The following is a 57,020-nucleotide window of genomic DNA, read 5'->3' on the forward strand; positions in this document are numbered from 1 at the left end:
CACGCAGCGCGCGCGCTTGCCGATGATGATCGCCAGCTCCGCCTCATAGTCGAACTTGTCGGAGACCTTGGGCCGCAGCATCGGCTGGTCCGGCCCCACCAGGCTGGTCTGCACGCGCAGGAACATCGCCGGATAGTCCGGGATCGGGTTGCCGCCTTCCTTCGCATGCAGCGCGTAGTTCAGCCCGATGCAGGCCACCTTCCCCGGCCGCGGAATCGGCATGCCGAGCGTGAGGTCGGACAGCTTCCGCCGCGCGGAGGCCGGCGCCGCCGCGGCCGCCGCCGCCAGCTTGGCAAGGCCCTCGGCCCCCATCCCGATCAGCGCCAGCGCGTCATCCGGGAAGCCCGCCAGCGCGGAGACCGGCACCACCTCCTCCCCGATCCGCACGCCCGGCGCGCTGCGCCCGTTCTCGATGAAGCTGAGCAGACGCATGCGACGATTCCTCGTGACGGCTTGGACGGTAAAAACTCTGCCGGGAAAATTTTTATCGACAAAACCAGGCCCGGGCAAGCCGGCCCCCCGGTGCTGGCAGCGCGCTTCCTTCCGCGCGATACTCCGTCCCCGCAACGGCCCCCAACGGCAAGGCGAACCCCCATGCTGCACCCGATCCGCCGCCGAGGCCTCGCCGCCGCCGCCCTGCTGATCGGCGCCGCCGGCCCCGCGCCGAGACGGGTCGGGGAGGCGGTGGAAGTCACCGGCACCGCCCGCGCCGAACGCCCCGGCGCCACCCGCGCCCTTGCCCCCGCCGCGCCCCTCGGTGAGGGCGATACCCTCGTCACATCAGCCGAGTCCCGGCTGCTGGCGCGCCTGGCCGGGGATATCGAGCTTCGCCTCGGCCCGCTTTCCCGCCTGCTGCTGGACAGCGTGCCCGCCACCACCGCGGAGGGCGCCGGCACCGTGCTGCGCCGCGCCGCCGGGTCGCTCTGGTTCAGCCGCCCCGAAACCGCGCCGCGCGCGCCCGTCGCCATCATCTCCCCGGCCGCGCTGATCGGCGTGCGCGGCACGGCCTTCTGGGCCGGGGAGATGGACGGCACCTTCGCCGTCTTCGTGGCGCGGGGGGAGGCCGCGGTCTCCGCCGGCGGCCGCCTGGTCACGCTGCCCGCCGGGCTTGGCACCGACATCGTCGGCGGCGTGCCGGAGGCGCCGATTCCCTGGTCCCCCGCCCGCATCGCCCGCGTCCTGGCGCCGATGGGCCTGACGCCCTGACACCCCTCCGCTGGGGCGCCGCCACCGCGGCCCTGCTCCTCGCGTTCCGCCTGCTGCTGCCCGCCCCCTTCGCCGCCGGGCGGGATGCGGCGCTGGATGCGCTGCTGGCCGCCTGGCCCCGCCCCGGCCCCGCGCCGCCCGTGCTGGTGGTGGCGATCGACCGCGAGAGCCTGGCCACCCTCGGCCCCTGGCCCTGGCCGCGGGACCGCATCGCCGCGCTGCTGGATCGCCTCCACGGCGCCGCCGCCATCGCCACCGACATCCTGTTCGAGGGTCCGGACCGCGCCGCCCCCGCCACCCTCGCCCTTCGCCTGGCGGAGAGCCTGCCCCCGCCCGAAGCCGACGCGCTGCGCCGCCGCGCCGCCACCCTGCCGGACCACGACGCGACTCTCGCCACCGCCCTGGCCGCCGCCCCCGTCGCGATCGGCTTCCTGCTGGCGCCGGAGGCGACGCCACCCCCCGCCGCGCCCGGCGGCTTCGCCCTGCTCGGCAGCCCCGCCGGCCTGGCGCCCCTCGCCGCCCCCGGCGCCGCCACCGCCTGGCCTGCCCTGGTCGCAGCCGCGCCCGGCCATGGGGCCGCCTCCCTCGAAGGCGGCACGGTCCGCAGCGTGCCGCTGGTGGTGCGCGTGGGGGAGGAATGGCGCCCGGGACTGGTGCTGGAGGCGCTGCGCCTCGCGCTCGGCGGCTCCACGCCGCTGCTGGCGGAGGGGCCGGAACTCCGCCTGCGCGGCGTGGTGCTGCCGCTGGACCCGGGCCTGTCCATCCGCCTGCATCCCGGCCCGGCCCTGCCCAGCGTCTCCGCCGCCGCGCTGCTGGAAGGCCGCATCCCCGCCGGCGCCATCCACGGCCATGTCGTGCTGCTGGGCGGCACGGCGCCCGAACTCGGCGCGCTGCGCGATTCCGGCTTCGCCCCGCTGGTCCCCGGCATCCGGTTGCAGGCGGAGGCGCTGGCCCAGGCCATGACCCTCTGGCTGCCCCGCCGCCCCGCCTGGCTGCCCGGCGCGGAGATCGCCGCCGCCGCCGCGCTCGGCCTGCTGGGCGCGGCGGCGGGCGCGGCGCTGCCGCCGCTGGCGCTGGCGGGCTTCGCCCTGGCCGCGCTCTTCGCCGTGCCGATCGGCGTGCTGGCGCTGCTGTCGGGGACGATGCTGCTGGCGGACCCGCTGCTGCCGCTGGCCGCCCTGCTGGCGCCGGCCGCCGCCGCCGCGCTTGCCGCCTTCATCGCGACCCGCGCCAGCCGCGCGCGCCTGGTCGCCCGCTTCGCGCAATCCCTGCCGCCCGCCCTCGTCACCCGCATCGCGCGCGAACCCGGCCTGGTGCGCATCGGCGGCGAGGCGCGGCGGATAAGCTTCGTCTTCACCGACATCGCCGGCTTCACCGGCCTGGTGGAGCGCAGCGGCCCCGCCGCCCTCATCGCCCTGCTCGATGCCTATATCGCCGGTGCCGCGGAGATCATCGCCCGCCATGGCGGGACGCTCGACAAGGTGGTGGGGGATGCGCTGCATGTGATGTTCGGCGCGCCGCTGGACCAGCCCGGCCATGAACGCGCCGCCGTCGCCTGCGGGATGGAACTGGCGGCCTGGGGCCAGGATTTCGCCCGCCGCCATGCGGAGGCCGGCTTCGGCATCACGAGGGTCGGCATCGCGACCGGCATCGCCATCGTCGGCGATGTCGGCGGCGGGCGGGTGCTGGACTACACCGCGCATGGGGATGCGGTGAACCTGGCCGCGCGCCTGGAACAGGCCAACAAGATCTTCGGCACCACGGTGCTGCTGGATGGCGAGACGGCGGCCGCGCAATCCGGCGACGGCTTCCGCTGCCTGGGCCGCCTGGCCGCCCGCGGCCGCGCCGCCGCCGTCGATGTCTATGCGCCCTGGCCCCCGGGGATAGAGGTGCCGGCCGAGGCCCGCGCCGCCTGGGATGCCGGCCTCGCCGCCCTGCTGGCGGAGGACGCGGACGCCGCCCGTGCCGCCTTCAGCCTGGTCGCCGGCACCCTGCCCGAGGACGCGCCGACGCTGTTCCAACTGGACCGCCTGAATCGCGGATTTTCATCAATTTCGGTGGACCAGCGGGGCGGATAGGCGGTCAGTCCAGCGGGATGTTGAACCCCCGGATGACGCCGCGGTACTGCGCGACCGTCTCCTCCATCAGCCGCCCGAGTTCCGCCGGGGAGGAGGAGACCGCCCCCGCCCCCGTCCCTTCCACCGCCGCCCGGTATTCCGGGCTCGCCACCGCTTCCACCACCAGCCGGTTAACCGTGGCGACGACCGGCGCCGGGATGCCATTCGCCCCGCAGATGCCGAGCCACCCCTGCGCCACCAGGTCGATCCCCTGTTCCCGGAGCGTCGGCACATCAGGCGCCACCGCCAGCCTTTCCGGGCTGGTCATCCCGATCGCCCTCACCTGCCCCGCCTGGGCCAGCGGCATGGTGTTCACCAGGGGCCCCACGAACAGCTGCAACCGCCCCGCGATGAGGTCCTGCAGCACCGGCGGCGTGCCGCGATACGGCACCTCCACCATCCGCGCGCCCACCAGCCCCTCGAAGATCCGCGCCACGAGGTTCGGCATGGAGGCCCCGCCGACATGCCCGAAGGCCACCGCCTCCGGCCGCGCCGCCGCCAGCGCCGCGAATTCCCGCGCATCCCGCGCGGGCAGGCTGTTCGGCACGACCAGCGCGTAATAGGCGCGCGTGATCTGGGAGATCGGCGCGAGGTCGCTCAGCGGATAGGGCCGCGCGGTGCCGAGCGTGTTCAGCGCATCGATATAGGTGCAGACGAGCAGCGTGTGCCCGTCCCTCGGCTGGGACATCACATGATCCAGCGCGATGCGACCCCCGGCGCCGGTGCGGTTCTCGATCACCACGGGCTGCGGAAGGCGGGCGCGGAGCTGGTCGGCGATGATGCGGGCGGGGATGTCCGTGGGGCCGCCGGCGGGGAAGCCGACGAGGAGGCGGACGGGGCGAGTGGGCCAGTCCTGGGCGGCGGCGGGCGCCACTAGCAGTATGGCGCCAAGCAGTGCGGTTAGCAGACTGCGCATGTAACGCGTCCCCCAGATATCTGATTCCATGTATGGCCTCCGATGCGGTGCTTGGACAACGAAGGAACGCAAGATGACAACGCCCAGCCACCCTGCCGTTATGCCGGCCTGCTCCGCCGGGCGAACCATTTTTGCATGCCTCCGTCGAAGGTTGCCCTTTTGTTCAACACCACATGTCGCTATGATGGGTGCTCCACACACATCATCTGGATGAGGTAATCTAGTCATGGCTAAGGAATCAAACGTCCGAGTTGCCTTAGACGGCCTAACTACGTCCCACCTGCAAGGTCGATTGGTTCAGAGAGGCCTAACGGTCGGACATCTGGCGCAGGCTTTGGGCGGCAGCGCGGCCCAGAGCCAGAGCGCCAACGCTCCAGTGGCCTCGACTTCCACAAGTGGGAATGCGTCTGGAGCGGCGGCAACCTCGAAGAAGCCTTGAGGATTGTCGGCTCTTAGCACTTCCGATTGGATCGCCCTGGGGTCGGGAGCGGTGTCCCTGATCGCTCTCGGCGTCGCCCTTTATGCCGTTAGACGCAGTAATCGAAATTCGTCGGTCGCTACACTTGTCACTCTCAACGATGCCTTTCGACAGGCATGGCAGCGCTATCTGGCAGCACCTGAACCAGATAAAGACTATTCGTTTTCAGAGCTTGCAAACCTTCTGGAAATTGCCTGCGGCATTCATTGCGAAAAATCCCTATTCGGAATTTCTCGTGAGCTATCCTCAGAATATGTAGAGCATGTGCTTTTGCTGATTGAGGAAAATAACGACGCCCGTGCGCGACTACGGGCGGCAGTCCACGCGCCGAATACATTTAAGTACATCGCCCGCTTTCGGGCCAATATGCGCAGGACGTAAAAATTCCGAAGCTGTACCTCACACCCCCCCTCTCGCAATCCCCCCCACCGCCCCCTTCGCCACCGTCTTCAACCCCGCAATCCGCGCCCCGATCACCTCCGCCCCCGCCCCTTCCCCCGCCCGCAGTTCCAGCATCGCGATCGAGCATCCCAGCAACGGAAACCGCCGCGCATTCCCGTCCCGATCCTTCCCCGCAATGCTCCCCGCCGCCCGCTCCGCCGCGCTGTAGAACGCCCCCGCCGCCTCGCTCATGAAGGCCTCGCGGAAGGCCGCAAGCCGCGCTTCCAGCGCCGCGCCCTCCACCTCCTCGAACCCCGCGAAGAAATCATCCCCCCCGATGTGCCCCAGGAAGCACCCGGGCACGCCGGCAAAACACCGGCGGAGCACGGTGGCGCAGAGGAACAGCGCCTCGTCCCCCGTGCGGAAGCCGAAGGCGTCGTTGAACGGCTTGAAGTGATCCAGGTCGAGGTAACACAACGCCCGAGGCACCGGCGCCGCGACGCCCAGCCGCTCCACCGCCTGGCGCACCGCCTGGTTGCCCGGCAGGCGAGTCAGCGGGTTGCGGTCGGTCGCTTCCTCCAGCTCCGCCCCGTGCCGCCGGGCCTGGCGCAGCGCGCCATCGGCGGTGCTTTCCACCTGCGCCGTCGCCGCGCGCAGCTTGCCGCACAGCACGCCCAGCAGCCGCAGCAGCGCATCCGGCCGCGCGGCCAGCACGCCCATCGCGGCCTCGCGCGGCAGGAACACGGCCTCCACATCGCTCGCGGCCACGGCATCGGCGGATCGCGCGCCGCCATCCAGCAGCGCCACCTCCCCCACCGCGTCGCCCGGGCCGAGGTGGTTCAGCACCACCTCCGCTCCCTCCGCGCTTTCCACGCGGATGCGCACCTCGCCGGCGGTCAGCACCCAGAGGCCATCGCCCGCATCCCCCCGCCGGAACAGCGCGCCCCCTTCCGGCACGCGCCGCGCCTCCGCCACCGCGCCGAGCGCGGCAAGGTCCGGGGCCGCCAGCGCCGCCAGCAGCGGCGCGCGGGAAAGCGAGGCCCCGTCAGGCACGCCGATTGGTTATTCGGCGGCCAGCGGCATCACCTGGCCCGGCAGGCGCCAGCCATACTGCGCATCGAGGCCCAGCGCCTTCACGATCGCCACGCCCCGCGCCAGGTGGTCCGGCTTCAGCCCCGTCAGCGGCCGCCGCAGATCGCCCGCCGGCAGCCCCACGGCCTTCATCAGGGACTTCACGGCCACCGGGTTGATGGCGCTGTAGGTGAAGTGCAGCAGCGGCAGCAGCCGGAGGTAGGTCTCCCGGAACACCACGGATTGCTCCGGCGTCGCCCAGGGCGTGGAAAGCCGCGCCATGCCGGCCGGGTCGATATTGCCCGTCATGTTCGCCGTGCCGTGGCCACCCAGCGACATGGTCGGCACGACGAGTCCCAGGTTCGGGCTGTCGCAGCACATGATCGTCGCATCCGGCTGCGCGGCGCAGACCTGCGCCACCTGGCCGACGCGCGTGGTGCTTTCCTTCAGCACCACGATGTTCGGGTGCTTCATGAGGCGCAGCAGATGGTCCCAATGCAGGTCGGACTTCACCCGCGGCGGGTTGTTGTAGATGCCGATCGGCAGTTCCACCGCATCGGCGCATTCCGCGAAGAAGGCCTCAATATCGTCCTCCGGCGCGCAGATATAGGCGGGCGCGGCCAGGATCGCGCCATCGGCGCCGGCGGCTTTCGCGTGCTTCAGATAGGCGATGGTGGCGGCCGTGCTGGTGCCCGTGCAGCCATAGAACATCTTCATCCCGCCCACCTTCATGGCGGCGGTCTTCTCCACGATCTCGCGCCGCTCATCCGGCGTCAGCATGGAGACCTCGCCCGTCGATCCCATGATCAGGATGGCGGAGGTGCCGGACCTCGCGTGCCAGTCGATCAGCGTGCGGAAGCCGCCGAAATCGACGCTGCCATCGGCGTTGAAGGGGGTGATGAGGGCGACGAAGGAACCCTCGATCCGCATCTTGGCCATGGGCACACCTGTGACGTTGGGGCAGCCACGCTAGCAACTCCGCCGGGGCCTGGGTAGGCGGTGCCGAAATCGGTGGCGCGGGGGCGTTTGTTCCTGTTATGTTTCTCCCCGTCACCACCCCAACCGCGTCCGGCACCCCGCGAAATCGGTGCTAAATGCACCTAATCGGCATAATCGGCTTAAACGGGTTAGCGACTTAAATGTCACACCCGTCATCTTCCACCCGCGCGCGGGGCTTCCCCTGCCCGCCATCCCGCCGCAATTCTTCCGCGATAGAAGGAGGAATTGTCATGCTCGCCCGCCGATCCCTGCTGCTCGCCGCCCCCGCTTTGGCGACGATCCCGATCGGTGATCGCGCTTTGGCGCAGTCCTGGCCGTCCCGCCCCATCTCCATCGTCGTCCCCTTCCCGCCCGGCGGGTCGAACGACCTGCTGGCGCGGCCGCTGGCCGCGAAGCTCCAGCAGGCGCTGGGCGGGCATCCCGTGGTGGTGGAGAACCGGGGCGGCGCCGGCGGCACGGTCGGCGCGGCGCAGGTGGCGCGCAGCGCGCCGGACGGGCACACGCTGATGTGGGGCCATGTCGGCACGCTGGCCGTGAACCCCTTCATCTACCCCAACATTCCCTATGACGTGCTGCGGGATTTCGCCCCCGTCGCGCTGGTCGCGACGCTGCCCGGCGTACTCGCCATCCACCCCTCCGTCCCCGCCCGCACCACGGCGGAGTTCATCGCGCTCGCCAAGGCGCGGCCCGGCACGCTGGAATATGGCAGCGCCGGCAATGGCAGCGCGTCCCACATCACCATGGCCAGCTTCTGCGACGCCGCCGGCATCGACCTGATCCATGTGCCCTATCGCGGCAATGGCCCGATGCTGACGGATCTCCTCGCCGGCCGCTTGAAGGTGGCCTTCGCCGGCGCGCCGGTGGTGCTGCCCGCCGTGCGCGACCGTCTGCTGGTGGCCCTCGGCATGAGCGCCTCCCGCCCCTCCGCCTCCATCCCGGGCATCAACCCGGTGGCGGAGGCACTGCCGGGCTACGAGATGGTGCAATGGCACGGCCTGGTCGCCCCCGCCGCGACTCCGCCCGCCATCATCGCCCGCATCAACGAAGCGGTGAACGGCCAGCTCGGCGACCCGGAATTGCAGCAGCGCCTGGTGATGGAAGGCGCGGATGCCGCGCCGCGCACGCCGGACGCCTTCCGGCAGCTCATCGCCAGCGAATTGGAGCGTTTCCGCGGCCTGATCACGCGCGCGGGCATCCGGGCGGATTGAGCCGCGGGCCCGCCGGTGCTCACATCCCGCGCGACGACAGGGGAAGAATGATGATCGGACGCAGGTCCTTGATGCTGGCCACCGCCGGGCTGGCCGCCGCCGGCACCGCCCGCGCGCAGGAAGCGCGCGGCCCGGTGCGCGTGGTGGTGCCCTCCCCGCCCGGCGGGCCGCCGGACCTGATCCTGCGCGCGATCCTGCCGAAGATGTCGGTGGCGCTGGGGCAGACGCTGGTCACCGACAACCGCGCCGGCGGCGCCGGGCTGGTCGGCACCGGCTATGTCGCGCGGCAGCCGGCGGATGGGCAGACCTGGCTCTTCACCACGGCCAGCCACACCAACATCCCGCCCTTCAATGACAATGTGAACTACGACCCGGTGCGGGACTTCACCCATGTGACGCTGGCCGCGCAGAATTTCGGCCAGGCGCTGGTGGTGCATCCCTCCGTCCCCGCCACCAATTTGGCGGAGCTGGTGGCGCTGGCCAAGGCACGGCCCGGGGCGCTGACCTACGCCAATGCCGGCAACGGCACCGCCAGCCACATCCCCGCCGAACTCATGAAGACGATGACGGGCACGGACATCCTCTCCGTCCCCTATCGCGGCGTGGCGGAGGCGACGACGGACCTGCTGGCGGGCCGGATCGACATGTTCTTCGTCGGCACGCAGATCGCGCTGCAGCATGTGCAGGCCGGGCGGCTGCGCGCCATCGCGCTGACCGGCGCGCGGCGCTGGAAGGGCATGCCGGACACGCCGACGCTGCAGGAACAGGGGCTGGCGGGCTTCGATGTGGTGAACTGGTTCGGCCTCTGGCTGCCCGCCAACGCCGCCCCCGCCTTGGTCAACCGCATCCACGCCGCGGTGGCGAGTGCAGTGCGGGACCCGGAGGTGATGCAGCAATTCGACAATCTGGGGCTGGAGGGCATCGCCATGCCGCCCGCCCAGTTCGCCACCTTCGTGGCCGACCAGGCCCGCATCGCGCAGGAGATCGGCCGCCGCGTGGCGCGTCCTGGCTGATGCTGACCCTGACCGTCGCCTGCGCGCCCTATGACCGCGTGCGGCCGCTGTTCGACGGGCGCGTGGCGCTGCCCGGCATCCGCCTGGTGCCCGTGCCCATCCATTCGGAACAGAGCTTCCCCCGCGCCTTCACCCGCGCGGAATTCGACGTGACGGAGCTGTCGCTCTCCTCCCAGCTCATCCAGGTTTCCCGCGGCCAGGGCGAGTATGTCGCCATCCCCGCCTTCGTCTCCCGCGCCTTTCGCCATGGCTGCATCTACCTGCGCGCCGATGCCGGCATCACCGATGCGAAGGGGCTGGAGGGCAGGCGGATCGGCATCCCCGAGTACCAGATGACGCTCGGCCTCTGGCTGCGCGGCATCCTGGCCGATGATCATGGCGTGGACGTCAACGGCATCGCCTGGCGCACCGCCGGCACCAACCAGGCCGGGCGCCGCGAACGGCTGCCGCTGGAACTGCCGCCGGGCATGGATGTGCGCCCGCTGCCCGATGGCGCCACGCTCAACCAGGCGCTGCTGGACGGCGAGATCGATGCCATCCTCTCCCCCACCGAACCGCTCGCCTTCGCGGCGGGCGATCCGCGCGTCACGCGCCTGTTCCCCGATCCGCGCGCGGCGGCCATGGCGTATCACCGCCGCACCGGCTTCCACCCGATCATGCATGTGATGGGCCTGCGGCGTGACATCGCGGAGAAGCACCCGGGCCTCGCCGGCCGGCTCTACCAGGCCTTCGAGGAGGCCCGCCGCCTCGGCCTTGCCGAGATGGAGGCCGATCTCCGCCATTCCTCGCTCAGCCTGATGCTGCCCTTCCTGGCGGAAGAATGGGCGGCGACGAAGGCGCTGCTCGGCGCCGATCCCTGGACCTATGGCCTCCACGCCAACCGGGCGGAGCTGGAGGCCATCGCCCGCTGGTCGCATGCCCAGCACCTGTCCCGCCGCCTGCTCGGGGTGGAGGAGATGTTCCACCCGGAGACGGCGGGGAGCTAGGCTGCGCGCTTCGCGCCCCGCAGACGGTCCAGCAGCGGCTCCGCCGCCATGCTCGGCGCGGTGCGGAACACCAGCGCCAGCACGCCCCCTTCCGCCCGCACGACGCGCGCGGCTTCGGGCTTCTGGCCCGGCGCCAGCGTGACGGAGACTTCCGTCCCCGGCGCCAGATCCACCGCGCAGCGCAGCGCGGCACCGCCCGCCGACACATCCACCAGCTCCACCGCCTGCTCCGCCCGGCCGGGCAGGACCAGGCCCACGCGGCTGCCCTGCGCGGGGAGGCGCTCGAAGCGCCGGCGCTCCCCGGTATCGCCGCGGATGGCGGCGAGGAAGCCATCCACCTCCTGCCGCAGCGTCACCGTCTGCGCCGCCAGCCCTTCCGCCGCGCCCAGCACGGCGCGGCTGTCGGTGCCGGAATTCCTTGCGATCGAGGACAATTCCTCCATCGCCCCGGTGACCACCGGCGTGCTGGAGGAGACGGACTGGACGCGCTGGTTGATCTCCTGCGTCGCCACGCCCTGCTCCTCCACCGCGGCGGCGATGGTCGCGGCCACCTCGTCCATCCGGCGGATGGAGGCGACGACGCCCTGCATGGCGTCCGCCGCGCCGCGGGTGGCGCTTTCCATGGCGGTGATCTGGGCAGCGATCTCCTCCGTTGCCTTGGCGGTCTGGGTCGCGAGCTGCTTCACCTCCCCGGCCACCACGGCGAAGCCCTTGCCGGCCTCGCCGGCGCGGGCGGCCTCGATGGTCGCGTTCAGCGCCAGCAGGTTGGTGCGTCCGGCGACGTCGGAGATCAGGCGCACGATGCCGCCGATGCGGTCCGCCGTCACCGTCAGGGCCTGCATCCGCTGATCGGTCGCGGTCGCCTGGTCCACCGTCTCCCGCGCCACCATGGCGGCGGTCGCCACCTGGCGGCTGATCTCGGAGACCGAGGACGCCAGTTCCTCCGCCGCGGCGGCCACGGTGCCGAGGTCCCCGGCCGCGCTGTCCGCCGCCTGGGCGGTGCGCGCGGCTTCCGCTTCCGTCTGCTGCGCGCTGGCGGCCATGCCGCCCGCGGTTTCCCGCATCGCGGAAGCGGCCTCCCCCAGCGATCCCAGCACGCCGCCGATGGACCGGCCGAAATCGGCGGTGTGGCGTTCCATCGCCGCGGCGCGCCGCAGCTGGATGGCGCGTTCCTCCGCCGCCTGTGCCTCCAGGCGCCGCTTCTCGGACGCCGCTTCGGCCAGCTTCGCCAGGGCACCGGCCATGCGGCCGATCTCATCGCGCCGCCCTGCGCCGGGGATGGCGACGTTCTCGCGTTCCTGCGCGATGTCGCCCATGGCGACGGCCATGCCGACCATGGGGCGCGCGATCCGCGCCGCGATCAGCAGGCCGGCCAGCACCGTCACCGCCAGGACCACGGCGGCCACCGCCAGCATGCGCAGCATCGCCGCCGTGCGCGCCATCGCCCAGGGCAGATCCGGCACGGCCAGCACCGCGGCGCCGGCGGGGCGGCCCTGGAAGTCCTTCACGGCGACGACCAGCGCGGTATGCGTGCCCTTGTCGCCAAGCTGCACCAGCAGCGGCACGCTGGACCCGCCTTCGCGCGCCGCCGCCAGCAAGGCGGGCGGCAGCGACTGCACCGTGAGGCCGGGGACGGTGGAGCCGAGCAGCACGCCATTGACGAAGAGCAGCGCCTCGCCCCCCGCCAGCTCACCGAGCATCGTGGCGGTGGAAGCGCTCAGCCGCGTGCCGGCCTTCACCGTGCCGACCACCCGGCCCTCCTGCATCACCGGCAGGGTGGCGCCGATGGCGAGTTCGTTGCTGGCCGGGGACATGACATTGCCAAGGCCCGGCCGCCCGGCCAGCGCCATCGCCACGTCCGGCACGCCGGATTTGTCATCGCCGAAGCGCTCCGGCCGGTGTCCCCGCGCCAGCACGCGGCCCCGCGCATCCGTCGCCTCGATCACCTCCACCGTCGGATCGGCGGCGCGGATGGCGGCGAAGGTCTCCGCCATCAGCCGCTGCGCGGCCGGCGCATCGCCCAGCGCAAGGGCCTGGACGACAGTGGGGCGGGAGGCGAGGCTGCCGGCATAGCCATGCATCTGCCGGCTGATGTCCGCCAGCGCCGAGGACAGCCGCTGGCTGGCGGCGGCCAGTTCCGCCTGCTGCCGGTCCTGCTTCACGGCGAGCAGCGCGGAATAGCTGCTGGCCGCGATGAGCAGCACGGCCACCAGCGCCGGCACAACGGCGAGGGCGGTCAGCCTGCCCCGCAGGCCGCTGAATCGGGACACAAGGCTCAAGGCAAGGGACCTCCGGGCTGATCCCTTCAACCCTGCCGCAATCAAGTGACTGGAATGAAAACGGTTGCAATCCTCGGCCCGCATCATCGCGACGCTCGGCAGGTCGCCGCATGCGGCGCCGATCCTCAGCCCGGCGTCAGCCCCGCCGCGCGCACGATCGGCGCGAAGGAGGCGAGTTCGGCCTGCACGAAGCGGGTGAAGTCGGACGGCGTGCTCTCCGGCGGTGGCGCGCCCAGCAATTCCTCGAACCGCGCGATGGTGGCGGGGTCCGACAGCGCGGCGCGCACCGCCTCCGCCAGCCGCGCCACGATGGCGGGCGGCAGGCCGGCGGGGCCGGACAGGCCGAACCAGGCGGCGCTGACGACATCCACCCCACCCTCCCGCAGCGTCGGCAGGTCCGGGAAGCGGGCGGATCGCGTGGCGCTGCTGACGGCCATGCCGCGCAGCGACCCGCTGCGGATATGCGGCCCGGCACTCGGCAGGCTGTCCAGCATGGCGGGGACGACGCCCGCGATGGTGTCCGTCAGCGCCGGCCCCGCGCCGCGATAGGGCACGGCATTGACCTTCACGCCCAGCGCCGCACCCAGCCGGATGCCGGCCAGGTGGCTCGACGTGCCGATCCCCGCCACGGCGAAGTCGATCTCGCCGGCCTCCCGCGCCAGGGCGATGAACTGCGCCAAATCCCGCGCCCGATTGCCCGGGTTCACCACGAGCACCGAGGGGCTGGTCGCCACCAGCGCCACGTGAACGAAATCGCGCATCGCGTCATAGGGGATGTTGGCATAGAGCGCGGGGGAGACGCCGTGGGAGGTGCTGTTGGACATCACCAGCACATGCCCGTCCGGCTGCGCCTGCGCCGCCGCGGCCGAGCCGATGGTGGCGCCCGCGCCGGCGCGGTTCTCCACCACCACCGCCTGGCCGAGCAGCCCGCCCAGCCGCTCCGCCACCAGCCGCGCCATCACATCCGTGGTGCCGCCGGGCGCGAAGGGGACGATCAGGCGGATCGGCCGCGTCGGCCAGCCTTGCGCGCGGGCCGGCCAGGCGAGCAGCAGCGGCGCGGCCAGCGCCGCGCGGCGGGTGAGCTTGGGCATGGCGTTTCCTCCGGTCTTTCCGGCAGTGTCGCCGCGACCGCCGCGCCGCTCAACCCGCCCGCGCCAGCTTCCGCCTCTCCTGCCCCGCCGCATCGAAATTGGCGGGGTCGAGCCAGGCGGCGATGGCTGCGCGCCGGGCCGGCCATTCCTCCGCCAGCAGCCCGTACCAATCCGTGTCCCGCCGCCGCCCGCGCGCGATCATGTGGGCGCGCAGCCTGCCCTCATGCCGGAAGCCCAGGCGTTCCGCCGCACGGCCGGAGGCCGGGTGCAGCGCATGGCACTTCCACCCCGCGCGCTGGTAGCCGAGGTCGCCCAGCACATGGTCCAGCAGCAGGAAGCAGGCCTCCGTCGCCGCCCGCGTCCGCGCCAGCCCCGGCGGGAACCAGAGATTGCCGAGTTCCACCGCCGCATGGGCGGGCCGGATGTCGAGCAGCCCGATCCACCCCGCGGCCGGCCCCGGCGCGCCATCCATGCCCAGCGGCCTGACGGCCCAGAGCAGTTCCTCCCGGCTCGCCGCCGCCAGGCGGAGATAGCCGCGGAAGGCGGCCTCGCTGGCGAAGGGCCCGATGGGGAGGAAGGTGAAGCTCTCCGGCGCCGCCTGCGCCCGCGGCCAGAGGTCGGCGGCATGGCCGGCCTCCAGCGGTTCCAGCAGGGCCCAGCGGCCACGATGCCGGGCGGCGTCGGGGCGGGTGGCGGGCGCGACCTGCGGCATCATGCCAGGCGCCGCCCGCCGGCCAGCACGCCGTATAAAGCGGGGGAGAGGCGGAACAGCACCACCGCCGCCGCCGCGGTGATGGCGATGGTGATCGCGACGGAGGCGCCGTAATGCGCCAGCAGCCAGCCCTCGCCGCTCGCGGGCATGACCCGGGACAGGATCTCCTTCACCAGGGCGATGGCGGGATAGTGCGCGGCGTGCAGGAAGAAGGCGAAGCCGCCCCAGCGCGCCAGCGCGCCGCCCCGACTGGTTGCGGCCAGGTGCAGGCAGGCGCCCCAGCAGGCCGCGACACCCAGCGGGCGCATCAGCCGCGTGACGACATCGAGCCAGGCGAGAGTCCCGGGATCCGCCATGTCCAGCACCAGCGGCGCCAGCGTGCGCAGCGCGACCAGCGCGGAATAGGCCAGCAGCAGGGACAGCGTGGCCCCGGCAGTGATGTTCAGGTCCCAGTCGCGCCGCCGCGCCAGCGCGCCAAGATAGAAGAAGAACAGCACATCCGTGCGGATGAAGAGGCCGAGCGTGAAACCCGCCGCCCAGACCGCCGCCAGCACGACGGCGCCCGCGACCGGCGCGTGCCGCAGCACCAGCCAGAGGATCGGCGCGCAGAGCACCGTGACGAAGAGGTCCCGCACGAACCAGAACTGGAAGGCGATCGGCACGTCGGTGATGCCGAGCACCGCATTGGCGTAGTCCCAGGCGCCGGCCGTGGCGGATTGCAGGTTGAACTGCTGCGCGAAGCCGATGGTGGGCGCCAGGCGCTGCACCAGGATCGCCAGCGCCAGCGTCGCCAGGTTCCACAGCAGCAGCGGCAGCAGCAGGGACCGCGCCCGGCCGCGCATCTTCCGCCCGATCGCCTGTCCCGCGCCATCCCCGCCGCCGAAGAACAGCCAGCCGGAGACGGCACTGAGCAGCGGCACCGCGCTGAAGAAGAAGAAGGTCAGGAAGCCGTTGACGAAGGTGGCGATGCGCGGGCCATCGGGATCGATGCCCTGGAAGGGCGGGCGGTGGTCACCGGGCAGGTTGAAGTAGTGCAGGAACACCAGCCCGATGACGAGCGCGACGCGCGCGAATTCGATCGCGCGCGGCAGCGATGCGGCGGCATCGAGCGGCCGCGCGCGGGCATGCGGTGCGGAGAGCACGGCACTCATACCAACGGCCGCTTGCAGCGGCTCGTTGGTATCCGCTTATCGCCCTCAAGCGCCGGGCGCGGCCTCCGGCCGCTGGGCTCGCCGCACTTGCGGCGGGCCGCATTCGCGGCCTCGGCCGGCTGTGCCGGCCGCAGGTCATTCCATCGTGCCGTTGGTATCATGCGTCCTCTCCTGCCCCGTCGGTCAGCGCGCGGGCAGCGCGAGGTCGGACAGGCTGCCCGCCGCGCTGCGGTCGCGGTGCGGGGTGCCGGCGCCGACCGGCGCCGCGGCGCTGTCCAGCCGCAGCGCCATCTCCTCCACCAGCGCGGCGGCCTCCGCCTGCATGGCCAGCGGCGCCAGGGTGTGTTCCGTGCCGTCCAGCACCCGGCAGCGCACCAGCGGGAAAGCCGCGAGCCGGCGCCCGCGGCGGCCGAAATGCGCGCGCAGCTCCCGCAGCCCCCGGTCGCCCCGGCTGTAGCCGAGCAACAGGTGCACCCGCCGCGCCGCGAGCCGCCGCATCCAGCCGGCGGGCGCATCCAGCCCGGTCTCGATCCCGATGGCGGCGAGGCCACGATCGGCCTCCGCCTTCAGCCGGCGCCACGCCATGCGCGGGCGGCGCAGCCAGGGCGCCTCCCCGGGCGGGGGCCCGCCATCCAGCGCGGGGGCGCCGCCCTGGCTGCGGTCGAAGGCCGGCAGGTTGAACAGCGCCAGCCCATCGATCCGCAGGTCCTGCAGCGCAAGCCGCAGCGCCACATGCGCGCCGGAACAGAGCCCGATGGCGAGGCAGCGCGACGCACCCTCCGCCGCCAGCGCATCCCGCCCCGCCCGCGCCGCCGGCAGCAGCCCCTCCCCGAAGGGATCGGGCGGCATGGCGGGGTCGGCGCCCTCCGCCGCGTCGCTGTCGCCAAGACCCGGCAGGTCCATGCGCAGCGAGGGAACGCCCGCCGCCGCCAGGCGCCGCGCCAACCGCACGCCGAAGCGCCCGACGCCGACATGGCTGTTGCCGCCCGTGTTCAGCAGCAGCGCCGCGGTGCGCCGCGCCAGCGCCGGCGCCGGGCTGCACAACACGCCAGTCAGGCTGCCGCCGGGGCCGAAGCGCAGCACGCGTTCGGTGGCGCCGCCCCCCACGGGGCGGGGCTCGGCCTCCGCCACCACCGGAGTCGCCAGGGCAGGGCCGGCACCCTCCGCCAGCCAGGCGCCGGCGCGGGCGAAGGCCGCCACGGGCAGGCGCGCCTCATGCGCGGGGATGAGGAAACGGTCCAGCCCCTCGAACCCCTCGAAGGCGACGGTCGGGGCGACGCGGCGCGCGGCGCCGGCCTCCCGGTCCATCACCAGCACGCGCGGCACCGCGGCGCGGCACAGCGCGGCGGCCAGGTCACCGCTGGCCAGATCGTCCAGTTCCTCCGCCGGCCAGGCATGGCCCGCGACTTCGATCCCCTCCGCGCGGTCGTCCCGGCCACCACCGACCGCCGCGGCCAGCAGCATCTGGCGGCGATGGAGGCGGCCCTGGGCGACGGGTGCCAGCAGCAGCAGGGCAGCAACCTGCCCCGGCCGCCGCGCCGCAGCCTGGGCGGCCAGCAACGCGCCGAGGCGCAGCCCGGCCAGCGCCACCGCTGCGCAGCCTGCCTCCCCACGCATCCAGTCCATCGCGCCCAGGATGGCGCCCCGCGCCACTTCCAGGCGGAAGCGATCCCCGGGGCTGTCGCCGGCACCGGGATGGTCCATGCGCAGCGTCGGCAGGCCGAGCGCGGCGCAGCGCATCGCCAGGTCGCGCAGCCCGCGATGGGCGAGCAGCGCCTCATGACCCTCCGGCCCCACCAGGACGATGCCGCGTTCGAGCGGCTGGCCCGAGGCGCCGAGCGGCAGGCCGCCGGCGGGGTGGAACCAGCCATGGCAGCCCGCGACGGTGACGGGCACCGCGCGGGGGGGTGCCGGGATCCTCACGGCGACAGCGCCGCGCGAACCGGGCCCGGCCAGCGGGCGGGATCCATGCCGTGATGCCGCAGCAGCGCCAGCACGATGCGTTCCAGCCCGAAACCCGCGCAGCCCGTATGCGCCAGTTCCCCATCCGCGGCGTGGATGCCATAGGCCTCCGCGAAGTGGGTGACGTGGTAGTTGAAGGACCCGCAGGCATTGGGGCGATCGGGATCGCTGATCGGCACCAGGATCTCGAACTTCAGGCGCTGGCTGCGCTGGCCGTCGCGCATCAGCGGTGCGGCGCGGCCGAAGAAGGGGTCGTTGGCGATGTCGGTGGCGGCCGGCAGGTGCAGCGCGGCGAACATCGCCATGGCGCGGTCCATCCAGCGCGACTGGAATGCGCGGATGCGGTCGGGCGTGCCGAAGCAGACCTGTTCGCGCTGGCGGAACATCTGCATCCGCACGGGATCGACCGAGGGCTCGCGCCGGAAGCAGTAGGAGGAACTGTCCACCAGCCAGCCTTCCACCGGCAGCCGCCCGCGCGCGGCGACGATGGGATAGACGGGGTAGCAGGAGGCCGGCGTCAGCATCACATCGGCGGGCTGCATGTGGCTGGCCCAGCCGCCTTCCGCCGGCGTGCAGGCCAGCGCGCGGCGATGCGCGGAATCATCGCCGCAGAAGCAGGAGATGCCAGCGGTCAATTGGGGAAAATTGCGGAAATAGCCGCTGGCCTCGAAGCCCGCGCGGGACATGGCGGGGGGGAAGCGCAGCACCTCCACCCGATCATCGCCGGCCAGGCGGCCGACCATGGCGTCCACCGCGGCGATCACGCGCTCGAACGCCTCCCCGCGCCCGTAGAGGCCGTCGACGCCCGTCGGCAGCAGGTGCCCGTGGCGGATGAGTTCGTCCCGGAAGACATCGGCCGGCGTGGCGGCGATGGCGACGGTGGCGCTTTGCATGCTGTTCCCTCTCGGCGGCCTGGTGTCAGGCGGCGAGGGAGTGCCGGTGCAGTTCCTCCGCCGCACCGATCAGCGCGCCGATGGTGGAAAAGGTTTCCCGCCGCAACAACCGATCAGGGAAACTTGAACCGAAATGTTCCTCCAGCCCCACCATCACCTCCACCGCGCCGAAGGAGGAGAGGCCGGCATCGAAGAGGTTCGCCGCCAGGCCGAGCTGCGCGACCGGCACCGCCAGGTCGCCGCGCGTGTCGAGTATCCGCCGCACCAGGTCTTCCATCATCGTCCCCATCTCCTGGAAGACGACGATAATCGCGTGCGGCACGCCGGCCGCAATTCAACTCCGCATCAAGTCGCCCATGCAACAGCGCAGCTTTTTCGGCCGCCATCCGGAACCATGACGCCCTTCGCGAAACCCGTGACTCTGTCAGCGATCCTGTTGCAGCGCGCGCCAGATCCGTTCCGGCGTCGCCGGCATGTCGAGATGCGCGACGCCGATCGCATCGCAGATGGCGGAGATGATGGCGGGCAGCGCGCCGACCGTCCCAGCCTCACCGGCGCCCTTGGCGCCGAGCGGGTTCATCGGCGTCGGCTGCGGGTTGGACTGCACGGCGACGAAGGGCATGTCCACGGCGCGCGGCATGGCGTAGTCCATGAAGGACGCGGCGAGGAGCTGCCCCGTCTCCGCATCGAAGACCGCCTCCTCCATCAGCGCCTGGCCGAGCCCCTGCGCGACGCCGCCCTGGATCTGGCCCTTCAGCAGCAGAGGATTCACGACGGTGCCGACATCGTCCACGACCGTGTAGCGCGTGATGGCGACGGCGCCGGTCTCCGGATCGACCTCCGCCTCGCACAGGTGGCAGCCATTCGGAAAGGTCGCGTCCTGCGGCGCCACGATGGCGGTGGCGTGCAGGCCCTTCTCCTCCCCCTGGGGAAGCCCGCCCGGCACATGCGCCGCGCGCGCCACCTGTTCGATGGTCACGGCGCGGTCCGTGCCGGCGACGGTGAAGCGGCCATCGGCGAAGTCGATATCGGCGCCGGCGGCTTCCAGCATCAGCCCGGCGATGTGGCGGCCGCGGTCGATGATCCGCCGGGAGGCCAGGGTCATCGCCGTGCCGCCGGCGATGATGGACCGGCTGCCGAAGGTGCCGCGGCCATGCGGCAGCGCATCCGTATCGCCGAAGGCCACGCGGACCTTCAGCGGATCGAGCCCCAGCATCGTCGCCGCCATCTGCCGGAAGGCCGTCTCATGCCCCTGGCCATGGCTGTGGCCGCCCAGCAGCAAGGTGCAATGGCCGTCGGAGCCGAAGCGGATCTCGACGCCCTCCTCGCCCGGCGTCTTCGCGGGGCCGGCGCTGATCTCGATGGCATTGGCGATGCCGAGGCCGAGCTTCATGCCGCGCGATGCCGCTTCCGCGCGGCGGGCGGGGAAGCCCGCGACATCGGCGGCTTCCAGCGCCATCGTCATGCCGCGCGGGAAATCGCCACTGTCATAGGTGAAGACGAGGCCCGTGCGGAACGGCAATTCGGTCGGCTGGATCAGGTTCTTCCAGCGCAGCGCGGCACGGTCCTGGCCCAGGTGCAGCGCCGCCATGTCGATCACGCGCTCGATCGCATAGGTCGCCTCCGGCCGGCCCGCGCCGCGATAGGGCGCCGTCGGCTGGGTATTGGTGAAGGCGCCCAGCACCTCCGCATGAATGGCCGGCGTGCGATAGACGCCCGCCAGGCCGCCGAGATTGTTGGTGGAGGAATGCGGCGTCAGCAGCGCGAGATAGGCGCCGAGATTGGCGACGGTGCGGATGCGGAGCGCGAGGAAATTCCCCTCCGCATCCAGCGCGAGTTCCACCGTGCTGTCATTGTCCCGGGCATGGGCATCGGATTGCAGCGCCTCACTGCGATCGGCCACCCAGCGCAGCGGGCGGTTGAGGCGCCGCGCGGCCCAGAGCAGCGCGGCCTGTTCCTGCGTGGGGTGGCTGCGCAGGCCGAAGGCGCCGCCCATGTCGTTCGCCACGACCCGCAGCGCGGAAGACCCTGCCCCCAGCACCGGCGCCAGCGTGTCGCGCAGATTGTGCGGGCCCTGGGTGCCGTTGCGCAGCGTCCAGCGCCCCTCGGCCTCGTCCCATTCCGCGATGGCGGCGCGGGGCTCCATCGGGTTGGCGGAGACGCGGCTGATGCGGAAATCCAGTGCCACCCGATGCGCGGCCCGCGCGAAGGCGGCACCGACCGCGGCCGCATCGCCCTGGGAGAAGCCGAAGCCGATATTGTCGGGGCAGAGGTCGGGCCAGATGAGGGGCGCGCCTTCGGCCAGCGCGGCGGTGGCGCTGGTGACGGCGGGCAGCACCTCCCACTCCACCAGCACCGCTTCCGCGGCGTCGCGCGCCTGCTGCTTCGTCTCCGCGACGATCAGCGCGACGGGGTCGCCGACATGCTTGGCGGCGCCCACGGCCAGCGGGCGATAGGGCGGGCGGGGCATGGGGCTGCCATCGGGGCGCTGGCGCGGCACGGCGCAGGGCAGCGTGCCGATGCCATCCGCCACCGCATCCGCCCCGGTCAGCACGGCGATGACGCCCGGCAGGGACAGCGCCGGCGTCACGTCGATGGCGAGGATCCTCGCATGGGCATGCGGCGATCGCAGGAACACGGCATGGGCGGCGTCCGGCGCGCGCAGATCGTCGGTGTAGCGGCCCTGGCCGCGCAGCAGTCGCGCATCCTCGAACCGCCGGATGGGCTGGCCGATTCCATTCGGGTTGCTGGCGTTCTGCTGCATCGGACGTCCCCTCGCTCCCCCTCGCCTACCGCCGGCGCCGCGCATGGTCCAGTCGGCGGCGTCACGCGGACGCTTGCGCCGGGGTGTACGAACCGTAGAGTCCAGACCATGGAAACGCCAAGCGCCACCCCTGCCCCCCGCCGCACCCGCGCGCCGGAAGCGACGCGGCGCGCCATCCTGGATGCGGCGCGGGTGGAATTCGCGGCCAAGGGTTATGCCGGCGGCCGGGTGGACGACATCGCGGCGCGCACCGCGACCTCCAAGCGCATGATCTACTACTATTTCGGGGGGAAGGAGCAGCTCTACGCCGCGGTGCTGGAGGAGATGTATGGCGGCATGCGCGACGCGGAAGCGGCGCTGGCGCTGGACAGCCTGCCACCCACGGAGGCGATGCGCCGGCTGGTGGAGGTCACCTTCGACCACCACGCCGCGCATCCCGAATTCGTCCGCCTGATCAGCGTGGAGAACATCCACGAGGCCAGCAACGTGAAGCAGTCCCCCGACATCCGCACCCGCAACGCCGCGGTCATCGGGCGGATGTCCAGCCTGCTGGCGCGCGGGGAGGCGAGCGGCGCCTTCCGCCGGGGCGTGGACCCGATGGACCTTCACATGCTGATCAGCAGCTTCTGCTTCTACCGCATCTCCAACCGCCACACGCTGGGCGCGATCTTCGGGCGGGACATGATGGAGCCCGCCACCGCATCGCGGCAGCGGGAGATGATCGTGACCGCCGTGCTGCGCTACCTCGCGCCTTGATCAGATACGCCCGAGCACCATCAGCACGATGATGACGATCAGCACGGTGCCGAGCACGCCGACGCCGCCATGGCCGAAGCCGTAGCCATAGCCGCCGAAGCGCCCGCTGAAGCCGCCGAGCAGCAGGATGATGAGCAGGATAAGGAGAATCGTGCCGACGCTCATGGGATCAGCGCGCCTGCACGCTGAGGCGCTGGCCGCCGACATTCACGTCGAGCACGGTGTTGTTCTGGTTGTAGGCCCAGACGCCGACTCCGCCGGCGATGGCGGCCAGCAGCGCGACGACAAGGATGACAGTCTGGCGGGGCATGCGGCGTATTCCGGTTGATGGGTCCGCCCCATGAACACCCCAGGGGTGCGCCGGGCTCCCATCGTTCCGGAATAAAACCAACGGCCGCTTTCAGCGGCTCGTTGGTATCTTTTTCGTGCCCTCAAGCGTCGTGCCGAAGGCACGCCTGCGGCGTGACGGGCGCGCGCTCCGCGCGCTTGGCTCGTCTTGCCGAAGGCACGCCTGCGGCGTGACGGGCGCGCGCTCCGCGCGCTTGGCTCGTCGTGCCGAAGGCACGCCGTTGGCGGGACGCACTGGCGGCGGGCCGCATTCGCGGCCTCGGCCGGCTGCGCCGGCCGCAGGTCACTCCATCGGGCCGCTGGCATAATCAGGGGGCAGCCAGCGCCGCCCTGAATCCCGCCAGCATCCGCTCCGCATCCGGCACCAGGCCGGAGAAATGGGTGAAGGCATGCGCGGCCTGGAACACCGCCATCCCGCCGCCATCCAGCGTGCGGCAGCCCAGGGCGCGCGCCGCGGCCAGCAGCGCCGTCTCCAGCGGGAAATAGACGATCTCCGCCACCCAGAGCCCACCATGCAGCATCGCGGGCGGCAGCGGCGTGCCGGGCAGCTTCGCCATGCCGACCGGCGTGCAGTTCACCAGGCCATCCGCCGCCCCGACCTCCGCCCCCAGGTCGCCGACCGGCACCGCGCGTCCCTCCCCGAAGCGGGTGGCGAGGGAGGCCGCGAGGTCGGCGGCGCGGGCCGCATCCACGTCATGCACCGCCAGGCGCTGCACGCCCGAATCCAGCAGCGCCTGCGCCACGGCGGAACCGGCGCCCCCCGCGCCCAGCTGCACGACACGGCCACGCGCCACGCCCGGCAGGCCACGGCGGAAACTCTCCCCGAAGCCGCTGCAATCCGTATTGTGGCCGATGCGCCGGCCATCCCGCAGCACCACCGTGTTGACGGCGCCCAGCGCCGCGGCCTCCGGCGACAGCTCATCCAGCAGGGGGATGACCTGCTGCTTGCAGGGGAAGGTGATGTTGAGCCCGGCGAAGCCCATGCGTTCCGCCGCCACCAGCAGCTCCGCCAGCGTCGCGGCGCCGCCCGGGATGCGATCCAGGTCGATGATCCGGTAGACGCAGGGAAAGCCCTGCGCCGCGGCTTCCGCCATGTGCAGCGCCGGGGTGCGGCTGGCCTGGATGCCCGCGCCGATCAGGCCGAGCACCAGACCCCTTTGCTGGAGGGGCGCGAGGGCGGGGGCGGTCGGCAGGCTGTCGGGCATGGGCGCATCCTCGCGTATCGCGGCCCCTTCAGAAAGGGCTTGCGCGATTTATGGACTAACCAGTACATACACGTCAACGGAACCGATGGCCGCGCTGCCTGCGCGAAGCCCCGGGCCGGAGGAACGGAGACCAGGAATGACCAACCTCACCCGCCGCGGCTTCGGCGCCGCTTCGCTTGGCCTGATCGGCGCCGCCGCCGCGCGCCCCGTGCTGGCCCAGGATGCCTGGCCCGGCACGCGTCCCGTGACCCTCGTCGTGTCCTGGGCGCCGGGCGGGTCCTCCGACTTCACCGCGCGCCTGCTGGCGCAGGGCCTGTCCCGCGAACTGCCCGGCAATGTCGTGGTGGACAACCGGCCGGGCGCGTCCGGCACCATCGGCCATGCCTCCGTTGCCCGCGCGCGGCCGGATGGCACGACGCTGCTGCTCGGCGTGAATTCGACCTACGCCATGTCCCGCCACCTGTTCCCGCAGCGCGGCTATGATGACGAACGGGCCTTTGTCGGCATCGGCCGGGTCGCCATCTCCCCCATCTTCCTCTGCGTCAGCCGCGCGCTTGGCGTGACGGACATCGCGGGCCTGGTGGCGCGGGCGAAGGCGGAGCCGGGCAGGCTCTCCTACGGCTCCTCCGGCGCCGGCTCCTCCGCCCATCTCGCGACGGAGCTGTTCCTGCGCGCGGCGGGGATCGACATCCTGAACGTCACCTATCGCGGCGGCGCGCCGGCGGTGCAGGCGCTGGTGACGAATGAGGTGCAGGTCGCCTTCGTCGATGGCGTCACCGCCCTGCCGCTGATGGCCGCGGGCCAGATCGTCGCCATCGGCATCAGCAGCCTGGAACGCAATTCCCTGGCGCCGACCGTCCCCACCATCGCCGAATCCGGCTTCCCGGGGTTCGAGGCGACGACGAACTGGTCCCTCCTCGCCCCCGCCGGCACGCCGCCCGCCATCATCGCGAGGCTGGCCGCCGCCAAGTCCGCGGTGCTGCGCAATCCGGAGGTGATCGACCGGATGCGCCAGGTGGCGATCGTGCCGATGGACGGCACGCCGGAGCAGTTCCCGGAATACCTGGCGGCCGAAAGCGCCAAGTGGGGCGAGGTGATCCGCAGCCGCGGCATCACCCTGGAATGATCCCGCAACATCGCTAAAACGTGCCGGCCGGCCGGCCCCGGCAAGGGGCCGGCCCCAGACTGCCGAAAACCAGACTGCCGAAAACCAGACCACCCAAAGGGGAAGAGACACCGCCATGATCACCCGTCGTCTGCTGGGCGGCCTTGCCGCCGTGCCCTTCATCGCCCGCGGCGCCGCGGCGCAGGATGCCTGGCCCAGCCGGCCCGTCACGATGGTGGTGCCCTGGGCGGCCGGCGGGTCGACCGATGCGGTGGCCCGCATCCTCGCCGCGCGGCTGTCCTCCGACACCGGCCGCAGCTTCGTGGTGGACAACCGCACCGGCGCCAACGGCACCATCGGCTTCAACTCCGTCGCCCGCGCACGGCCGGATGGCTACACGCTGCTGGTCTCCACCGTCAGCACCTACGCCATGGCGCCGCACATGATGCAGCTGCCCTACAACAATGAACGCGATTTCGTCGGCATCGGCCTGATGGCCGCCATGCCGATGATCCTCTGCGTCAACAAGAACTTCCCGGCGAACACGCTGGCCGAATTCGTCGCCGCGGCGAAGCGGCCCGGCGCCAACATCACCTACGCCAATTCCGGCGTCGGCTCCTCCACCCATCTGGCGACGGAGCTGTTCCTGCAGGCCGCCGGCCTCCAGCTCACGGATGTCGGCTATCGCGGCGGTGCGCCGGCGGTGCAGGGCGTGCTGGCGAACGAGACGCCGATGATCGTGCAGGCCGCCTCCGGCGTGCTGCCGCTGATCCAGGCCGGTGAGCTCAAGGCGCTGGCGATCTCGACCCGCGACCGCAGCCCGGTGGCGCCGAACATCCCGACCTTCCGCGAACAGGGTTTCGCCGAGTACGAGGTGTACGAGCACATCGCGCTGCAGGCCCCGGCGGGCCTGCCGGAGGCGATCGTCAACCGCGCCAACGCGCTGGCCAAGGCCGCGCTGGAAGCGCCGGAGACGCGGGAACGCCTGGCCGCGCTGGCCGTGGTCCCCGTCGTCGGCACCCCCGCCGAATGGCCCGCCTATTTCGCGGCGGAGAACGCGAAGTGGCGCGGCATCATCCGCAGCCGCAACATCACGCTCCAGTAAAGGGACGCCCGGAAGCCGCCGGGATGCGCTATGCGTGTCCCGGTGACTGAGAGCTTGTGAATTAATGCCCGAAAGCGCCGGAATCCGAGGAAAAATCCCAATGATTTCAACGGGCATTAATGCTCAAGCTCGATTCTTTCACAGGCGCTGAGGGACGGGAAAGCATGCAGCGGTCGATCGCCACGGTCTGTCTTTCGGGCACCCTCCCGGACAAGCTGGAATCGGCCGCCGCCGCGGGGTTCGAGGGGGTGGAGATCTTCGAACAGGATCTCCTCGCCTTCGACGGATCCCCGGCCGAGGCCGGGCGCATGGCCGCCGACCTCGGCCTGGCCATCACCATCTTCCAGCCCTTCCGCGACTTCGAGGCGATGCCCGAGCCCGCGCGCGCCCGGAACATGGACCGCGCGGAGCGGAAATTCGACACGATGCAGGCGCTGGGGACGGACCTCGTCCTGGTCTGCTCCAACACCCAGGCCGCCTGCATCGACGACCCCGCCCGCGCCGCCGCCGATTTGCGGGAGATGGCGGAGCGTGCCGCGAAGCGCGGCCTGCGCGTGGGGTTCGAGGCCCTGGCCTGGGGCCGCCACACCAACCGCTGGCGCCAGGCCTGGAGCATCGTGCGGCAGGCCGACCACCCCGCGCTCGGCCTGATCCTCGACAGCTTCCACACGCTTTGCCTCGGCGATGACCTGGCCGGGCTGTCGCAGGCGGTGCCACCCGAAAAACTGTTCTTCCTGCAACTGGCCGATGCGCCGCGGCTGACGATGGACCCGCTTTCCTGGTCCCGCCACCACCGCACCTTCCCCGGCCAGGGGGAGCTGGATGTCGCAGGCTTCCTGCGCGCCACGCTCGATGCCGGCTATGCCGGGCCGGTCTCGCTGGAGATCTTCAACGACGAATTCCGCGCCGCCCCCTCCCGCCGCATCGCCCGCGACGGGCTGCGCAGCCTGGTCTGGCTCGGCGAACAGGCGAAGGTCGCGGCCCTGCCCGCGCCGCCGAAGCTTGCCGGCATCGAGTTCGTGGAATTCGCGGTGGATGAAACGGCGCGCGCCGAACTCGCCGCCTTCATCGCGGCGCTCGGCTTCCGGCGCGCGGGCACGCATAAATCCAAGGCCGTGGAGCTGTGGCGCAATGGCGGCGCCAACATCGTGCTGAATGCGGAACCCGACAGCGCCGCGGCGGAACGCTTCGCGCAGCTCGGCGCCACCGTCTGCGCCATGGCCTTCCGCGTCGATGATCCCGCCCGCGTGGTGGCCCGCGCGGAGGCGCTGCGCTGCCCGACCTTCCGCGAGCGCGTCGGCGAGGGCGAGCGCCGCATCCCCGCCGTGCGCGCGCCCGACGGCACCCTCATCTACCTCGTGCAATCCCCCAGCCCGACACCGATCTGGGAGGACGACTTTCACCTGCTGCCCGACGCCGGGGAGGCGAAGGGCGACCTGACCGGCATCGACCATGTGGCGCAGGCGCTCGCGCCGGGGATGCTCGACAGCTTCGTGCTGTTCTACCGCGCCGTCTTCGGCCTGGCGGCCGACGCGCCCTGGGAATTGCCGGACCCCTACGGCCTGGTGCGATCCCGCGCCTTCACCGGCGGGGACGGGTCCGTGCGCCTGCCGCTCAACGTCTCCGAAAGCACGCGCACGGGCACGGGGCGCTTCGTCTCCGCGCTGGCCGGCGCCGGCGTGCACCACATCGCCTTCGCCACGAAGGACGCCGCCGCGGTGGTGGACGCGGCGTCCACCCGCGCCGCGCCGCTGCTCGACATTCCCGACAACTACTACGAGGACCTCGGCGCCCGCATCGGGCTGGTGGATGCGGCGCTGGCGGGGCTTCGGGAACGGCATTTGCTGTTCGACCAGGACGGCACCGGCGGCGTCTTCCTGCACGCCTATACCGCCCCCTTCCATGACCGCTTCTTCCTGGAGATCACGGAGCGGGAGGGCGGCTATGCCGGCTTCGGCGCGGTGAACGCCGCGGTGCGCATGGCGGCGCAGCAGCGCGGCCGGGGCTGACCCGCCGCGCCGCAGCGCGGCAGCTATGGTCAGCCCACCGCCGCCGCCGGCAGGGTGATGCGGAACACCGCGCCGGGGCCCTCATTCACCGCGGTGATCGTGCCGCCCATGCCCGTGACCAGCCCGTGGCAGATGGACAGGCCGAGCCCGGTGCCGCGGTCCGGCCCCTTGGTGCTCACGAAGGGCTGGAACAGCCGCGCCAGCACCGCCTCCGGCAGCCCCCCGCCCGTATCGGCGATGGTGATGCGCACCAGGCCGGCGTCGGGGTCCGCCACGGCGTTCAACTCGATCCGCCGCGGTCCCGCCGCGTTCTGCACCACCGCGTCCCGCGCATTCATGATGAGGTTCGACAGCACCTGTTCCAGCGCGACGAGATGCCCCAGCACCACCGGCGGCGGATCGCCGAGCGTGACGACCAGTTCCACCATCGAATCGCGCAGGCTGCTTGCGACCAGCGACTGCGCCCCCTCGATCGCGGCCCGCGCCGGCACCGGCTCGGGCGCGATGCCCACCTCCGGCCCGCGCGCGAAGCGGCGGAGATGGTCGATCACCTCGGCCGCGCGCTTCGCATAGCCGATGATGCGCTGCAGCCGCTGGCGCGCCCCTGGCGCATCGCCACGCTCCACGGCCGATTGCGTGTTGGTCGCGGCCAGGGTGATGGCCTGGAGCGGCTGCTTCAATTCATGCGCGAGGCCCGCCGACATCTCGCCGAGGGAGGCGAGGCGCGCGCTGGTGATGGCGCGGGCCTTGGCCTCCCGCTCCGCCGTCACATCGGCGATGTAGCCCACCACCTCCGTCTGGCCATCCGCCCCGCGGTGCATCACGGTCATGGTCACGACGACGGTGATCAGGCGGCCGTCCCGGCAGCGCATCGTGTAGTCGCCGCTGGCGCTGCCCTCGACCAGCAGCGTGGCGATGTCGCTGGCGAGGCGGTCCGCATTGTCGATGATGCCGCGCAGCCCGCCGGGCTGGTTGACGACATCAAGGGGCCAGCCCGTCAGCCGTTCGATCGCGGGGCTCACGAAGGTCTTGCGGAAGGTCCCGTCCCGGCCGGTGCTGCCGCGGAACACCACGACGGGGGCCGCGGCCAGCGTCTGGTCGAGTTCGATCCGCGCGGCCTCGGCCTGGCGCGATGCCTCATGCTCCGCGGTGACGTCGCGGGTGTAGCCCACCACCTCTCCGCCGCCATTCGGGTGGACGGAGACGCGGACCAGCACGGTGTGCATGTGGCGGTAGGTGCCGTCGGGCTGGCGAAGCCGCCAGTCATATTCGATGGAGCCCCGGGCCAGCGCATCCGCGACGCAGTCGTCGATCCAGGGCGTGTCCTTGGCCACATAGGGCAGCCAGTCCGTCAGGCCGCCCAGACGGCCATCGGACCAGCCCGTCACCCGGTCGATGTCGCCACTGCGATAGAGCAGCCGCGACGGCCCGGCAGGCCCGAGCGATTCCCGCAGGAACAACGCCACCGGCAGGCGGCCATGCAGCCTTTCGACCTGCTCCCGCCCTTCCCGCAGCGCCGCCGCTTCCAGCCGCAGCCGGCTGGCGCGGGCCACGGCCGCACCGGCAGCCACCGCGATCAGGCCGGCGGCCAGCCCGCCCAGCACGGAAAGCCGGATCGAATTGCGCAGCGCCGGTATGCCCCGGAGTTCCGCCTGCGCATCGACCGCGACGAAGACGGCCAGGTTGGTATCCGCCACGAGGCGGCCGGCCCGGAATGTCTCCGCCTGCGTGAAGGGGTTGCGGCCGCGTGCCGTGTATTCCCCGACTTCGTCCAGTTCCCTGGTCCAGGGATTGCCGCCGGCAGGAACCGGGCCCGCGATCGGCACCCCGCCGGCCAGCGGACCGGTATGCGCCCGGACCAGCGCATCGCCCTGCCGCCGTATCACGGCGACCACGTCGCCGTCCCGCTCCGCCAAGGGCGCCAAAGCGCGACGGAGTTCTTCCGGCCGCAGGCCCACCAGTACGACGCCGCCGAAAGCACCTGCCGCATTCTGCAACCGCTGCGCCGCCAGGATGACGGTTCCGCCGGTGCCCCGCCCCGCGATCGGTGCCGTCACGAAGGTGCCCGGGAAGCCATCCCGCAGCGCGATGAAGTAGTCGCGGTCGCTGGCCTGGAACTGCATGGAATTCGGGATGGAGGACCATTGCAGGTGCCCGTCCGGGCCGAGGATCACCACGCTGCGAAAGGGCGTCCGGCGATCCCCACGATCCCGCACGAGATGTCGGAGCGTCGTCTCCATCTGCTGGCGCAGGACCGTCTCGGCGACATCGTCCAGCAACACCCATTGCTGGGCCAGCAATCGCAGCGTCGCCATGTCGTCGAGGTTGCGGAGCAACAGCTGCTCCGCCACGCGTGCCGTGGCTTCCGCGCGTTCGAAGCCGGCGCCGGTCTGCAGGCCTTCCTGCACCTGGACAAACCGTTCCCCGACCAGCCACGCCGCGCCGGCACCCCCCACCACAAGGGCGACGGATCCGGCGATCACCATGGGACGGAAATACCGCCACTTCGAGAGGCCAGGGAACACGGAGGCGTGATCGCGGAAAAGTGATTACCAACGTTTTAACGATTCCGGCAGGTGGAAGCGAGACCTCCGGGAATATTCTTTTCCGGGATCACTGCCGGCGGATGAGCACGTAGTTCACCGTCAGGTCGATGGTGACGCCGTTCGGATCCGCGGGGGGCGGGAAGGCCGGCAGGGTCGCCCCGCTGAAAGGGAAGGTGGTCCCGAAATTCAGGGAGGGTGAAGTCGAGGGGCCGGTCAGCTGCACGCTGCGGACCTGGCCGTTGGGCTCCGCGATCACCCGCACGCGCACGGTCCCGGATTCCCCCAGTTCCAGCGCCCGCATGGGGTAGCGCAGGTTCCGGTTCATCCAGTCGCGGAAGGCCGCGCTCCAGCCCGAATCCACCGGCGCGCCGATGACGCGCACGCTCGGGTCCGTGCTGGCGGCGCCCTCCGCGAGGCGCGGATCGACCGTGAGGTCCAGCCCCTGCGCCTGGCGACGGCCGGGCGGGGCGCTGCGCGCCGGGGCGCCGAGTTGCACGCCACCGGGGACGAAGACGGTGCCGGGCGGCAGGGCCGGGCCGGCCTGCTGCCGCGGTGCCTCCGGGCGCGGCGCCGGCCCGGGCGGCGCCTCGAAGCGGGGACGCAGGCGGAGCGGCGCGGCCGGGGGCAGGATCTCCGCCTCGGTCGGCAAGGCGGGGGTCTCCGCGACCTCCGCCGGTGGCGCCTCCGGCACCGGCGGGGGTGCGGGTGGCGGCGGCAGCAGGGCGACCACGCCCGGCGGCGCCGGTGGCGCAGGGGGCACCGCCAAGGGGGGCAGTGACGGCGGCATGGACGGCGCCACCACGGGCGGCCGGGGCACGGGCGGCGCCACCACCCGGGCTTCCGGGAAGGGGGCGGCCGGCGGCGGCGACAGGGCGGGCGGCGGCACGGGAATCGGCGCCGGCTGGGGCGCAGGCGGCGCGGCGGCCTGCGGCGGCGCCGGCACGGTTTCGGCGACCACGGGTGCCGGCGGGCCGGGCGGTGCCTCCTGCGCCGGCGGCGGTTCCTCGGCCGGCCCGGCCTGGCTGTTGCCCTCGAAGACGATCTCGATGGAGGGAGCGCCGCCGATGAGGTCCTGGCGCTCCCGCTGCCCCATCCACGGCAGCAGCGCCATCACCAGCGCATGCGCCGCCAAGGACCCCAGCAGCCAGGCGATCACCCGACGCGGGCGGCGACCCGCCACGGGGCGGGCGGCCGCGGCGGCATGCGCCGCCACCGCCAGCGGCGGCGGTTCGCGCCGCGCCGGCCCCGGGCGAGCGGTGCCGAACCGGGGCAAGGGGGAGGAAGGGCGGGGATTCTCTGACACGGGGCGCGACCGGGATAGACGATCCCGGCCGCGAAGGGGAGGAAACCGGCCGTGACGAAATGTGGCCCCGCGGTCAGGCCCGACCCCTAGGCCAGGATGGCCACCCCATCCGCTGCCCGGACCCCCTGCCCGGCCGGCAGGACGAAGAGCGGGTTGATCTCCGCCTCCACCAGGCGGTCCCCCAGCGCCTCCCCCATCCCGGCGAAGGCCAGCACGGCGTCCACCAGCGCGGCCTCATCCGCCGGCGGTGCGCCACGGAAGCCAGCCAGCAGGCGGTGGGCCTTCAGGCCGCGCACCATCGCCGCCGCCTCGCCAGGCGAAAGCGGCAGCATCCGCAGCGCGGTATCGCCGAAGATCTCCGCCGCCGTCCCCCCCGCCCCCAGCAGCACGGCGGTGCCGAGATGCGGGTCCCGGATCAGGCCGAGGATCATCTCCACCCCGCCCGCGACCATTTCCTGCACCAGCACGCCCTCGGCCTGCGGGATGCGGGCCAGCAGGGTGGCGGCGGTGGCGCCGACATCGGCAGGGGCGACGCGCAGCGCCACGCCGCCGATATCCGATTTGTGCGCGATGTCGCGGGCCAGGATCTTCACCACCAGGCGGTCGCCCAGCCCCGCGGCGGCGGCCTGCGCGGCCTCCGCCGTGCGGGCCACGGCTTCCCGCACCGGGGTGATGCCATAGCGGGCGAAAAGGCGCTTGGCCTCGGCCTCATCCATCGGGCCCGCGGGCAGGTCCAGCGTTTCGGCGGGCGCTTCCGGGGCCAGCGCCGGCGCGGGCCGCGCCAGGGCGGAGAGGATGGCGGCAATGCCCTCCGGCGTCGTGGAGGCCGGGACGCCGCGGCTGTTCAGCCCCGCCGCGATATGCGGCGCGTGCGGGCTGACATAGGCGATGACCGGCTTCGTGCTGCCCGCCCGCGCTTCCAGGATCGCATCCGCCACCAGCGTCGGCTGCGCCAGCGCCGAACTGCCGACGATGACGACAAGCTGGTCGTAGGAGGGGCTGTCCAGCAGCGCCGTGATGGCGCCGCGGAACAGGTCGGGCCGCACGCCGGCCAGGGTGACGTCCACGGGATTGCCCGCCACCGCTTCCCCGATCAGCGCGCCGATGCGCGTGGCCGTCGGCGGGTCGAGTGGCGGCAGCGTGCCCCCCGCGAGGCCCGTCGCATCCGCCACCAGCGCGCCCGCGCCGCCGGTGGAGGTCAGCACCGCCACCCGGAAGCCCGCCGCGCGGCGATCACCGGCCAGGGCGGCGGAGACCTCCAGCAGGTCGGCGAAGCGCTCCACCCGGATCACGCCGAGGCTGGCGAAGAAGGCGTCATACATCCGGTCCGCGCCGGCCATGGCGCCGGTGTGGGAGATGGCGGCCAGCGCACCCGCCTCGCTGCGCCCGACCTTGAAGACGACGACGGGCTTGCCCGCCGCCGCGGCCCGTCGCGCGGCGCGGCGGAAGGCGGCGGGGTTGCGGATGCCCTCCAGGTACAGCGCGATGCAGCGCGTGGCGGGGTCGTCCACCAGATGGTCCAGCACCTCCGCGGCCTCGATATCGCCTTCATTCCCCGTGGCGACCAGGCGCGCGAAGCCGATGCCCGCCGCGGCGCCCCGCGACAGCAGCGCGCCGAGGATGCCGCCGGACTGGCTGACGACGGAGAGCCCGCCCGCCGGCAGATCCTCGAATTCGAGGGCGCCCGTGGCGCTCAGCACGATGCGGTCGGCCAGGTTCACCAGGCCGATGGTGTTGGGGCCGAGCAGCCGCATGGTGCCGCAGGCCGCGCGCAGCCTTGCCTGTTTCGCGGCGCCATCCTCGCCGGTTTCGCCATAGCCGCCGGCCAGCACGATGGCGGCCTTGCAGCCCTTGGCCGCGAGGTCGCGCAGTGCCTGCTCCGCCCGGTCCGGCCCGACCAGCACGATGCCGACATCCGGCGCGCCGGGGAGTGACGCCACATCGGGGAAGCAGCGTAGGCCCGCGATTTCCGTCGCGCGCGGGTTCACCGGCCAGACATCACCAGCGAAGCCGTGCCGCACCAGGTAGCCGACCGGCCGCCCGCCCGTCTTGGTCAGGTCGGTGGAGGCACCGACCACCGCGACGCTTTTCGGCCGCAGCAGCGCATCGAGGCCGCTCACTTCTTCGACTTCTCGAGGAAGGCGGTGACGGAGGCGCGGTGTTCCGCCGTGGTGTAGCAGATCGCCTGGCTCTGGCTGCCGATCGCCAGCACCTGTTCGAAGGTGCTTTCCAGGCTGCGGTCCAGCGTGGCCTTGGCGAGTGCCAGCGCGCCCGAGGATCCCGCCCCCACCTGCTCCGCCCAGGCTTGCGCCTGCGCCAGCAGATCGGCATCGGGCGCCACGCGATCGGCCAGGCCCATGGCCAGGGCCTCCTCCGCCGCCACGCGGCGGCCGCTGAACACCAGATCCTTGGCCTTCGACAGCCCGATGCGCCGCGGCAGGAAATACATGCCGCCGCCATCCGGGATCAGGCCACGGTTGATGAAGCTCATGGTGAAATGCGCGGAATCGCCAGCGATGATGAAGTCGCAGGCCAGCGCGACATCCGCGCCGAGCCCCGCCGCCGCGCCATTCACCGCCGCGATGGTGGGCTTCGGCATGAGGTGCAGCAGCGTGATCGATTTGTGCGTCCGCGCCTGGCGCCGCCAGCCATTGATCGCGACCTCCTCCGCCGGCGCGGCCAGGCGGTTCTTCATGCCGCGCACATCGCCGCCGGCGCAGAAGGCGGTGCCGGCGCCCGTCACCACCAGCGCCTTGATGGCGGGATCGGCGGCCACTTCCTCCAGCGCCTCGATCATCACGCCGCGCATCGCATCGTCGATGGCGTTGCGCACCGCCGGGCGGTTGAGCGTCAGCGTCGCGATGCCGTTGGTGACGGATAGCAGGATGGCGGGTTCCGACATGATGCGATGATCCTATTCGACTCGAAGGTTGGCGCGGCGCACGACGCCGGCCCAGCGGTCGCGGTCACTGGCCAGCAGCCGCGTGAAATGATCGGGCGCCGGGCTGGGCGCGATCTCATCCACCCCGGCCTCGATCAGGCGGCGGCGGATCTCCGGCTCCTCCATGCTGGCCTTGGCGGCGGCGTGCAGCGTGGCGATGCGGTCGGCCGGCGTGCCCGCGGCGGTCAGCAGCCCGTACCAGGTGGCGCTGTCCAGCTCCGGAAAACCCTGTTCCACGCTGGTCGACAGATCCGGCAGCGCCACGCTGCGCGACTGCCCCGCGATGGCCAGCGCGCGGAGCGTATTCGCCGCGATATGCGGCTGCAGCGGTGCGGAGGCATTCGTCAGGATATCGAGCCGCCCGCCGAGGATGTCGTTCAGCGCGGGGCCGGTGCCGCGATAGTGGATCGCCTCCAGCTCGATCCCCAGCACCACGCCGATCATGGCGCCGAGCGCATGGCCATTGGTGCCGACGCCGGGCGTGCCGAAGCGCAGCGGTTCGCGGCGGGTACGCCCGAAGGCCTGCAATTCCCTGAGGTTCCGCGCCGGGATGGAGGGATGGACGCAGATGACGTTGGGCGAGGCGCCGAGATAGGCGATCGCCGCGAAATCGCGCACGGGGTCATAGGGCAGGCGCGGCTGCACGAGGGACGAAATCACGAAGCTGCCGCTGCCGGCCAGCAGCATGGTGTGCCCGTCCGGCGGCGCCTTCGCGACCGCGTCATTGCCGAGCACGCCGCCCGCGCCGCCCCGGTTCTCCACCACCACCGGCTGGCCGAGCCGCGCGGCCATGGCATCCGCCAGCATGCGCCCGACGACGTCATTGCTGCCGCCGGCGGTGAAGGGAATGACCATGCGGATGGGGCGGCTGGGGAAGGTCTGGGCATAGGCGGGCATGGGAAGAAGAGCGGCGGGCAGCAGCTTCAGGGCATCGCGGCGACGCATGGCGGTTTCCTCCGTGGCGCGGCACTGCGGCCGCTTGGTGGGTGGCTGTGTGCAGGCATGGCGAAGAGGGCGCCAGCGCGCAATCCTTGCCCTACCCCAAGCCCTGGTTATGCTGGGCCGTCATGGACCTTCCGCCCCTCGCCGCCCTGCGCAGCTTCGCCCTGGTGGCGGAAACCGGCAGCCTGACCGCCGCCGGCGCCCGGCTGAACCTGACCCAGCCCGCGATCAGCCGCCGCATCCGGGAATTGGAGGCGTTGCTGGGCGTGGCGCTGGTGCATCGCGGCGCCAATGCGCTGCGCCTGACGGAGGAAGGGGCGCGCTACGCCGCCGCGCTGAACCGGGCCTTCGGGGACATCGCGACCGCCACCGCGGCGCTGCGCGGCGCCACGCCGCTGCGCATCCGCGCCTATACGACCTGGGCGCTGCGCTGGCTGATCCCCCGACTGCCCCGCTTCCGCGCCCTGCATCCGGGGCAGGAGGTGGAGGTGATGACCGGCACCGACCCCGCCGTGGATTTCGCGCGGGAAGGCCTGGACGCCGCCATCCGCACCGCACCGGCAGACCGCCCCCCCGCCCATGGGGCGGTCCGGCTGCAACCCGTGATGGTCGCGCCCTTTGCCTCCAGGCGCGCGGGGCTTGCGGGGATGAGCCTGCTCGGCAGCCGCGTGCGCCCGCGCGACTGGGCGCTGTGGCACCAGGCCGCCGGGCTGCCGCCCCCCGCCGCGCCCCTGCTGTTCGAGAGCACGACGCTCGCCATCCAGGCGGCGGCGGAGGGGCTGGGCGCCGTCATCTGCTCCCCGGCCTTCGTGGCGGAGGAGGTGCGGCGCCGGCGCCTGGTCAGGCTCTCCAGGACCGAGGCGCCGACCGGCGACCATTACTGGCTGATGCTGCCCCCGGGCACGCCGACGCCGCGCGCGGCGGCTTTCCGCGACTGGCTGCTGGCGGAAGCGGCGCCCCCTACCCCCGCCAGCGATCCCTGAGCGCCCGGAACCCGCAGCGCGCCACGCCCGCCGCCGCGATCACCGCATCCATCGTGCCGTCGCCGAAGCGCTCATACTCGCCGATGCGCCATTCCGGCTTCTGCCGCGGATGGGCTGCCGTGATGGCCTCGATATCGCCGGGCGCGTTGGGATGGAGGGAGACGAAGGTCAGCCCCGCCTCCGCCGGCACCACGATGTCACGATAGCTCTCCGCGGAGACCGCGCGGTTCGGGGTCATCGCGAAGCGGTCGATCACCGGCATCCCGGCCGCGGTCATCATCGCGAAGGCTTCCGCATAGAGCGCGCGATCCACCTCACCCAGCTTCAGCACGCCGAGGTAGCTGCCGATCTCTCGCGGCAGCAGCAGCGGCAGGCGGTATTCCAGCGCGAGCGCCAGCGTGTGGGGCAGGATCTCCGGCGCCAGGGCCGCGCCCATATGCGTGTCGAGATGCGTGGCATCGATGCCCATCGCCAGCGCGCGGTCGATCTGCGCCCGCATTTCGTCGCGCGCCGCTTCCGGCCGCACCGTCGCGCGCAGCGTGGCCACGTTCGGCGGGAAGTAGCCATCGGCATCCATCAGCCCGGATGCCGCGCTACGCGTCGAGATCGGCCCCCAGCGATAGGCGGGCCATTCGCTGGTCAGCGTGAGATGCACGCCGAGGTCGAGCGTCGCATCCCCTCGTGCCGCCGCCGCGATCTCCGGGAACCAGGGGCACGGCACCATGACGCTGCCGCTATCCAGCCGACCCGCCCGGAACAGGTCGAGATAGGCGACATTCGCGCCATGGCACATGCCGACATCATCGGCGTGGAGGATCACGGTCTTCATCGCCCAGCCCTCTTCCTACCCTATCGCCGGCACCGGGGATGGCAGCACATCCCGCGTCGCCACCACCGCCACATCGCCATGACGCTGGATGAGGGAGGCCGGCACGGCGGCGGTGACGGGCCCGTGCATCATTCGCCGCACCACGCCACGCTGCCAGGGACGGTGCAGGAACAGGCGGATGCGCCGCGCCGACAGGATCTCCCGCATGCCGACCGTCACCGCCTGGTCCGGCAGCAGCGCGATATCGCCGCCCGTCGCCGTCACGGCATTGATCGTCCGCGTCTCCCGCGACAGGCGCAGCACGCGGGTCGGGCGCGCGGCGAAGGCCTCCACGCTCACCACCTCGCCGGGCTCCGGCGGTTCGTTGAAGGCGATATGCCCGCACATGCCGACGCCCCCGAAGCAGACATCGACGCCGCCATGCGCCGCGATCTCCGCCGCCGGTTCCGCCAGGCGGTGCGGATGCGGGAAGATGATTCGCGGCGCCAGCTCGTGATCCATGCGCTCCACGAGGTGGCGGCGCAGATGCCCGCGGAAGCTGAGCGGGTCGGCCTCCGCGATCCAGTCGCCATCCGGCGCCAGGTATTCATCCATGCCGAGCAGCGTCAGGCCGCGCAGCGACAACCGCTGCGCCATGCAGAAATCGGCCAGGATCTCGTACTGCCCAGTCGGCCCCACCGGCACGATGAACAGCACGCGCTGCCGCCCCGCGGCGCGGGCCTCCGCAAATTCGGCCAGCATCTGCCGGGCGAATTCCTGCACGAGCGCTGCGCGGTCCTCCACCACCGAGAAGCCGATCCCGGTCCCCCTGCCCAGCGCCTCCCCGGGCGTGGCGAGCCAGTCCTCCCGCGCCGATGAGGTCACCCGAAGGCGGCGGCCGCGAAGCGCGCCAGGTTGTCATGGCCCATCCGCGCATAGGTCAGCGGGTGCGCGATGGCGGGGTCCTGCTCCGCCTCCACCACCAGCCAGCCCGAATAGCCCGCGGCGGCGACATGGGGCAGCACGGCGGCATAATCCACGCAGCCATCGCCCGGCACGGTGAAGACGCCGGCCAGCACGCTGTCGAGGAACGACAGGTTCCGCTTCTTCACATCCGCCATCACATCCGCGCGGATGTCCTTGGCGTGGAAATGCGTGACGCGCTTGGCGTGGTTCCTCGCCGCCCGCACGGGATCGCCGCCGGCGAAGGTCAGGTGCCCGGTATCCAGCAGCAGGCCGACATGCGTCGTGCCCGCCATCATCCGGTCGATCTCGGCCTCGCTTTCGATCAGCGTGCCCATGTGGTGGTGATAGGCCATGGCGAGGCCGCGATCGCCAAGGCGCTTCGCCATCTCATCGAGGCGCGGCAGCAGCACATCCCATTGCCGCTCCGTCAGCACCGGCCGCTCCGCCACCGGCCTGGCCTTGTCGCCATGCACCGCCGACGTCACCTCGCAATGCACCATCGCCGTGCAGCCGAGTGCCGAGAGCAGCGCGATATGCGGCTCGGCGGCTTCCATCTCCGCATCCACGTCGCGTTCCAGCAGGTTCGATCCGTACCAGCCCGAGGCGAGCGCGAGACCATGCGCCTCCAGGATCGGCTTCAGCGCCGACGCCGTGCGGGGGAACTTGTTGCCGAGTTCGACACCCGCGAAGCCGGCCAGCTTCGCCTCCGCCAGGCAGGTCTCGAGCGGCGTTTCCGCGCCGAGTTCCGGCATGTCGTCATTGGTCCAGGTCAGCGGGTTGATCGCCAGCTTCACGCGCATCTCAGTGTTCCTGCTTCTTCAGCGCGGCCTCATAGGCGCGCCGTGCTGCAATCTGTGTCTCGCCACGCGGCGCGGCGGCCACGGGCACATCCCACCAGGCGCCGCCTTCCGCGGTGCTGATTTGCGGGTCGGTATCGATGACGATGACGCTGGTGCGCTTCGCCGCCAGCGCCTTCGGCAGCGCCGCTTCCAGCCCGGCGATGCCGTCCACCTTCGTGGCGATCGCCCCCATGGCCTTCGCATGGGCCGCGAAATCCACCTGCGGCGCGGCATCCGGCAGCAGGTTGTTGAAGGGCGCGCCGCCCGTGCCGCGCTGCAACCGGTTGATGCAGCCGAAGCCGCGGTTGTCCAGCACCACGATCGTCAGCTTCGCGCCCAGCATGACGGAGGTCGCGATCTCACTGTTCATCATGAGGTAGCTGCCGTCGCCGACCAGGACCACGACTTCCCGCTTCGGCAGCGCCATCTTCACGCCGAGCCCGCCGGCGATCTCGTACCCCATGCAGGAATAGCCGTATTCCAGGTGGTAGCTGGCGGCATCCGTCGCGCGCCACAGCTTGTGGAGTTCGCCCGGCAGCCCGCCGGCCGCGCAGACGACGACGCCATCCGCCGGCATCGCGCGGTTCACCGCGCCCAGCACCTGCGCATCGCTGGGCAGTGCGGCGTCCTTCGGCTTCGGCGCGGCCGTCACCTTCTCCACCGTGCGGTGCCAGCGCGCGGTCGCGGTCACGGCCTTCTCCTGCCACTCCCGCGGCGCCGCCCAGCGGCCGAGCGCGCCGCTCAGCGCCACCAGGCCCCGCGCGGCATCGGCGACCAGCGGCTGCCCGTCATGCTTGACGGCATCGAAGGCAGCGACATTCAGCCCGAGCAGCCTCGCGCCCCCGAACAGCGCGCGGGAGCCGCTGGTGAAATCCTGCAACCGCGTGCCGACGGCCAGCACCAGATCGGCCTTGGCCGCCAGCGCATTCGCCGCCGCGCTGCCCGTCACGCCGATGGCGCCGGCATTGCGCGGATGGTCCCAGGACAGGCTCCCCTTCCCCGCCTGCGTCTCCGCCACCGGCACACCATGGCGATGGGCGAAATCGGCCAGCGCAGCCTCCGCGCCCCCGTATTTCACGCCGCCGCCGGCCAGGATCAGGGGGCGCTTCGCGGCCTTCAGGGCCTCCGCCGCCGCCGCCAGTTCCCGTGCATCGGGTTCCGGCGCGCGGGGGCGGTGGATGCGCTTGCGGAAGAAATCGGTCGGCCAGTCGAAGGCCTCCGCCTGCACATCCTGCGGGAAGGCCAGGGTCACGGGCCCGCATTCCACCGGGTCCGTCAGCACCCGCATCGCCGCCGGCAGCGCCGCCAGCAGCTGTTCAGGCCGCATGATCCGGTCGAAGTAGCGGGAGACGGGGCGGAAACAGTCATTGGCCGAGACGGTCCCATCCTCGAAGGATTCGACCTGTTGCAGCACCGGGTCGGGCCGCCGATTCGCGAAGACATCCCCCGGCAGCAGCAGCACCGGCAGCCGGTTCACATGCGCCAGCGCCGCCGCCGTCACCATGTTGGTCGCCCCCGGCCCGATGGAGGTCGTGCAGGCCATCATCCGGCGGCGCGCATGGGCCTTGGCGAAGGCGATGGCGGCATGGGCCATGGCCTGTTCGTTATGCGCCCGGAAGGTCGGCAGGGCCTTGCGGTTCGCCTCCAGCGCCGGGCCGAGTCCCGCGACATTGCCATGCCCGAAGATGGCGAAGACCCCCCCGAACAGGGGCAGCGTGCGGCCTTCCAGCTCGGTCATCTGGGCGGCAAGGAAGCGCACCGTGGCCTCGGCGGCGGTCAGGCGTATGGTGGCCATGGGACTGGTCCTGGACATTTCGGCGCAGCCGAGTTGACGGCCGGGCCAGTGTTACGGATTGATGACAGCCCCCACAAGCCGGGGGCGCCGAGGGGATAGCGACGAACGCCATGCTGCAATTCGCACAATTCGGGGCCGGGCGCATCGGCGCCATCCATGCCGCCAACCTGGCCGCCAGCGGCCGGGCCGCGCTGCGCCATGTCGTTGACGTCCACGCCCCCTCCGCCGCCGCCCTGGCCGCGAAGCATGGCGCCACGGTCAGCGACACCGCGACCGCCCTGGCGGACCCGGCGGTCGGCGCCGTCATCATCGCCAGTTCCACCGACACCCATGCCGACCTGGTGATCGCCGCCGCGGAGGCCGGCAAGGCGATCTTCTGCGAGAAGCCGATCGACCTGTCCCTGCCCCGCGTCGATGCCTGCCTTGCCGCCGTCGCCAAGGCCGGCGTGCCCATGCTGGTCGGCTTCAACCGCCGCTTCGACCCCAATTTTTTCGAGCTTCACCGCCGCATCCAGGCGGGGGCCGTGGGTTCTGTCGAACAGGTGGTCATCACCAGCCGCGACCCGGGCCCGCCGCCCGTTTCCTACATCAAGGTCTCCGGCGGGCTGTTCCGGGACATGACGATCCACGACTTCGACATGGCCCGCTGGATGCTGGGCGAGGAACCCACCGAGGTCTTCGCCACCGGCAGCGTGCTGGTGGACAAGGCGATCGGCGAGGCCGGCGACATCGACAGCGCCATGATCATCCTCAAGACCGCCTCCGGCCGCATGGCGCATATCAACAACAGCCGCCGCGCCGCCTATGGCTACGACCAGCGCGTGGAGGTGCATGGCAGCGCCGGGCGCCTGATCGCCGGCAACCGCGTGGGCACCACGGTGGAGCAGGCCGATGGCAAGACCGTTTCCACCGACCTGCCGCTGCACTTCTTCCTGGAACGCTACGCCGATGCCTACCGCATCGAACTCGCCGCCTTCCTCGACGCGGTCGAGAAGGGCACGCCCATGCCCGTCGGCGCGGAGGATGGCCGGCAGGCGCTGGTGCTGGCCGATGCCGCCTACCGGTCCCTGACCGAGGGCCGCCCGGTGACGATCGGATGAGCGTCCTGCCGAAGGTCTCGCTGGCCGGCCGCTGCCTGCTCGTCACCGGCGGCACGCAGGGAATTGGCGAAGCCTGCGCCCTGGCCGCCGCCGAGGCCGGCGCCCGCGCCGTCTGCATCACCGGCCGCAACGCCAAGCGCGGCGCATCCGTCGTCGCGGCGCTGCGCGCGCTGGGCTCGCAGGCGCATTTCGTCGCCGCCGACCTCTCGGATGCGGACGCCACCGCGGGGATCGTGGCGCAGGCGGAAGCCGCGCTCGGCCTGGTGGATGGGCTGGTCAACGCCGCGGGGCTGACGGATCGCGGCACCATCCTCGGCACCGACATCGCGCTGTGGGACAGGCTGTTCGCCATCAACGCCCGCGCACCCTTCATCCTCACGCAGGCCGTGGCACGGCGCCTGGTGGCGGAGAAGCGGAGCGGCACCATCGTCAACGTCATCACCATGTCCTCCCATGGCGGGCAGCCCTTCCTCACGGGCTACTCATCCTCCAAGGGCGCGCTGGCGGTGCTGACGAAGAACACGGCGCTCGGCCTCCGTCCCCACCGCATCCGGGTCAACGGCATCAATCTCGGCTGGGCCGACACGCCGGGCGAGCACGTCATCCAGCAGAAGGATGGTAACCCGCCGGACTGGCTGGACCGCGCCGCGCCCGCGCAGCCCTTCGGGCGGCTGGTCAGCGCGCCGGATGTGGCGGGGCTCGCCACCTACCTGCTCTCGGATGCCTCCGGCATCGTCACGGGATCGCTGATCGATTTCGACCAGAACGTCATGGGGGCCTACGAGTGAACACGCGGGATTTGGCACTGCGGCGCGACGCGGCTGCCGCCATCGCGCGGGATGCCGCCCAGGGCGCCTTCCTCATGCGCGCCCGCGGCATGGGGGCGGCCAGCTTCAAGGGCGCACAGGATTTCCTGACGGAAGCGGATGGCGCCACCGAACGCTTCATCCGCGATCGCCTCGCCACCATCTTCCCGGGCGAGGCCGTGCTGGGCGAGGAGATGGGCGGCGGCCTCGGTGCCGTGGACGGCCCGCTCTGGATCATCGATCCCATCGACGGCACCTCCAACTTCTCCCGCAACGGGGATCGCTGGTGTGTCTCCATCGGCATGGCGCTGGATGGCAAGGCGGTGGTCGGCGCCGTCGCCCGCTACGTGCCGTCGGAGGTCTTCGCCGGCGCGAAAGGCTGCGGCGCCACGCTCAACGGCGTGCCTATCAAGGCATCCGCCGTCGACAGCATGGCCCGCGCCACCATCGAGGTCGGCTGGTCCATGCGCCGTCCCCTCGCCGCCTTCCACCAACTGTCCCAATCCATCATGGGCATGGGCGCCGGCTTGCGCGTCGGCGGCTCCGGCACGCTGGGGCTGGTGGAGGCCGCCAACGGCCGGCTTGAGGGCTATATCGAGCAGCACATCAATTCCTGGGATGCCTGCGCCGCCGTCGCCATCGCGCGGGAGGCCGGCGCCTGGGTGAACGAGTTCGACAGCGGGGACTGGCTTTCCAGCGGCAATCCCGTCGGCATCGGCGCCCCGGCGCTGGGGCCGATCCTGGCGCCGCTGCTCGGGCCTTGAGCCCACCCGGCGCGCGGCCTTATCTGTTTCATCATCATCGCGGATCGGCCCGATAAGGCCGGCCGGATCAAGGAGGTTTCCCGTCCATGTCGTTCACCCGCCGTCTTCTCGCCACCGGCCTCCTGCTCGGTGGCACCGCCTTCCTGCCCGCCGCCGCGCAGGCCCAGGGCAATCTGGTCGTCTACTGCTCGGTGCAGGAGGAATGGTGCCGCCCGATGATGCAGGCCTTCGAGCGTGCGACGGGCGTGCGCGTCGCCATGACCCGGCGGTCGAGCGGCGAGACGATGACGCAGATCCGCGCGGAGGCGACCAACCCCCGCGGCGACATCTGGTGGGGCGGCACGGGCGACCCGCATATGCAGGCGGCGGAGGAGAACCTCACCCTCGAATACCGCTCCCCCCGCCTGTCGGAACTCCATGACTGGGCGGTGCGCCAGGCGGAGCAGACGCAGTTCCGCACCGTCGGCATCTATGCGGGCGCGCTCGGCTATTCCTACAACGTGACGGAACTGAACCGCCGCCGCATCGCGGCCCCGCGCTGCTGGGCGGATCTGGCGAAGCCGGAATTCCGCGGCGAGATCCAGGTGGCCGACCCCAACACCAGCGGCACCGCCTACACGATGCTGGCCACGCTGCTGCAGGTGATGGGGGAGGAACCGGCCTTCACCTACCTCCGCGCGCTCCATCGCAACGTGAACCAGTACACGCGATCCGGCGCCGCCCCCGCCCGCGCGGCCGCGACCGGGGAGACGCTGGTCGGCATCACCTTCCTGCACGACGCCGTCACGCAGAAGATCGCCGGCGCGCCGGTGGAAATTGTCGCCCCCTGCGAGGGCACGGGCTACGAGATCGGCTCCATGTCCATCATCCGCGGCGCCCGCAACCTGGATAATGCGCGCCGCTTCTATGACTGGGCGCTGTCGCCGGAGGCGCAGAACATCGCGGGGCAGGCCAATTCCTACCAGCTTCCTTCCAACCGCAACTCTGCCATCCCGCCCCAGGCCCCGCGCTTCGAGAATATCCGCCTGATCGACTATGATTTCGCCCGCTGGGGTTCGGCGGCGGAGCGCACGCGCGTGATCACCCGCTGGGAACGCGAAGTCCGCGCCGGCTCCCGCTGAACCGCTTGCCATGGGCGCGTTGACCCTCGGCCGTGCGGCGCTGATCGGCGCCGCGATCGGCCTCCTCCTCGCGCCCTGGCATGGGCTTGAGAATGGGGCGTTGGCCGCCTGGCCGCGCGGCGAGGCATCGCCGCTGCTGGCGCTGCTGCTCGATGGCTCCCGCTGGTGGCTGTGGCCGGTGGCGGCGCTGCTGGCCGCCGTGGCGCCCGCGCTGCTGCGGGGCCGCGCGCCGGGGCTGCTGATGATGGTCGCTGGCGCCGGCATCGTCGCCTGGATCTTCCTGATGGGCCACGCCATCGGGCTGAACGGCCTGGCGTGGAAGGGCCTGGCGCCGCTGCTCGGCGCACCGCCGCCGCAGCCCTCCCTCGGCTGGGGCGCGCTGATGGTCCTGGCGGGCGGCGTCGCGCTGTTCTCCGCGGGCCTCGCCGCGCGCGGCAGCTTCGGCGCGGATGCCTTCGTCAGCTTCCTCGTCTGCGGCAGCGCATTCCTCCTGATTCTCTTCGTCTTCGTGCCGCTCGTCACGATCCTGTCCGCCGCGATCTATGAGGGCGACCGCTTCGCCCCCGATGCGCTGGCCGCCCGCCTGACGGCGCCGGAAGCCTGGTCGCTCGCCTGCGTCACCACCCATGCCGGCTGCGGCGTGGTGTGGAACACCCTGCTGCTGGCGACGCTGACGGGCGTGATCTCCACCCTGCTCGGCCTCGGCTTCGCGCTGCTGGCGGTGCGCGGCAATGTGCGCGGCGCCGTTGCCTTCCGCGCGATGACGATTCTGCCGCTCATCACCCCGCCCTTCGTCGTATCGCTGGCCTTGATCGTCCTGTTCGGCCGCACCGGGATCGTGACCGGCTTCCTGTGGGAGAATTTCGATATCCCCCGCAGCCGCTGGATCTACGGCCTGCCCGGCGTGCTGCTGGCGCAGGTCCTGGCCCAGGCGCCGGTCGCCTTCATGCTGCTGGACGGCGCGCTGCGCGCGATTTCGCCGAGCCTGGAGGAAGCCGCCAGCACCATGGGCGCGCGCCGCTTCAAGGTGTTCCGCAGCGTCACCTGGCCGCTGCTGAAGCCGGCGCTGGCGGCCGCCTTCCTGCTCGGCTTCGTCGAAAGCCTGGCCGATTTCGGCAACCCGCTGGTCCTCGGCGGGGATTTCGACGTGCTCTCCACCCGCATCTTCTTCGCCATCGCCGGCGCGCGGCATGATCCCGGCCGCGCCGCAGCGCTCGCGCTTCTGCTGCTGGCGCTGACCTTCGGCGCCTTCGCCTTCCAGGCGTGGTGGCTCGGCAAGCGGCGCTACACCACCGTGACGGGCAAGGGCGACAGCGGCTTGCCGGCGCCGCTGCCCAAGGGCCTGAAGCTCGGCTGCTCCCTCGTCGTCTGGCCCTGGATGGCCTTCACCGCCGTCGTCTACGGCATCATCCTGGTCGGCGGCTTCGTGCGCGACATCGGCCGCGGCGACATGACCTTCACCTGGCGCCACTTCCTGACGGGGTTCGAGGTGGAGTGGCACAACGGCGTCGATTTCCGCGGCAGCGCCTGGGACAGCCTGTTCACGACGATCGAGGTCGCGGCCATCGCCGCGCCGCTGACCGCCGGCCTCGGCATCCTCCTCGCCTGGCTGATCGCGCGGCAGAGCTTCAAGGGGCGCGGCACGCTGGAATTCATGACCATGCTGTCCTTCGCCATCCCCGGCACGGTCGTGGGCGTTTCCTACGTCATGGCCTTCAACGTGCCGCCGGTGGAGCTCACGGGCACGGCGCTGATCCTCATCATCTGCTTCGTCTTCCGCAACCTGCCGGTCGGCGTGCGCGGCGGCCTGGCCGCCCTCGCCCAGATCGACAAGTCGCTGGACGAGGCTTCCGCCACCATGGGCGGCGGCGCGCTGTCCACGCTGCGGCGCGTGGTGCTGCCGCTGCTGCGCCCGGCCATCGTCGCCTCGCTGGCCTTCAGCTTCGTCCATGCGATGACGGCGGTGTCCGCGGTGATCTTCCTCGTCTCCGCGCAACACAACCTCGCCACCGTCTACATCGTCGGCCGGGTGGAGGCCGGGGAGATGGCGCTGGCCATCGCCTATTCCACCGTGCTGATCGTCATCATGCTCGTCGTCGTGCTGGGCATCGAGAAACTGGTCGGCCGCGCGCAGATCGGCCGTCGCGCGGCCACGCCAACCACCATGCACGCCGGGGCCTGACCGACATGTCCGACGTCTCCATCACCTTCGACCGCGTGACCAAGGCCTTCGGCGCCTTCCGCGCGGTGGACGAGGTCTCCTTCGCCCTGCCCCGCGGTGCGCTCGTCACGCTGCTCGGCCCCTCGGGCTGCGGCAAGACCACCACGCTCCGCCTCGTCGCCGGCCTCGAACTGCCGACCGGCGGGCGGATCGAGATCGAGGGCAAGGACGTCACCGCCCTTGCCGCGGCGGAACGCAAGATCGCGATGGTGTTCCAGTCCTACGCGCTGTTCCCGCATATGAACGTGCTGGAGAACGTGTCCTACGGCCTGCTCGTCAACGGCGCCCGCAAGGCCTCCGCGGAGAGCGAGGCGCTGGCCATGCTCAAGACCCTCGGCCTGGATGGCCTCGGCCAGCGCCTGCCCTCCGAACTCTCGGGCGGCCAGCAGCAGCGCGTCGCCGTCGCCCGCGCGCTGGTGCTGCGGCCGAAGGTCCTGTTGTTCGACGAACCGCTCTCCAACCTCGATGCGCGCCTCCGCCGCCGGGTGCGGGAGGACATCCGCGACCTGCAGAAGAAGCTCGACCTCTCCGTCGTCTACGTCACGCATGACCAGCAGGAGGCCCTGGCCGTCTCCGACCTCGTCTGCGTCATGCGCGCCGGGAAGATCGCGCAGATGGGCACGCCGAACGCGCTCTACGAAGACCCCGCCGACGCCTTCATCGCGGATTTCATGGGGGAGGCGAATGTCATCCAGGGGGAGGTCCTCGGCCCCAACCGCATCGCCCTTGGCGGCATCGCGCTCGACACCGTCATGCGCGCCCACCCGCCCGGCGCCGCGCAGATCGCCGTGCGGCCGGAATCGATCCTCCTCCAGCCCGAGGGATCGCCCGGCCTGCCGGGGCGCATCCAGCGCGCCGCCTTCCTCGGCCAGACCCGCGAATACGAGATCCAGACCCCGGCCGGGGAGTTGTTCGTCGTCACCCCCGCCGCATCCCCCGCCTTCGCGCCCGGCGATGCGGTATCCTGCGCGATGCAGCGCGTGATCCCGCTGCGACCGGCAGCTTGAGAGCACCACGATGACCACCATCGACTACTACATCAGCCTCAACAGCCCCTGGGCGCATCTGGGCGCCGCGCGGATCGAGGCCCTGGCCGCCCAGCATGGCGCGACGCTTCGCGTGCATCCCTGCGACTACCGGGAGACGATCTTCCCGGCCTCCGGCGGCCTGCCCCTGCCCAAGCGCAGCCCGCAGCGCCAGGCCTATCGCGCGCAGGAATTGCGGCGCTGGCGCGCGCATCTCGGCACGCCCATCGTGCTCGCGCCGAAGCACTCGCCCTTCGACGAGGTCTTCGCCGCGCATTGCGTGATCGCGGCGCGGGAGACGGTCGGCAATGCCGCCGCCGTCACCCTCGCCCACCGCATCCTGCGCGCGCTGTGGGAGGAGGAGGCGAACCCCGCCGACCCCGCGACGCTCCCGCGCCTCATCACGGAAAGCGGGCTCGATGCCCCTGCCCTGCTGGCCGCCGCCGCCGATCCAGGCTGGGCCGCGATGCGGATCGCGGAGAGCCAGGCGGCGCTGGCGCGCGGCGTCTTCGGCGCGCCCAGCTATGTGATCGGGGACGAGATCTTCTGGGGCCAGGACCGCCTGGATTTCGTCGCCCGTCACCTCGCCGGCGGCTGATCCCCGGCGCGTTCCAGCATCCGCAGCGCGATCTCCCTCTCCCCGCTGATGGAGAGGTTGGCGCCGAGGCCGTTGAGGTGGTCGACGGCCTCATCCGAATGGGCGCGGGCCAGGATCTCCAGCGTCGCGTTCAGCGCGCGGGATTGCTCGACGACCTGCCCGGCCTCGAAGGTCTCCGGCACCGTCACGAACAGGCGGCGCGCCTGGGCCATGTTGGCCGCCGCCAGCACTTCCGGGTCCGCGGCATTGCCGACGACGATCTCCGCCCCATCGGCGCGCGCGGCGGCCACTGCCTCATCCGCTTCCTCGATCACCACCACGGGGCGTCCGGCCGCCACCAGCCTTGCGCCGACCAGGCTGCCGACGCGGCCATAGCCCACCACCACGTCATGGTCGGTCAGCGTCGTCACCTCCGGCGCCGCGGCTTCGCCCGCGGGCGCGCCCGCAGGCTCCGTGGTGTCGGAGGTTCCGGCCGCCACGGCGTCCCTGGCCCCCTCCACCACCGCTTCCGCCACCGTCGCCGGGGTGGGTTCCCGCACCGCCTCGGCCGCGGCCTTCGCGGCGGGCTCCGGCGCGTCCGGCGTGGCCTTGGCGGCGGCGGTCGCGGCGGCGTCCTTGGTGAACTGGATGCGGGTCAGGATCTTGGTGCGCCCGCGCTCCACCGCCGCGAACAGGAAGGGGTTCAGCAGGATGGAGATGATGGCCCCCGCCAGCACCAAATCCCGCGCATGCCCGTCCACCAGGCCGAGCGTGACGCCGAGCCCCATCAGGATGAAGGAGAATTCGCCGATCTGCGCCAGGCTCACGGAAATCGTCATCGCCGTCGCGGCCGGATGGCCGAAGGCGCGGACGATCGCGTAGGCGGCGGCGGATTTGCCGATGACGATGATGCCCACCGTCGCCAGCACCGCCATCGGGCTTTCCACCAGCACCGCCGGGTTGAACAGCATGCCGACGGAGACGAAGAACAGCACCGCGAAGGCATCGCGCAGCGGCAGCGCTTCCTCCGCCGCGCGCTGGGACAGGCGGCTTTCGCCCATCACCATGCCGGCGAAGAAGGCGCCGAGCGCGAAGGACACGCCGAACAGCACCGCCGCGCCATAGGCGACGCCGAGCGCCACCGCATAGACGGCCAGGCGGAACAACTCCCGCGATCCGGTATGGGCGGCATAGTGCATGATCCAGGGGATCAGCCGCCGCCCCGCCACCAGCATCAGCGCGACGAAGGCCGTCACCTTGGCGATGGTGATGGCGAAGGTGGAGGCGAGGTCGGACATCGACATCGCCGCGCCGCCCGGCAGCAGCGCCGGCCCGATCGCGGGCAGCAGCACCAGCGCCAGGACCATGGCCAGATCCTCCACGATCAGCCAGCCGACCGCGATCTTGCCGCGTTCGGTATCGATGATCCGCCGTTCCTGCAGTGCCCGGACCAGAACGACGGTGGAGGCGACGGACAGGGCGAGGCCGAAGACCAGCCCCGCGCCGATGCCCCAGCCCAGCGCCCAGGCCAGCGCCATGCCCATCAGCGTCGCCACCGCGATCTGCCCGACCGCGCCGGGCAGCGCGATCGACTTCACCGCCATCAGGTCCTTCAAGGAGAAGTGAAGACCGACGGCGAACATCAGCAGGATCACGCCGATCTCGGCGAGCTGGTTCGCCAGTTCCTGGTCCGCCACGAATCCGGGCGTGAAGGGCCCGACCGCCACGCCCGCCAGCAGGTAACCCACCAGCGGCGAGAGTTTGAGGCGGTGCGCCACCATGCCGAAGATGAAGGCCAGGCCGAGGCCGGCCGCGATCATCGCAATCAGTGGCGTGTGGTGTGCCAAGGTCTCGTCTCCGGCGAAGTGAAGGTCGGTGCCGAAGCCGATAGGGCAACCGGCACAGGCCGGCCACCCAAAATCACGGGTGGCTCAGGCCCCCTGCCGCAGGCAGGCCCTCAGGCGACGGCGTAACGTTCGAGCGCGAGGTCATCCGCCGCGATCTCCGGCGTGCGCCCCGTGACCAGGTCCGCCAGCAGGCGGCCGGACCCGCAGGCCATGGTCCAGCCCAGCGTGCCATGGCCCGTGTTCAGCGAGAGGTTCGGGTAGCGCGTCGGCCCCACCACCGGCGTGCCGTCCGGCGTCATCGGGCGCAGGCCCGTCCAGAAGCTCGCGCGTTCGATGTCGCCGCCCCTGGGGAACAGGTCACCGACGCTGTAGGCCAGCGTCTCCCGCCGCGGCTTGCGGAGCTTGAGGGAGAAGCCCGCCAGTTCCGCCGTGCCACCGACGCGGATGCGGTCGCCGAGCCGCGTGATCGCGACCTTGTAGGTCTCATCCATCACGGTGGAGACCGGCGCCGCGGCCTCATCCGTGATCGGCAGCGTCAGCGAATAGCCCTTCACCGGATAGACCGGCACATGCACCTTCAGCGGGCGCAGCAGCGCCGGCGAATAGCTGCCCATGGCGACGACGTAGTGGTCGGCGGTCACGCGCCCGGTATCCGTCACCACGCCCGTGACGCGGCCGGCCTCGGTCTCCAGCGCCTTCACCGTGACGCCATGGCGGAACACGACGCCCGCGGCCGCGGCCAGGGCGGCCAGGCGCTGGGTGAAGATGTGGGCATCGCCCGTCTCGTCACCCGGCAGTTGCAGCCCGCCCACGAACTTGCCGGGCACCAGGCCCAGCGCGGGCTCGGCGGCGATGCAGCCGGCCTGGTCCAGCACGTCATGCCGCACGCCGAAGCCCTTCAGCACCTCGATATCGGCGCCGATGGAATCGAGCTGCTTCTGCGTGCGGAACAGCTGCAGCGTGCCGCGGGTGCGCTGGTCGTACTGGATGCCGGTGTCGTCACGCAGATCCTTGAGGCAGTCCCGTGAATACTCGGCCAGCCGCACCATGCGCGCCTTGTTGCGGCCATAGGCGGCTTCCGTGCAGTTCGCGAGCATCTGCGCCAGCCAGCCATAGAGGCCGCCATCCATGCTCGGCCACATCACCAGCGGCCGGTGGCGCATCATCAGCCACTTCAGCGCCTTGATGGGGATGCCGGGGCCCGCCCAGGGGGCGGAATAGCCCGGGGAGACCTGCCCCGCATTGGCGAAGCTGGTTTCCATGCCGGCGGCGGGCTGCCGGTCCAGCACCGTCACCTGGTGGCCCGCCCGGGCCAGGTACCAGGCGCTCGTCACGCCCACCACACCACTGCCGAGGACCACCACGCGCATCGCTGCTGCTCCGTTCCGAACGGGTCAAGAATACGGTCAGAAGCGGTGAATTTCATGCGCGATCGACGCAGGATGCCTCGCCAGGGGGCAATCTGCGCAATATCCTGCGAAGAATCAGCAGGATCGAGCACGCCCCATGGATGACATCGACCGTGCCATCATCCGCGCGCTCCGCGTCGATGGCCGCATGCCCAATGCGAAGCTGGCGGAGGCGGTGGGCCTCAGCCCCTCCGCCTGCCTCCGCCGCCTGCGGATGCTGGAACGGGACGGCACGATCCGCGGCTACACCGTGGTGGTGGAGGATGCGGCCCCGCAGGGCGCCGTCGTCGTCATCGTGCAGATCACGCTGGAACGGCAGACGGATGACCACCTCAAGCGCTTCGAGGAAGCGGTCCGCCGCTGCCCGGAAGTGCGGGAATGCTACCTGATGACCGGCATCGCGGACTACCTGCTGCGGGTGGAGGCGCGGGACGCCGCCGATTACGAACGCATCCACAAGGAAGCGCTGTCCCGCATGCCCGGCGTGGCGCGCATCCAGTCCAGCTTCGCGATCCGCACGGTCATCCGGGGATAGCCCCATCACGGTCACGAATGACGACCATCGCGGCGGGGCGGTGGCGCCGGGATCGCGGGGTGCCCAACTCTACGCCCAACGCCGCGGCGCATTCCCGCCGCCGGCCGCTTTCCAGGGACTGCCCCGATGACCGAAGCCCGAGACCTTTTCGCCCCCGCCACGATCGGCGACATCCCCGTCGCCAACCGGATCGTGATGGCGCCGATGACGCGCAACCGCGCCCCCGGCAACCTGCCGAATGCGCTGATGGCCGAATACTACGGCCAGCGCGCCTCCGCCGGCCTGATCGTGACGGAGGGCACCGCCCCCGCCGCCAATGGCCGCGGCTATATCGACATCCCCGGCCTCTACAGCGATGCGCAGGTCGAAGGCTGGCGCGGCGTGGCGGATGCCGTGCATGCCAAGGGTGGGCGCATCGTCGCGCAGCTCATGCATGTCGGCCGCATCTCCCACCCCGATTTCCAGGAAGGCGCGCAGCCCGTCGCGCCCTCCGCCATCGCCGCCAAGGGGGATATCTTCACCTTCGAGGGCATGAAGCCCCTCGCCACGCCGCGCGCGCTGGAACAGGCGGAGATCGATGCCCTCATCACGGCCTATGGCGATGCCGCCGCGAATGCCGTGAAGGCGGGGCTGGATGGCGTGGAGATCCATTCGGCGAATGGCTACCTGCCGAACCAGTTCCTGGCCCCCAACGCCAACCAGCGCACGGACCAGTGGGGCGGCAGCGTCGAGAACCGCGCCCGCTTCCTGATCGCCATCGTGGAGTCCGCCGTCAAGGCGATCGGCGCCGGTCGCGTCGGCGTGCGGATCAGCCCCGGCAACCCCTTCAACGACATCGCCGACCCGGCGGCCGAGGAGACCTATGAGTATGTGACGAAGGCGCTGGGCGGCCGTGGCCTGGCCTTCCTCCACATCCTCGACGCCCGTCCGCCCTTCGACATCGCCGCCATGGCGCGCCGCAATTTCGGCGGGCCGATCATCCTGAATGGCGGCTATGACCGCGATCGCGCGCAGGCCGACCTCGCCAGCGGCCGGGCGGATTTCATCGCCTTCGGGTCCAAGTTCATCAGCAACCCGGACCTGCCGGCCCGCCTGCAGAAGGGCGCGGAGCTGGCCGCGCCGGACACCGCCACCTTCTATGGCGGCGGCGCCAAGGGCTACACGGACTACCCCGCGCTGGCGGCGTGATCCCGGCGGGGGGCGGGCAGCCGCCCCTCGCCCCGTCTCGATGCGCCGGCCTGCCCCGATCACCCCCGGATTGGCGAAGCCCGCCGTCCGGCCTAGCCTGGTTCCCTTCCGATCCGAGAGGCCCCGCCCTGATGACCGACACCCCCTACGACCTGCTGCTGCGTGGCGACCTCGTGCTCTCGGACCGGGTCGTGGCCGATGGCTATGTCGGCGTGCGGGGGGGCCGGATCGCGGCGATCGGCGAAGGGGAAGCCCCGCCCGCCAAGGCGGTCGCGGATCATCGCGGGCGCGTCGTCATGCCCGGCCTGGTGGATGGCCACATGCATACCTCCTCCTCCACCGGCTGGCCGGGGATCGAGGGCGCGACCATGACGGCCGCCGCCGGCGGCGTCACCACCGTCTGCGACATGCCCTATGACGTGCCGAACCCCGTGACCACGGCCGCGATCTTCGCCGACAAGGTGGAGCATGTGCACCGCCTGTCGCATGTGGACATGGCGCTCTACGGCACCATCCGGAAGGATGGCGGGATCGACGACATCGCCGCCATCGCGGAAGCCGGGGCCTCCGCCTTCAAGGTCTCCACCTACGAATACGACGCGCACCGCTTCCCACGCATCGACCATCCGACGATGCTCTCCGCCTTCGCGGAGATGGCGAAGACGGGCCTCATGGTCGCGGTGCACAACGAGGACCAGGAGCTTGTCGTCAAGCTGACGGAAGCCGCCAAGGCCGCGGGCAACACCAGCCCCATCTGGCATTGCCGCACCCGCCCACCGCTGACGGAGAGCATGGCGGACCTCGAGATCTTCGAGATGGCGCTGGAAACCGGCGCGCATGTGCACATCGCCCATTCCTCCATCGCCCGCGGCTTCGACCTGGCGACGCTGTATCGGAACATGGGCGCCAGGACCTCCGGCGAGGCCTGCATCCAGTATCTCTGCATGACGGAGGACGACATCATCCGCCTGCAGGGCTTCGGCAAGTGCAACCCCCCCTTCCGCACGGCGGAGGAGGTGGAGCGCATGTGGGGTGCCATGGCCGCCGGCACCGTCGCCTATGTCTCGACCGACCACGCGCCCTGGCCCAAGGCCAAGAAGCAGTACACCGGCGACATCTTCACGGTGGGCGCGGGCCTGACGGGCCTGCAGAGCTTCGCGCCGCTGATGTACACGCTGCTGATCGAACGCGGCATGTCGCCGACGGTGATGGCGCGGATGTGCAGCGAGCAGCCCGCCCGCTACCACGGCCTGGATCCCGTGAAGGGCGGCATCCGGCTCGGCGCCGACGCCGATTTCTGCGTGCTGGAGACAGGCGACTTCGTGTTCGACGAACGCATCATCCAGGACCGGGAGGATGCGCGCTGGTCCCCCTATCACGGCCGCCCGATGAAGGCGCGCGTGGCCAGCACCATCCTGCGGGGGCAGGAGATCTGGAACGGCAGCGAGGTGAAGGCGAAGCCCGGCACCGGCCGCTTCGTGCCGCGCCAGCACCGCCGCAGCGCGCTGGACTGACCGCGATGACGGGCGACTACTACGTCAGGCACCTCGCCGTTGAACTGCCCCTCGCCTATGCCGAGCGCATCGTGGACGCGACGCTGGCGGCGGGGCGGGAAGCCGGCCTGCTGCCGCTGACCGTCGTCGTCCTCGATGCCGGCGGGCATGTCGTGGTGCAGAAGCGGGAGGATGGGTCGGGAATCCTCCGCGCGGAGATCGCCCGCGGCAAGGCGCATGGCGCGCTCGGCATGGGCATCGGCAGCCGCGTGATCCGCGACCGCCTGAAGGAACGCCCGGCCTTCCAATCCGCCATCGCGGCAGCCAGCGACGGGCGCTTCATCCCCGTCCCCGGCGGCGTGCTGGTCTGCCGCGCGGATGGCGCGGTGATCGGGGCCGTCGGCGTCAGCGGCGATGCCTCCGACAAGGACGAATACGCGGCCATCGCCGGCGTGCGGGCGGCAGGGCTGACGCCGCATCCCGAGAACCCCGTGGAGAACTGGCGCGATGCCGGCCTTTGACCGACGTTGCTTCGAACGCCGCTTCCTGCTGGCCACCGCCGGCAGCCTGCTGACGCTTCCTGCCCTGGCGCAGAGCTTCCCCGCCCGCCCCATCCGCCTGGTGATCCCCTTTCCCGCCGGCGGCCCGACCGATGTCTATGCCCGGTTCTATGCGGAGCGGATGACGCGCGAACTCGGCCAGCCCGTGGTGACGGAGAATCGCGGCGGCGCCGGCGGCGCGATCGGGGCGCAGGAGGTGATGCGCGCGCGGCCGGATGGCCACACGCTGCTCTTCGGCACCGCCTCCACCCACGCGCTCTACAACCTCGTCACCGCGCAGCCGCAATACGACCAGGCGCGCGATTTCCTCGCGGTCGCGACGCTGGGCGGCGGCCCGCTCTGCTGGCTCGCCAACCCCTCGCAGCCCGGCACGCTGGCCGGCTTCCTCGCCGCCGCCCGCGCCGCCCGCCCCGCGCTGGCCTATGGCTCCCCCGGCACCGGCACGCTGATGCATCTGGCGACCGAGATCCTGAAGCGGGAAGCCGGTGGCGTGGAGATCAGCCACATCCCCTATCGCGGCGCCGCGCCGGCCATGAACGACCTGATCGCCGGCACGCTGGCGCTGGCGGTGAACACCCTCGGCGCCGGGCTGCCGCTGCACCAGGCAGGCCGGGCCCGCATGCTGGCCGTGGCGTCGGAGGCCCGCGCCCCCCAGGCGCCCGATGTGCCGACGGCGGCGGAGGCGCTGGGCCGCCCCGGCTTCACCGCCGTGCTCTGGCACGCCGTCTTCGCCCCCCCCGGCCTGCCGGACCCGATCCTGGCCCGGCTGTCGGAGGCGACCAACGCGGCACTGTCCGACCCCGGCTTCCGCGCCCAGCTCGCCAATGCGGGGATCGAGGCCGCCGCCCCCGGCACGCCCGCTTCCGCAAGCGCCTATATCGCGGCGGAGACGGCGCGCTACCGCCCCATCGTCGACGCCATCCGGCCCGAGCTGGAGGGCTGATTCCGCCCCATGGCCCGCCGACCGCGCCGCGACGATGCCGACCGCGACCCCGCCGATGGTGAGGCGCGGGAATACACGCCGCCTTCCCGGCGGACCAGCAATGTCGTCATCGGCGTGCTCGTCAGCGCCGGCCTGTTCCTGATCGCCTATTTCATCCTGGAACTCAGGCTGGAGGACATGGGCGGCACAGCCGGTATCATCGTCATGGCCATCGTCTTCATCCTCGTCGGCCGCGCCGCCCCCTGGCGTTAGGGGGACGCTCTGCCCGGCCGGCCAGGACCGCAGTTCCGTCGTCCCCCCGGGCAGCAGGAGCCCCCCCCGATGCCCGTCCCCGCCATCGCCCCCTTGTCCCGCGAAGCGATGGAGCCCCGCTGGCGCGCGGTGGCGGAAACCGCGGACCAGGTCCGCGGCGAATCGACGCTGATCGAGGTGCTGGCCCAGGCGCCCGAGTTGCTCGGCTGGTACGATGACGGCTTCTACGCCGAGGTGTTCTTCAAGGGCCGCGTGGAACGGCGGGTTAAGGAGGTCCTGCGCCTCAGCCTCTCCACCATCC

51 protein-coding genes (2 of these 51 only partly in view) are annotated in these 57,020 nt (G+C 71.8%); 25 read left to right on the top strand and 26 right to left on the bottom strand.

The window, feature by feature from the left end; all coding sequences use genetic code 11:
- A protein-coding gene (locus BM041_RS07095) for a fumarylacetoacetate hydrolase family protein (protein ID WP_092957771.1) crosses the window boundary here: on the bottom strand, window positions 1-432 show its start. It extends 441 nt beyond the left edge of the window; 432 of the gene's 873 nt are visible here — the first part of the coding sequence; the start codon lies at window positions 430-432; its stop codon lies off the left edge, out of view.
- 162 nt (window positions 433-594) lie between these two features.
- Between BM041_RS07095 and BM041_RS07100 the strand changes: the two genes are divergently transcribed.
- On the top strand, window positions 595-1,206 hold the full coding sequence (locus BM041_RS07100) for a FecR family protein (RefSeq protein ID WP_092957774.1): 612 nt from the start codon (window positions 595-597) through the stop codon (window positions 1,204-1,206).
- 56 nt (window positions 1,207-1,262) lie between these two features.
- Window positions 1,263-3,284, top strand: a complete 2,022-nt coding sequence (locus tag BM041_RS07105) for a CHASE2 domain-containing protein (RefSeq protein ID WP_281244528.1) — start codon at window positions 1,263-1,265, stop codon at window positions 3,282-3,284.
- 4 nt (window positions 3,285-3,288) lie between these two features.
- Here BM041_RS07105 and BM041_RS07110 read toward each other — a convergent pair whose 3' ends face one another.
- Complete coding sequence (locus BM041_RS07110) at window positions 3,289-4,239, bottom strand: Bug family tripartite tricarboxylate transporter substrate binding protein (RefSeq protein WP_175533793.1); 951 nt, start codon at window positions 4,237-4,239, stop codon at window positions 3,289-3,291.
- A gap of 490 nt (window positions 4,240-4,729) precedes the next feature.
- Here BM041_RS07110 and BM041_RS29890 point away from each other — a divergent pair, with 490 nt between their 5' ends.
- Window positions 4,730-5,098, top strand: coding sequence for a hypothetical protein (locus BM041_RS29890; protein WP_139225983.1), 369 nt, complete (start codon window positions 4,730-4,732; stop codon window positions 5,096-5,098).
- An 18-nt stretch (window positions 5,099-5,116) separates the two neighbouring features.
- On the opposite strand, the gene BM041_RS07115 is transcribed toward BM041_RS29890, so the two are convergent.
- Entirely contained in the window at window positions 5,117-6,151 is a 1,035-nt protein-coding gene (locus BM041_RS07115) for a cyclic nucleotide-binding domain-containing protein (RefSeq protein WP_092957783.1), read from the bottom strand.
- A 9-nt stretch (window positions 6,152-6,160) separates the two neighbouring features.
- The gene (locus BM041_RS07120; RefSeq protein WP_092957786.1) at window positions 6,161-7,108 is read right to left on the bottom strand and encodes a 4-hydroxy-tetrahydrodipicolinate synthase family protein; all 948 of its coding nucleotides are present in this window, start codon (window positions 7,106-7,108) and stop codon (window positions 6,161-6,163) included.
- 290 nt (window positions 7,109-7,398) lie between these two features.
- Between BM041_RS07120 and BM041_RS07125 the strand changes: the two genes are divergently transcribed.
- From BM041_RS07125 to BM041_RS07135, 3 genes are all read left to right on the top strand, one after another.
- Window positions 7,399-8,376, top strand: coding sequence for a Bug family tripartite tricarboxylate transporter substrate binding protein (locus BM041_RS07125; RefSeq protein ID WP_092957789.1), 978 nt, complete (start codon window positions 7,399-7,401; stop codon window positions 8,374-8,376).
- A gap of 71 nt (window positions 8,377-8,447) precedes the next feature.
- Entirely contained in the window at window positions 8,448-9,389 is a 942-nt protein-coding gene (locus BM041_RS07130; protein WP_217648650.1) for a tripartite tricarboxylate transporter substrate-binding protein, read from the top strand.
- Entirely contained in the window at window positions 9,389-10,375 is a 987-nt protein-coding gene (locus tag BM041_RS07135; protein WP_092957794.1) for a substrate-binding domain-containing protein, read from the top strand. The genes BM041_RS07130 and BM041_RS07135 overlap by 1 nt, the downstream gene beginning before the upstream one ends.
- Here BM041_RS07135 and BM041_RS07140 read toward each other — a convergent pair.
- From BM041_RS07140 to BM041_RS07175, 8 genes are all read right to left on the bottom strand, one after another.
- Window positions 10,372-12,645 (bottom strand): methyl-accepting chemotaxis protein, encoded by a 2,274-nt coding sequence (locus BM041_RS07140; protein WP_245762008.1) that lies wholly within the window; start codon window positions 12,643-12,645, stop codon window positions 10,372-10,374. The two genes, BM041_RS07135 and BM041_RS07140, sit on opposite strands and share 4 nt — an antisense overlap.
- A gap of 134 nt (window positions 12,646-12,779) precedes the next feature.
- Window positions 12,780-13,745 carry a Bug family tripartite tricarboxylate transporter substrate binding protein gene (locus BM041_RS07145; protein ID WP_175533796.1) on the bottom strand — a complete coding sequence of 322 codons (966 nt, stop codon included), beginning with the start codon at window positions 13,743-13,745 and terminating at the stop codon, window positions 12,780-12,782.
- A 49-nt stretch (window positions 13,746-13,794) separates the two neighbouring features.
- Window positions 13,795-14,460: a GNAT family N-acetyltransferase gene (locus tag BM041_RS07150; protein WP_245761968.1), complete on the bottom strand. Its 666-nt coding sequence runs from the start codon at window positions 14,458-14,460 to the stop codon at window positions 13,795-13,797.
- Window positions 14,457-15,599 (bottom strand): acyltransferase family protein, encoded by a 1,143-nt coding sequence (locus BM041_RS07155; RefSeq protein WP_217648651.1) that lies wholly within the window; start codon window positions 15,597-15,599, stop codon window positions 14,457-14,459. Before BM041_RS07155 ends, BM041_RS07150 begins: the two co-directional genes overlap by 4 nt.
- Window positions 15,600-15,791: 192 nt before the next feature.
- A complete protein-coding gene (locus tag BM041_RS07160) occupies window positions 15,792-17,531 on the bottom strand; it encodes a hypothetical protein (protein WP_139225984.1) in 1,740 nt (579 codons plus the stop codon).
- Window positions 17,528-18,463, bottom strand: a complete 936-nt coding sequence (locus BM041_RS07165; protein WP_092957812.1) for an amino acid--[acyl-carrier-protein] ligase — start codon at window positions 18,461-18,463, stop codon at window positions 17,528-17,530. Before BM041_RS07165 ends, BM041_RS07160 begins: the two co-directional genes overlap by 4 nt.
- Before the next feature lie 25 nt (window positions 18,464-18,488).
- Window positions 18,489-18,785 (bottom strand): acyl carrier protein, encoded by a 297-nt coding sequence (locus BM041_RS07170; protein ID WP_217648652.1) that lies wholly within the window; start codon window positions 18,783-18,785, stop codon window positions 18,489-18,491.
- A 102-nt stretch (window positions 18,786-18,887) separates the two neighbouring features.
- Complete coding sequence (locus tag BM041_RS07175) at window positions 18,888-21,227, bottom strand: xanthine dehydrogenase family protein molybdopterin-binding subunit (RefSeq protein ID WP_092957815.1); 2,340 nt, start codon at window positions 21,225-21,227, stop codon at window positions 18,888-18,890.
- 108 nt (window positions 21,228-21,335) lie between these two features.
- Between BM041_RS07175 and BM041_RS07180 the strand changes: the two genes are divergently transcribed.
- Window positions 21,336-21,983, top strand: coding sequence for a TetR/AcrR family transcriptional regulator (locus BM041_RS07180; protein ID WP_092957818.1), 648 nt, complete (start codon window positions 21,336-21,338; stop codon window positions 21,981-21,983).
- Here the strand turns inward: BM041_RS07180 and BM041_RS07185 are convergent, their stop codons facing one another.
- The 3 genes from BM041_RS07185 to BM041_RS07190 form a co-directional block, all read right to left on the bottom strand.
- A complete protein-coding gene (locus tag BM041_RS07185; protein ID WP_092957821.1) occupies window positions 21,984-22,148 on the bottom strand; it encodes a DUF3309 family protein in 165 nt (54 codons plus the stop codon).
- A 4-nt stretch (window positions 22,149-22,152) separates the two neighbouring features.
- Window positions 22,153-22,293: a hypothetical protein gene (locus tag BM041_RS30475; RefSeq protein WP_175533797.1), complete on the bottom strand. Its 141-nt coding sequence runs from the start codon at window positions 22,291-22,293 to the stop codon at window positions 22,153-22,155.
- Between the two features lie 346 nt (window positions 22,294-22,639).
- On the bottom strand, window positions 22,640-23,536 hold the full coding sequence (locus BM041_RS07190) for a shikimate dehydrogenase (RefSeq protein WP_092957824.1): 897 nt from the start codon (window positions 23,534-23,536) through the stop codon (window positions 22,640-22,642).
- 136 nt (window positions 23,537-23,672) lie between these two features.
- On the opposite strand from BM041_RS07190, the gene BM041_RS07195 reads away from it, so the two are divergent.
- The 3 genes from BM041_RS07195 to BM041_RS07205 all read left to right on the top strand — a co-directional run bounded on the left by BM041_RS07195 (window position 23,673) and on the right by BM041_RS07205 (window position 27,755).
- Window positions 23,673-24,662, top strand: a complete 990-nt coding sequence (locus tag BM041_RS07195; RefSeq protein WP_092957827.1) for a Bug family tripartite tricarboxylate transporter substrate binding protein — start codon at window positions 23,673-23,675, stop codon at window positions 24,660-24,662.
- A gap of 115 nt (window positions 24,663-24,777) precedes the next feature.
- Window positions 24,778-25,746 carry a Bug family tripartite tricarboxylate transporter substrate binding protein gene (locus BM041_RS07200; RefSeq protein WP_092957830.1) on the top strand — a complete coding sequence of 323 codons (969 nt, stop codon included), beginning with the start codon at window positions 24,778-24,780 and terminating at the stop codon, window positions 25,744-25,746.
- A 164-nt stretch (window positions 25,747-25,910) separates the two neighbouring features.
- Complete coding sequence (locus BM041_RS07205; protein WP_092958969.1) at window positions 25,911-27,755, top strand: bifunctional sugar phosphate isomerase/epimerase/4-hydroxyphenylpyruvate dioxygenase family protein; 1,845 nt, start codon at window positions 25,911-25,913, stop codon at window positions 27,753-27,755.
- Between the two features lie 29 nt (window positions 27,756-27,784).
- Here the strand turns inward: BM041_RS07205 and BM041_RS07210 are convergent, their stop codons facing one another.
- The 5 genes from BM041_RS07210 to BM041_RS07230 form a co-directional block, all read right to left on the bottom strand.
- A complete protein-coding gene (locus BM041_RS07210; protein WP_092957833.1) occupies window positions 27,785-30,241 on the bottom strand; it encodes an ATP-binding protein in 2,457 nt (818 codons plus the stop codon).
- Between the two features lie 127 nt (window positions 30,242-30,368).
- A complete protein-coding gene (locus tag BM041_RS07215; RefSeq protein WP_092957836.1) occupies window positions 30,369-31,574 on the bottom strand; it encodes a TonB family protein in 1,206 nt (401 codons plus the stop codon).
- A gap of 116 nt (window positions 31,575-31,690) precedes the next feature.
- The gene (locus tag BM041_RS07220; RefSeq protein ID WP_092957839.1) at window positions 31,691-33,724 is read right to left on the bottom strand and encodes an acetate--CoA ligase family protein; all 2,034 of its coding nucleotides are present in this window, start codon (window positions 33,722-33,724) and stop codon (window positions 31,691-31,693) included.
- Window positions 33,721-34,506 carry an enoyl-CoA hydratase/isomerase family protein gene (locus tag BM041_RS07225; RefSeq protein ID WP_092957842.1) on the bottom strand — a complete coding sequence of 262 codons (786 nt, stop codon included), beginning with the start codon at window positions 34,504-34,506 and terminating at the stop codon, window positions 33,721-33,723. The genes BM041_RS07220 and BM041_RS07225 overlap by 4 nt, the downstream gene beginning before the upstream one ends.
- A gap of 12 nt (window positions 34,507-34,518) precedes the next feature.
- The gene (locus BM041_RS07230) at window positions 34,519-35,490 is read right to left on the bottom strand and encodes a Bug family tripartite tricarboxylate transporter substrate binding protein (RefSeq protein ID WP_092957845.1); all 972 of its coding nucleotides are present in this window, start codon (window positions 35,488-35,490) and stop codon (window positions 34,519-34,521) included.
- 122 nt (window positions 35,491-35,612) lie between these two features.
- Between BM041_RS07230 and BM041_RS07235 the strand changes: the two genes are divergently transcribed.
- Window positions 35,613-36,470 carry a LysR substrate-binding domain-containing protein gene (locus BM041_RS07235; RefSeq protein ID WP_092957848.1) on the top strand — a complete coding sequence of 286 codons (858 nt, stop codon included), beginning with the start codon at window positions 35,613-35,615 and terminating at the stop codon, window positions 36,468-36,470.
- Here BM041_RS07235 and BM041_RS07240 read toward each other — a convergent pair.
- Genes BM041_RS07240 through iolD form a run of 4 tightly spaced genes read right to left on the bottom strand, consistent with a single transcriptional unit; the run spans window position 36,448 to window position 40,878 of the window.
- Window positions 36,448-37,299 (bottom strand): polysaccharide deacetylase family protein, encoded by an 852-nt coding sequence (locus tag BM041_RS07240; protein ID WP_092957851.1) that lies wholly within the window; start codon window positions 37,297-37,299, stop codon window positions 36,448-36,450. The genes BM041_RS07235 and BM041_RS07240 overlap by 23 nt on opposite strands.
- Window positions 37,300-37,314: 15 nt before the next feature.
- Window positions 37,315-38,163 carry a 6-phosphogluconolactonase gene (locus BM041_RS07245; protein WP_092957854.1) on the bottom strand — a complete coding sequence of 283 codons (849 nt, stop codon included), beginning with the start codon at window positions 38,161-38,163 and terminating at the stop codon, window positions 37,315-37,317.
- A complete protein-coding gene (gene iolE / locus BM041_RS07250; protein WP_092957856.1) occupies window positions 38,160-39,044 on the bottom strand; it encodes a myo-inosose-2 dehydratase in 885 nt (294 codons plus the stop codon). Before iolE ends, BM041_RS07245 begins: the two co-directional genes overlap by 4 nt.
- 1 nt (window position 39,045) lies before the next feature.
- Window positions 39,046-40,878 carry a 3D-(3,5/4)-trihydroxycyclohexane-1,2-dione acylhydrolase (decyclizing) gene (gene iolD / locus BM041_RS07255; protein ID WP_092957859.1) on the bottom strand — a complete coding sequence of 611 codons (1,833 nt, stop codon included), beginning with the start codon at window positions 40,876-40,878 and terminating at the stop codon, window positions 39,046-39,048.
- A 110-nt stretch (window positions 40,879-40,988) separates the two neighbouring features.
- On the opposite strand from iolD, the gene iolG reads away from it, so the two are divergent.
- The 7 genes from iolG (at window position 40,989) to BM041_RS07290 (ending at window position 48,513) form a co-directional block, all read left to right on the top strand.
- Complete coding sequence (gene iolG, locus BM041_RS07260; protein WP_092957863.1) at window positions 40,989-41,978, top strand: inositol 2-dehydrogenase; 990 nt, start codon at window positions 40,989-40,991, stop codon at window positions 41,976-41,978.
- On the top strand, window positions 41,975-42,766 hold the full coding sequence (locus BM041_RS07265) for an SDR family oxidoreductase (protein WP_092957866.1): 792 nt from the start codon (window positions 41,975-41,977) through the stop codon (window positions 42,764-42,766). The genes iolG and BM041_RS07265 overlap by 4 nt, the downstream gene beginning before the upstream one ends.
- The gene (locus tag BM041_RS07270) at window positions 42,763-43,548 is read left to right on the top strand and encodes an inositol monophosphatase family protein (RefSeq protein WP_092957869.1); all 786 of its coding nucleotides are present in this window, start codon (window positions 42,763-42,765) and stop codon (window positions 43,546-43,548) included. Before BM041_RS07265 ends, BM041_RS07270 begins: the two co-directional genes overlap by 4 nt.
- Before the next feature lie 86 nt (window positions 43,549-43,634).
- On the top strand, window positions 43,635-44,669 hold the full coding sequence (locus BM041_RS07275) for an ABC transporter substrate-binding protein (protein ID WP_092957872.1): 1,035 nt from the start codon (window positions 43,635-43,637) through the stop codon (window positions 44,667-44,669).
- A gap of 10 nt (window positions 44,670-44,679) precedes the next feature.
- On the top strand, window positions 44,680-46,851 hold the full coding sequence (locus BM041_RS07280) for an ABC transporter permease (protein ID WP_092957875.1): 2,172 nt from the start codon (window positions 44,680-44,682) through the stop codon (window positions 46,849-46,851).
- 5 nt (window positions 46,852-46,856) lie between these two features.
- Entirely contained in the window at window positions 46,857-47,897 is a 1,041-nt protein-coding gene (locus tag BM041_RS07285) for an ABC transporter ATP-binding protein (RefSeq protein ID WP_092957878.1), read from the top strand.
- Window positions 47,898-47,907: 10 nt separating this feature from the next.
- Window positions 47,908-48,513: a 2-hydroxychromene-2-carboxylate isomerase gene (locus BM041_RS07290; RefSeq protein ID WP_092957881.1), complete on the top strand. Its 606-nt coding sequence runs from the start codon at window positions 47,908-47,910 to the stop codon at window positions 48,511-48,513.
- Here the strand turns inward: BM041_RS07290 and BM041_RS07295 are convergent.
- A complete protein-coding gene (locus BM041_RS07295; protein WP_092957883.1) occupies window positions 48,495-50,339 on the bottom strand; it encodes a cation:proton antiporter domain-containing protein in 1,845 nt (614 codons plus the stop codon). The two genes, BM041_RS07290 and BM041_RS07295, sit on opposite strands and share 19 nt — an antisense overlap.
- Before the next feature lie 110 nt (window positions 50,340-50,449).
- Entirely contained in the window at window positions 50,450-51,709 is a 1,260-nt protein-coding gene (locus tag BM041_RS07300) for a D-amino acid dehydrogenase (protein ID WP_092957886.1), read from the bottom strand.
- A 136-nt stretch (window positions 51,710-51,845) separates the two neighbouring features.
- Here BM041_RS07300 and BM041_RS07305 point away from each other — a divergent pair, with 136 nt between their 5' ends.
- From BM041_RS07305 to BM041_RS07335, 7 genes are all read left to right on the top strand, one after another.
- Window positions 51,846-52,283 (top strand): Lrp/AsnC family transcriptional regulator, encoded by a 438-nt coding sequence (locus BM041_RS07305; protein ID WP_092957889.1) that lies wholly within the window; start codon window positions 51,846-51,848, stop codon window positions 52,281-52,283.
- Between the two features lie 126 nt (window positions 52,284-52,409).
- Window positions 52,410-53,471: an alkene reductase gene (locus tag BM041_RS07310; protein ID WP_092957892.1), complete on the top strand. Its 1,062-nt coding sequence runs from the start codon at window positions 52,410-52,412 to the stop codon at window positions 53,469-53,471.
- Window positions 53,472-53,602: 131 nt separating this feature from the next.
- A complete protein-coding gene (locus BM041_RS07315) occupies window positions 53,603-54,985 on the top strand; it encodes a dihydroorotase (protein WP_092957895.1) in 1,383 nt (460 codons plus the stop codon).
- Window positions 54,986-54,990: 5 nt separating this feature from the next.
- The gene (locus tag BM041_RS07320) at window positions 54,991-55,485 is read left to right on the top strand and encodes a GlcG/HbpS family heme-binding protein (RefSeq protein WP_092957898.1); all 495 of its coding nucleotides are present in this window, start codon (window positions 54,991-54,993) and stop codon (window positions 55,483-55,485) included.
- The gene (locus BM041_RS07325) at window positions 55,472-56,467 is read left to right on the top strand and encodes a Bug family tripartite tricarboxylate transporter substrate binding protein (RefSeq protein ID WP_092957901.1); all 996 of its coding nucleotides are present in this window, start codon (window positions 55,472-55,474) and stop codon (window positions 56,465-56,467) included. The genes BM041_RS07320 and BM041_RS07325 overlap by 14 nt, the downstream gene beginning before the upstream one ends.
- Before the next feature lie 9 nt (window positions 56,468-56,476).
- Complete coding sequence (locus BM041_RS07330; protein WP_092957904.1) at window positions 56,477-56,719, top strand: hypothetical protein; 243 nt, start codon at window positions 56,477-56,479, stop codon at window positions 56,717-56,719.
- Window positions 56,720-56,788: 69 nt separating this feature from the next.
- Window positions 56,789-57,020 carry the start of a carboxymuconolactone decarboxylase family protein gene (locus BM041_RS07335; protein WP_092957907.1) on the top strand. Its footprint extends 338 nt past the window's final position, so 232 of the gene's 570 nt are visible here — the first part of the coding sequence; it begins with the start codon at window positions 56,789-56,791; its stop codon lies off the right edge, out of view.

Source organism: Falsiroseomonas stagni DSM 19981 (assembly GCF_900114315.1).
GTDB lineage: Bacteria > Pseudomonadota > Alphaproteobacteria > Acetobacterales > Acetobacteraceae > Falsiroseomonas > Falsiroseomonas stagni.

Coding starts and splice junctions, on each gene's coding strand:
- BM041_RS07275 (WP_092957872.1), top strand. CDS start 43,635: ATGTCGTTCACCCGCCGTCTTCTCGCCACCGGCCTCCTGCTCGGTGGC.
- BM041_RS07285 (WP_092957878.1), top strand. CDS start 46,857: ATGTCCGACGTCTCCATCACCTTCGACCGCGTGACCAAGGCCTTCGGC.
- BM041_RS07305 (WP_092957889.1), top strand. CDS start 51,846: ATGGATGACATCGACCGTGCCATCATCCGCGCGCTCCGCGTCGATGGC.
- BM041_RS07315 (WP_092957895.1), top strand. CDS start 53,603: ATGACCGACACCCCCTACGACCTGCTGCTGCGTGGCGACCTCGTGCTC.
- BM041_RS07180 (WP_092957818.1), top strand. CDS start 21,336: ATGGAAACGCCAAGCGCCACCCCTGCCCCCCGCCGCACCCGCGCGCCG.
- BM041_RS07240 (WP_092957851.1), bottom strand. CDS start 37,299: ATGAAGACCGTGATCCTCCACGCCGATGATGTCGGCATGTGCCATGGC.
- BM041_RS07310 (WP_092957892.1), top strand. CDS start 52,410: ATGACCGAAGCCCGAGACCTTTTCGCCCCCGCCACGATCGGCGACATC.
- BM041_RS07230 (WP_092957845.1), bottom strand. CDS start 35,490: ATGCGTCGCCGCGATGCCCTGAAGCTGCTGCCCGCCGCTCTTCTTCCC.
- BM041_RS07205 (WP_092958969.1), top strand. CDS start 25,911: ATGCAGCGGTCGATCGCCACGGTCTGTCTTTCGGGCACCCTCCCGGAC.
- iolE (WP_092957856.1), bottom strand. CDS start 39,044: ATGCGCGTGAAGCTGGCGATCAACCCGCTGACCTGGACCAATGACGAC.
- BM041_RS07135 (WP_092957794.1), top strand. CDS start 9,389: ATGCTGACCCTGACCGTCGCCTGCGCGCCCTATGACCGCGTGCGGCCG.
- BM041_RS07130 (WP_217648650.1), top strand. CDS start 8,448: ATGCTGGCCACCGCCGGGCTGGCCGCCGCCGGCACCGCCCGCGCGCAG.
- BM041_RS07165 (WP_092957812.1), bottom strand. CDS start 18,463: ATGCAAAGCGCCACCGTCGCCATCGCCGCCACGCCGGCCGATGTCTTC.
- iolD (WP_092957859.1), bottom strand. CDS start 40,878: ATGGCCACCATACGCCTGACCGCCGCCGAGGCCACGGTGCGCTTCCTT.
- BM041_RS07185 (WP_092957821.1), bottom strand. CDS start 22,148: ATGAGCGTCGGCACGATTCTCCTTATCCTGCTCATCATCCTGCTGCTC.
- BM041_RS07190 (WP_092957824.1), bottom strand. CDS start 23,536: ATGCCCGACAGCCTGCCGACCGCCCCCGCCCTCGCGCCCCTCCAGCAA.
- BM041_RS07225 (WP_092957842.1), bottom strand. CDS start 34,506: ATGTCGGAACCCGCCATCCTGCTATCCGTCACCAACGGCATCGCGACG.
- BM041_RS07145 (WP_175533796.1), bottom strand. CDS start 13,745: ATGCCCAAGCTCACCCGCCGCGCGGCGCTGGCCGCGCCGCTGCTGCTC.
- BM041_RS07200 (WP_092957830.1), top strand. CDS start 24,778: ATGATCACCCGTCGTCTGCTGGGCGGCCTTGCCGCCGTGCCCTTCATC.
- BM041_RS07330 (WP_092957904.1), top strand. CDS start 56,477: ATGGCCCGCCGACCGCGCCGCGACGATGCCGACCGCGACCCCGCCGAT.
- BM041_RS30475 (WP_175533797.1), bottom strand. CDS start 22,293: ATGCCCCGCCAGACTGTCATCCTTGTCGTCGCGCTGCTGGCCGCCATC.
- BM041_RS07125 (WP_092957789.1), top strand. CDS start 7,399: ATGCTCGCCCGCCGATCCCTGCTGCTCGCCGCCCCCGCTTTGGCGACG.
- BM041_RS07290 (WP_092957881.1), top strand. CDS start 47,908: ATGACCACCATCGACTACTACATCAGCCTCAACAGCCCCTGGGCGCAT.
- BM041_RS07150 (WP_245761968.1), bottom strand. CDS start 14,460: ATGATGCCGCAGGTCGCGCCCGCCACCCGCCCCGACGCCGCCCGGCAT.
- BM041_RS07210 (WP_092957833.1), bottom strand. CDS start 30,241: ATGGTGATCGCCGGATCCGTCGCCCTTGTGGTGGGGGGTGCCGGCGCG.
- BM041_RS07325 (WP_092957901.1), top strand. CDS start 55,472: ATGCCGGCCTTTGACCGACGTTGCTTCGAACGCCGCTTCCTGCTGGCC.
- BM041_RS07100 (WP_092957774.1), top strand. CDS start 595: ATGCTGCACCCGATCCGCCGCCGAGGCCTCGCCGCCGCCGCCCTGCTG.
- BM041_RS07120 (WP_092957786.1), bottom strand. CDS start 7,108: ATGGCCAAGATGCGGATCGAGGGTTCCTTCGTCGCCCTCATCACCCCC.
- BM041_RS07280 (WP_092957875.1), top strand. CDS start 44,680: ATGGGCGCGTTGACCCTCGGCCGTGCGGCGCTGATCGGCGCCGCGATC.
- iolG (WP_092957863.1), top strand. CDS start 40,989: ATGCTGCAATTCGCACAATTCGGGGCCGGGCGCATCGGCGCCATCCAT.
- BM041_RS07265 (WP_092957866.1), top strand. CDS start 41,975: ATGAGCGTCCTGCCGAAGGTCTCGCTGGCCGGCCGCTGCCTGCTCGTC.
- BM041_RS07300 (WP_092957886.1), bottom strand. CDS start 51,709: ATGCGCGTGGTGGTCCTCGGCAGTGGTGTGGTGGGCGTGACGAGCGCC.
- BM041_RS07175 (WP_092957815.1), bottom strand. CDS start 21,227: ATGCAGCAGAACGCCAGCAACCCGAATGGAATCGGCCAGCCCATCCGG.
- BM041_RS07110 (WP_175533793.1), bottom strand. CDS start 4,239: ATGCGCAGTCTGCTAACCGCACTGCTTGGCGCCATACTGCTAGTGGCG.
- BM041_RS07195 (WP_092957827.1), top strand. CDS start 23,673: ATGACCAACCTCACCCGCCGCGGCTTCGGCGCCGCTTCGCTTGGCCTG.
- BM041_RS07235 (WP_092957848.1), top strand. CDS start 35,613: ATGGACCTTCCGCCCCTCGCCGCCCTGCGCAGCTTCGCCCTGGTGGCG.
- BM041_RS07320 (WP_092957898.1), top strand. CDS start 54,991: ATGACGGGCGACTACTACGTCAGGCACCTCGCCGTTGAACTGCCCCTC.